The 56,708-nt window shown below is 71.3% G+C and carries 50 protein-coding genes (2 of these 50 running past the window's edge); 21 read left to right on the top strand and 29 right to left on the bottom strand.

Annotation, left to right across the window (positions count from 1 at the left end; all coding sequences use genetic code 11):
* Positions 1–385, top strand: the 3' portion of a protein-coding gene (locus ACQPYK_RS16845; protein ID WP_433256242.1) for an NUDIX hydrolase. The gene continues 59 nt to the left of window position 1, outside the view; only the last 385 of its 444 coding nucleotides appear in the window; its start codon lies off the left edge, out of view; the stop codon is at positions 383–385.
* A gap of 121 nt (positions 386–506) precedes the next feature.
* On the opposite strand, the gene ACQPYK_RS16840 is transcribed toward ACQPYK_RS16845, so the two are convergent.
* The 3 genes from ACQPYK_RS16840 to ACQPYK_RS16830 all read right to left on the bottom strand — a co-directional run bounded on the left by ACQPYK_RS16840 (position 507) and on the right by ACQPYK_RS16830 (position 2,961).
* Positions 507–1,163, bottom strand: a complete 657-nt coding sequence (locus ACQPYK_RS16840) for a neutral zinc metallopeptidase (protein ID WP_433258820.1) — start codon at positions 1,161–1,163, stop codon at positions 507–509.
* Positions 1,164–1,485: 322 nt separating this feature from the next.
* Positions 1,486–2,118 (bottom strand): hypothetical protein, encoded by a 633-nt coding sequence (locus tag ACQPYK_RS16835; protein ID WP_433256240.1) that lies wholly within the window; start codon positions 2,116–2,118, stop codon positions 1,486–1,488.
* A 51-nt stretch (positions 2,119–2,169) separates the two neighbouring features.
* The gene (locus ACQPYK_RS16830) at positions 2,170–2,961 is read right to left on the bottom strand and encodes an HAD-IIA family hydrolase (RefSeq protein ID WP_433256238.1); all 792 of its coding nucleotides are present in this window, start codon (positions 2,959–2,961) and stop codon (positions 2,170–2,172) included.
* Between the two features lie 678 nt (positions 2,962–3,639).
* Here ACQPYK_RS16830 and ACQPYK_RS16825 point away from each other — a divergent pair.
* Complete coding sequence (locus ACQPYK_RS16825; RefSeq protein ID WP_433256236.1) at positions 3,640–5,058, top strand: amidase; 1,419 nt, start codon at positions 3,640–3,642, stop codon at positions 5,056–5,058.
* A gap of 135 nt (positions 5,059–5,193) precedes the next feature.
* Here the strand turns inward: ACQPYK_RS16825 and ACQPYK_RS16820 are convergent, their stop codons facing one another.
* Complete coding sequence (locus ACQPYK_RS16820; protein ID WP_433256235.1) at positions 5,194–5,892, bottom strand: hypothetical protein; 699 nt, start codon at positions 5,890–5,892, stop codon at positions 5,194–5,196.
* 746 nt (positions 5,893–6,638) lie between these two features.
* Positions 6,639–7,250, bottom strand: coding sequence for a PadR family transcriptional regulator (locus tag ACQPYK_RS16815; protein WP_433256233.1), 612 nt, complete (start codon positions 7,248–7,250; stop codon positions 6,639–6,641).
* A 90-nt stretch (positions 7,251–7,340) separates the two neighbouring features.
* Here ACQPYK_RS16815 and ACQPYK_RS16810 point away from each other — a divergent pair, with 90 nt between their 5' ends.
* Positions 7,341–8,522, top strand: coding sequence for an FAD-dependent monooxygenase (locus ACQPYK_RS16810; protein ID WP_433256231.1), 1,182 nt, complete (start codon positions 7,341–7,343; stop codon positions 8,520–8,522).
* Between the two features lie 44 nt (positions 8,523–8,566).
* Here ACQPYK_RS16810 and ACQPYK_RS16805 read toward each other — a convergent pair whose 3' ends face one another.
* Both ACQPYK_RS16805 and ACQPYK_RS16800 read right to left on the bottom strand, forming a co-directional pair.
* The gene (locus ACQPYK_RS16805; RefSeq protein ID WP_433256230.1) at positions 8,567–8,998 is read right to left on the bottom strand and encodes a nuclear transport factor 2 family protein; all 432 of its coding nucleotides are present in this window, start codon (positions 8,996–8,998) and stop codon (positions 8,567–8,569) included.
* A gap of 24 nt (positions 8,999–9,022) precedes the next feature.
* Positions 9,023–9,922, bottom strand: coding sequence for a TIGR03619 family F420-dependent LLM class oxidoreductase (locus ACQPYK_RS16800; RefSeq protein ID WP_433256228.1), 900 nt, complete (start codon positions 9,920–9,922; stop codon positions 9,023–9,025).
* Between the two features lie 57 nt (positions 9,923–9,979).
* Between ACQPYK_RS16800 and ACQPYK_RS16795 the strand changes: the two genes are divergently transcribed.
* Complete coding sequence (locus tag ACQPYK_RS16795; RefSeq protein WP_433256227.1) at positions 9,980–10,873, top strand: phosphotransferase family protein; 894 nt, start codon at positions 9,980–9,982, stop codon at positions 10,871–10,873.
* Between the two features lie 46 nt (positions 10,874–10,919).
* Complete coding sequence (locus tag ACQPYK_RS16790; protein WP_433256225.1) at positions 10,920–11,195, top strand: zf-TFIIB domain-containing protein; 276 nt, start codon at positions 10,920–10,922, stop codon at positions 11,193–11,195.
* A 140-nt stretch (positions 11,196–11,335) separates the two neighbouring features.
* Here the strand turns inward: ACQPYK_RS16790 and ACQPYK_RS16785 are convergent, their stop codons facing one another.
* Positions 11,336–12,316 (bottom strand): hypothetical protein, encoded by a 981-nt coding sequence (locus ACQPYK_RS16785; RefSeq protein WP_433256224.1) that lies wholly within the window; start codon positions 12,314–12,316, stop codon positions 11,336–11,338.
* A gap of 237 nt (positions 12,317–12,553) precedes the next feature.
* Entirely contained in the window at positions 12,554–13,999 is a 1,446-nt protein-coding gene (locus ACQPYK_RS16780; protein ID WP_433256222.1) for a bifunctional phosphatase PAP2/diacylglycerol kinase family protein, read from the bottom strand.
* A 135-nt stretch (positions 14,000–14,134) separates the two neighbouring features.
* Between ACQPYK_RS16780 and ACQPYK_RS16775 the strand changes: the two genes are divergently transcribed.
* The 4 genes from ACQPYK_RS16775 (at position 14,135) to ACQPYK_RS16760 (ending at position 18,774) form a co-directional block, all read left to right on the top strand.
* Positions 14,135–15,241: a hypothetical protein gene (locus tag ACQPYK_RS16775; protein ID WP_433256221.1), complete on the top strand. Its 1,107-nt coding sequence runs from the start codon at positions 14,135–14,137 to the stop codon at positions 15,239–15,241.
* Between the two features lies 1 nt (position 15,242).
* A complete protein-coding gene (locus ACQPYK_RS16770) occupies positions 15,243–16,412 on the top strand; it encodes a toxic anion resistance protein (RefSeq protein ID WP_433256219.1) in 1,170 nt (389 codons plus the stop codon).
* Positions 16,413–16,498: 86 nt separating this feature from the next.
* Positions 16,499–18,094: a substrate-binding domain-containing protein gene (locus ACQPYK_RS16765; RefSeq protein ID WP_433256218.1), complete on the top strand. Its 1,596-nt coding sequence runs from the start codon at positions 16,499–16,501 to the stop codon at positions 18,092–18,094.
* Positions 18,091–18,774: a hypothetical protein gene (locus ACQPYK_RS16760; protein WP_433256216.1), complete on the top strand. Its 684-nt coding sequence runs from the start codon at positions 18,091–18,093 to the stop codon at positions 18,772–18,774. Before ACQPYK_RS16765 ends, ACQPYK_RS16760 begins: the two co-directional genes overlap by 4 nt.
* A gap of 97 nt (positions 18,775–18,871) precedes the next feature.
* Here the strand turns inward: ACQPYK_RS16760 and ACQPYK_RS16755 are convergent, their stop codons facing one another.
* From ACQPYK_RS16755 to ACQPYK_RS16675, 17 genes are all read right to left on the bottom strand, one after another.
* The gene (locus ACQPYK_RS16755) at positions 18,872–19,669 is read right to left on the bottom strand and encodes a polyphosphate kinase 2 family protein (protein WP_433256215.1); all 798 of its coding nucleotides are present in this window, start codon (positions 19,667–19,669) and stop codon (positions 18,872–18,874) included.
* Between the two features lie 107 nt (positions 19,670–19,776).
* Complete coding sequence (locus tag ACQPYK_RS16750) at positions 19,777–20,202, bottom strand: protease inhibitor I42 family protein (RefSeq protein ID WP_433256213.1); 426 nt, start codon at positions 20,200–20,202, stop codon at positions 19,777–19,779.
* 34 nt (positions 20,203–20,236) lie between these two features.
* Entirely contained in the window at positions 20,237–20,818 is a 582-nt protein-coding gene (locus ACQPYK_RS16745; protein ID WP_433256211.1) for a maleylpyruvate isomerase N-terminal domain-containing protein, read from the bottom strand.
* Positions 20,819–21,016: 198 nt separating this feature from the next.
* On the bottom strand, positions 21,017–21,472 hold the full coding sequence (gene soxR, locus ACQPYK_RS16740) for a redox-sensitive transcriptional activator SoxR (protein WP_433256210.1): 456 nt from the start codon (positions 21,470–21,472) through the stop codon (positions 21,017–21,019).
* Positions 21,473–21,528: 56 nt separating this feature from the next.
* Positions 21,529–23,571 (bottom strand): CehA/McbA family metallohydrolase, encoded by a 2,043-nt coding sequence (locus tag ACQPYK_RS16735; RefSeq protein ID WP_433256208.1) that lies wholly within the window; start codon positions 23,569–23,571, stop codon positions 21,529–21,531.
* Positions 23,572–23,768: 197 nt separating this feature from the next.
* On the bottom strand, positions 23,769–24,392 hold the full coding sequence (locus tag ACQPYK_RS16730; protein WP_433256206.1) for a GTP-binding protein: 624 nt from the start codon (positions 24,390–24,392) through the stop codon (positions 23,769–23,771).
* Positions 24,373–24,759, bottom strand: coding sequence for a DUF742 domain-containing protein (locus ACQPYK_RS16725; protein WP_433256204.1), 387 nt, complete (start codon positions 24,757–24,759; stop codon positions 24,373–24,375). Before ACQPYK_RS16725 ends, ACQPYK_RS16730 begins: the two co-directional genes overlap by 20 nt.
* Positions 24,756–25,184, bottom strand: coding sequence for a roadblock/LC7 domain-containing protein (locus ACQPYK_RS16720; RefSeq protein WP_433256202.1), 429 nt, complete (start codon positions 25,182–25,184; stop codon positions 24,756–24,758). The genes ACQPYK_RS16725 and ACQPYK_RS16720 overlap by 4 nt, the downstream gene beginning before the upstream one ends.
* Positions 25,185–25,280: 96 nt before the next feature.
* Positions 25,281–27,740, bottom strand: coding sequence for a nitrate- and nitrite sensing domain-containing protein (locus ACQPYK_RS16715; RefSeq protein WP_433256200.1), 2,460 nt, complete (start codon positions 27,738–27,740; stop codon positions 25,281–25,283).
* A 213-nt stretch (positions 27,741–27,953) separates the two neighbouring features.
* Positions 27,954–29,594: a prenyltransferase/squalene oxidase repeat-containing protein gene (locus tag ACQPYK_RS16710; RefSeq protein ID WP_433256198.1), complete on the bottom strand. Its 1,641-nt coding sequence runs from the start codon at positions 29,592–29,594 to the stop codon at positions 27,954–27,956.
* Positions 29,591–30,475 (bottom strand): terpene synthase family protein, encoded by an 885-nt coding sequence (locus tag ACQPYK_RS16705; RefSeq protein ID WP_433256196.1) that lies wholly within the window; start codon positions 30,473–30,475, stop codon positions 29,591–29,593. Before ACQPYK_RS16705 ends, ACQPYK_RS16710 begins: the two co-directional genes overlap by 4 nt.
* Positions 30,472–31,866: a cytochrome P450 gene (locus ACQPYK_RS16700; RefSeq protein ID WP_433256195.1), complete on the bottom strand. Its 1,395-nt coding sequence runs from the start codon at positions 31,864–31,866 to the stop codon at positions 30,472–30,474. Before ACQPYK_RS16700 ends, ACQPYK_RS16705 begins: the two co-directional genes overlap by 4 nt.
* A gap of 546 nt (positions 31,867–32,412) precedes the next feature.
* The gene (gene meaB / locus ACQPYK_RS16695) at positions 32,413–33,381 is read right to left on the bottom strand and encodes a methylmalonyl Co-A mutase-associated GTPase MeaB (protein WP_433256194.1); all 969 of its coding nucleotides are present in this window, start codon (positions 33,379–33,381) and stop codon (positions 32,413–32,415) included.
* A complete protein-coding gene (gene scpA / locus ACQPYK_RS16690) occupies positions 33,365–35,542 on the bottom strand; it encodes a methylmalonyl-CoA mutase (protein ID WP_433256193.1) in 2,178 nt (725 codons plus the stop codon). The genes meaB and scpA overlap by 17 nt, the downstream gene beginning before the upstream one ends.
* A complete protein-coding gene (locus tag ACQPYK_RS16685; protein WP_433256192.1) occupies positions 35,539–37,434 on the bottom strand; it encodes a methylmalonyl-CoA mutase family protein in 1,896 nt (631 codons plus the stop codon). Before ACQPYK_RS16685 ends, scpA begins: the two co-directional genes overlap by 4 nt.
* Before the next feature lie 69 nt (positions 37,435–37,503).
* Positions 37,504–38,271, bottom strand: coding sequence for a peptidoglycan recognition protein family protein (locus ACQPYK_RS16680; RefSeq protein WP_433256190.1), 768 nt, complete (start codon positions 38,269–38,271; stop codon positions 37,504–37,506).
* A 269-nt stretch (positions 38,272–38,540) separates the two neighbouring features.
* A complete protein-coding gene (locus tag ACQPYK_RS16675; RefSeq protein ID WP_433256189.1) occupies positions 38,541–39,755 on the bottom strand; it encodes an amidohydrolase in 1,215 nt (404 codons plus the stop codon).
* A gap of 111 nt (positions 39,756–39,866) precedes the next feature.
* Between ACQPYK_RS16675 and ACQPYK_RS16670 the strand changes: the two genes are divergently transcribed.
* The 4 genes from ACQPYK_RS16670 to ACQPYK_RS16655 all read left to right on the top strand — a co-directional run bounded on the left by ACQPYK_RS16670 (position 39,867) and on the right by ACQPYK_RS16655 (position 43,513).
* The gene (locus ACQPYK_RS16670) at positions 39,867–40,607 is read left to right on the top strand and encodes a GntR family transcriptional regulator (RefSeq protein ID WP_433256187.1); all 741 of its coding nucleotides are present in this window, start codon (positions 39,867–39,869) and stop codon (positions 40,605–40,607) included.
* A 135-nt stretch (positions 40,608–40,742) separates the two neighbouring features.
* The gene (locus ACQPYK_RS16665; protein WP_433256185.1) at positions 40,743–41,849 is read left to right on the top strand and encodes a DUF5925 domain-containing protein; all 1,107 of its coding nucleotides are present in this window, start codon (positions 40,743–40,745) and stop codon (positions 41,847–41,849) included.
* Positions 41,850–42,048: 199 nt separating this feature from the next.
* Positions 42,049–42,765, top strand: coding sequence for a DUF4232 domain-containing protein (locus ACQPYK_RS16660; protein ID WP_433256184.1), 717 nt, complete (start codon positions 42,049–42,051; stop codon positions 42,763–42,765).
* Positions 42,766–42,856: 91 nt separating this feature from the next.
* Positions 42,857–43,513 carry a pyridoxine/pyridoxamine 5'-phosphate oxidase gene (locus ACQPYK_RS16655; protein ID WP_433256182.1) on the top strand — a complete coding sequence of 219 codons (657 nt, stop codon included), beginning with the start codon at positions 42,857–42,859 and terminating at the stop codon, positions 43,511–43,513.
* A 74-nt stretch (positions 43,514–43,587) separates the two neighbouring features.
* On the opposite strand, the gene ACQPYK_RS16650 is transcribed toward ACQPYK_RS16655, so the two are convergent.
* Complete coding sequence (locus tag ACQPYK_RS16650; RefSeq protein WP_433256181.1) at positions 43,588–46,533, bottom strand: DUF6493 family protein; 2,946 nt, start codon at positions 46,531–46,533, stop codon at positions 43,588–43,590.
* The gene (locus ACQPYK_RS16645) at positions 46,530–47,945 is read right to left on the bottom strand and encodes an SWIM zinc finger family protein (protein ID WP_433256179.1); all 1,416 of its coding nucleotides are present in this window, start codon (positions 47,943–47,945) and stop codon (positions 46,530–46,532) included. The genes ACQPYK_RS16650 and ACQPYK_RS16645 overlap by 4 nt, the downstream gene beginning before the upstream one ends.
* A gap of 91 nt (positions 47,946–48,036) precedes the next feature.
* Between ACQPYK_RS16645 and ACQPYK_RS16640 the strand changes: the two genes are divergently transcribed.
* Complete coding sequence (locus ACQPYK_RS16640) at positions 48,037–48,267, top strand: DUF397 domain-containing protein (RefSeq protein WP_433256178.1); 231 nt, start codon at positions 48,037–48,039, stop codon at positions 48,265–48,267.
* A 190-nt stretch (positions 48,268–48,457) separates the two neighbouring features.
* On the opposite strand, the gene ACQPYK_RS16635 is transcribed toward ACQPYK_RS16640, so the two are convergent.
* A complete protein-coding gene (locus ACQPYK_RS16635; protein WP_433256176.1) occupies positions 48,458–48,673 on the bottom strand; it encodes a hypothetical protein in 216 nt (71 codons plus the stop codon).
* Between the two features lie 713 nt (positions 48,674–49,386).
* Here ACQPYK_RS16635 and ACQPYK_RS16630 point away from each other — a divergent pair.
* The 7 genes from ACQPYK_RS16630 to ACQPYK_RS16600 form a co-directional block, all read left to right on the top strand.
* Positions 49,387–50,229: a nitroreductase/quinone reductase family protein gene (locus ACQPYK_RS16630; protein WP_433256174.1), complete on the top strand. Its 843-nt coding sequence runs from the start codon at positions 49,387–49,389 to the stop codon at positions 50,227–50,229.
* The gene (locus tag ACQPYK_RS16625; protein WP_433256173.1) at positions 50,226–51,107 is read left to right on the top strand and encodes an alpha/beta hydrolase fold domain-containing protein; all 882 of its coding nucleotides are present in this window, start codon (positions 50,226–50,228) and stop codon (positions 51,105–51,107) included. The genes ACQPYK_RS16630 and ACQPYK_RS16625 overlap by 4 nt, the downstream gene beginning before the upstream one ends.
* Positions 51,108–51,193: 86 nt before the next feature.
* Positions 51,194–52,312 (top strand): C39 family peptidase, encoded by a 1,119-nt coding sequence (locus ACQPYK_RS16620; RefSeq protein ID WP_433256172.1) that lies wholly within the window; start codon positions 51,194–51,196, stop codon positions 52,310–52,312.
* A gap of 3 nt (positions 52,313–52,315) precedes the next feature.
* Positions 52,316–54,382, top strand: coding sequence for a prolyl oligopeptidase family serine peptidase (locus tag ACQPYK_RS16615; protein ID WP_433256171.1), 2,067 nt, complete (start codon positions 52,316–52,318; stop codon positions 54,380–54,382).
* A gap of 27 nt (positions 54,383–54,409) precedes the next feature.
* The gene (locus tag ACQPYK_RS16610) at positions 54,410–55,675 is read left to right on the top strand and encodes a M20/M25/M40 family metallo-hydrolase (RefSeq protein ID WP_433256169.1); all 1,266 of its coding nucleotides are present in this window, start codon (positions 54,410–54,412) and stop codon (positions 55,673–55,675) included.
* A 157-nt stretch (positions 55,676–55,832) separates the two neighbouring features.
* Positions 55,833–56,159, top strand: coding sequence for a CU044_2847 family protein (locus ACQPYK_RS16605; RefSeq protein ID WP_433256167.1), 327 nt, complete (start codon positions 55,833–55,835; stop codon positions 56,157–56,159).
* On the top strand, positions 56,156–56,708 hold the 5' end (the start) of the coding sequence (locus ACQPYK_RS16600) for a trypsin-like peptidase domain-containing protein (RefSeq protein ID WP_433256165.1). It continues 2,813 nt past the right edge of the window; 553 of the gene's 3,366 nt are visible here — the first part of the coding sequence; it begins with the start codon at positions 56,156–56,158; its stop codon lies beyond the right edge, outside the window. Before ACQPYK_RS16605 ends, ACQPYK_RS16600 begins: the two co-directional genes overlap by 4 nt.

The following is a 56,708-nucleotide window of genomic DNA, read 5'->3' as shown; positions in this document are numbered from 1 at the left end:
CCGGCGCACGGTTCCCGGTGAGGAGCTCTACTGGTCGATCCCGGGAGGTCACGTCGAGCCCGAGGACGCCTCCCTGGAGGACACCCTCCACCGCGAGGTCCTGGAGGAGCTCGGGGCCACCGTCTCCGGCGTCACCCCGCTGACCACGCTCGAATGCGTCCGCGAGGAGGGCGTCAAGACCCAGCACGTCTACGGCTGCCGCCTGGTCTCCATGGATCCGGCGCTGCGTTGCGGCCCCGAGTTCAACGACCCCGCCCGCGGCCTCTACGAGGTGGTACGGCTGCCGCTGGACCCCGCCGAGATCACCGCGATCAATCTGATCCCCCGTGAACTCGGGGCCTACCTGGCCGACCACATCAGCAGGCTGCCCGAGCTGATCTCGTGACGCGTGGCCGCGGGACCCGGGCCGGGCGGTCGTCGCGGCGCGACCCCGGCCACGGGCGATCGTCACGGTGCGGGCCTGGCCTCGGCCCCGGGCGGTCGTCGCGGGCCCGGCCCCGGGTGGATCAGCCGGGCAGGCAGCCGGGTACGCCGTGGCCCGCGCCGCGTCTGAAGGCGGACATCCGCTGGGCGGCGGTTCCGTGGTCGCTGACGTCCGTCCACGGCGTCTCGTCGCCCAGTCTCCGGTGCACCTGCTCGATCTCCTCCAGGTCGCCCCTTTCGAACCGCAGGTTCCCGTCCGCCGCCGCGCCGTACAGGGCGGCTCCCGCCAGACAGTCGGCCTGGAGCTCGTAGGTCCGCAGGACCAGCGATCGCTTGAGCCGCCGCTGCACGGCGTGGCCCCATTCGTGGGCGATGACCAGATACACCCATGCGTCTCCGAACCGGTAGCCGTCCTCCATGAGGCCGACGTCCCACGCGATGTAGTCGCCGTCACGGCAATACCACGCGTTGCCGTAGTCGAGGCGCCTGCCGCCGCAGAAAGGCGGTTTCCTGCCGCCGCTCCGGTAACCGCCGAAAACGCCGGGGGGTGAATAGCGGCCGGTGAAGAACTGCGACCAATGGCTCGCCCAGTAGCGGTTGACCACGTAGACGGCCGTGGCGATGTCGGTGTCCATGTCGTCCGCCCGCCGTACGGACGCCGAGGCGACTGCGCCGCCCGCGCCAACGGAGATCAGGGCCGATACGGCGAGCACCAGCCAGACCGTCCTCCATCGCCGCATGCTCACGACCGCCTCTCTTCGGCCCCCGATCCTGCCTAGACGGTAAACGCGAAGACCGCGTCGCGGAAGGGATAAACACGATTCATATCGATATATCGAGAAGCGGGTATGAATCTCGCGCTATGCGCTATAAGTCGTTTGCATGCCCGTACGAGGCCTCAGCGGCCGCCATTCTTTCCGGCGGTGATTATCGCGAGGGCCGCTGGAGCCGGGCCGGGCTCCAGCCGGGTCGGTGAACGCCGCGAGGTCACCCGGCCGGATCGGCTCGACCTCCACCCGGGATCCGGACGCGTCACGGAGCCGGAGGAGACACGCGCGGAGCTCAGTGCCGCCGGTCCTCCATCTCCCACAGGTGGTCGATGACGTGCCAGGCGATCCGGCGGGCGGCGTAGCGGGCGGGCCAGCCGCCGGAGACCGCCGGGGCGCCGTCCGAGGGCCGGGCCAGCACCTCCACGAGCTCCGCGCGCATGGCCGCCGAGCCGGAGGCGTCACGGAACGGCCTGTGTCGCACGCCGATCTTGCGGGCGTACGCGCGCTCGGCTTCGACCACATGGGCGACCATCTTGTCCCGGTCCCTGCCGCCGCCGCGCGGCCCCTTCCTCAACTCCTCCGGCGAACCCGCCGCGGCCTCGTCGAAGAGCTCCCACGCCGCCCTGACCAGCGCGACGGTGCGCTCGGCCTCGGCGGCGCCGACGGGCTCGCCGTCCAGCTCGGGGATCGCCTCGATCGCCCCGAAGTCGGTGGTCGAGCCTCCCGGGGCCCGCTCCACGACCACCGGATCACCGGGCTCGAACGCCAGCCCGGCCCGCTCGGCGATGACCCGGTAGCGGGGTGCGTAGTCCGCCAGCGCGTCCAGCGCGAGCGGTTCGGACCCGCCGATGCGGCACCACCCCGGCCACTCGACGGAGCAGGCGAAGACCTTCTTCGGACCGATTTCCAGGTAGACGTTCGTCATACCTGGCAGCATCGCAGCAGTGCCTGACATCTCCTGTCAGGCACTGCGAGGTCAGGCGCCGTCGTCGATCATGTCGATCAGGTCGGCCACCGAGTCGACCACCAGGGACGGGCGGAACGGGTAGCGGTCGACCTGCTCCTTGGCCATGACGCCGCTGAGCACCAGAATCGTGTGCAGCCCGGCCTCCATGCCCGAGACGATGTCGGTGTCCATCCGGTCGCCGATCATCGCGGTGCTCTCGCTGTGGCCGTCGATGGCCCGCAGGGCGCTGCGCATCATCATCGGGTTGGGCTTGCCCACGAAGTAGGGCTCCACGCCGGTCGCCTTGGTGATCATCGCCGCGACCGCGCCGCAGGCGGGCAGCGAGCCCTCGTTGGACGGGCCGACCGGATCGGGGTTGGTGGCGATGAACCGGGCGCCGCCCTCGATCAGCCGGATGGCCCGGGTGATCTGGGTGAAGCTGTAGGTGCGGGTTTCGCCGAGCACCACGTAATCGGGCTCGATGTCGGTCAGGATGTAGCCGGCCTCGTGCAGCGCGGTGGTCAGGCCGGCCTCGCCGATCACATAGGCGGAGCCACCGGGGCGCTGGCCGTCCAGGAACTTCGCCGTGGCGAGCGCCGAGGTCCAGATCGACTCCGGCGGGATGTCGAGGCCGGCCGCGCGCAGCCGTACGGCGAGGTCGCGCGGGGTGTAGATGGAGTTGTTGGTGAGCACCAGGAACCGCTTGCCGGACTCGCGCAGACGGCGGATGAACTCATCGGCCCCGGCCACCGGATGCCCCTCGTGGACGAGGACTCCGTCCATGTCCGACAACCAGCACTCGATCGGCTTTCGCTCGTTCACCGTTTCCCCGCATTCCAGGCCAACAGGTACGCAACAAGGATGACAGGTTCAAGATAGGCAACGCGTCATCAGACCCGCCTGGTCGAGCAGTGCGACAGCCGGCGGCGGCACAGACGAGCCCGGCCACGACGAAACGCCCCTGCCGTCCCAAGACGGCAGGGATGTGCTCGTGTTCGGCTTTCTCCGGGGGATTTCCCAGCTCTTACGGCCTGCACCCCTCAGTGGCGCCGCGTTTGGGAAACCACGTTCCCAAGGGGCACGGTCGGCGCCCGCGGGGGTGGTGGCGGCGGGACGGTTGGACAGGCAGTACTGCCAAGACTGTCCGGTGCGGCTCGGGCGGGAAGCGGGTTGCCGAAGCCGAGGAGTCCGGAGGGCGATGCGCACGCCCCGATCGGGATGACATGTAGCGGCGACGATAATTCGGTCGACGATGCGGGACGGCCGCTGTCAACATGGTCTTGATGTCCCGAGCGTAGTAACACCTCGATCACTGGCAGGGGATGGACCCCGGAGCCGTAGGCCCGGCGTAGAGACCATCCCCCTGTCGATGCTGTCTGTCGTCAGCAGCGCCTTGGCTTGCCACGCGCTGCTCATCATCTGGACGACAGGGGTTCCCGGCAACGGAACCACCTGTGATCGATGTGCGGCGTCGATGACGCCGAGAAGAGGACTCTTCACATGGAACTCCACGAGTATGCGCGGTATGACGCCGTCGGGCTCCGGGACCTGATCAGGACGGGCGAGGTCACCGCCGACGAGGTCGAGGCCGCCGCGCGAAAGGCGCTGGCGATGGCGGACACCGAGGTGAACGGTCTGGCGTTGCCGGTGTTCACCCCAGCGCTCGAGCACGCCGAAGACGGGCCGTTCGCCGGGGTGCCGTTCTTGATCAAGGACCATGGACCGGTGGCGAAGGGGGTCCCGTTCTCCCTTGGAAGCCGTGCCCTGCCGGGCGTCGTCGCTCGGCACGACAGCGATCTGATGGCCCGCTTCCGGGCCGCCGGACTGGTCACGCTGGGCTTGACCACCGTGCCGGAGATGGCGATCAGCTTCTCCACCGAATCGGTCAAACACGGCCCGACCCACAACCCGTGGGATCTGGAGCGAGGCGTGGGCGGGTCGAGCGGCGGCGCCGCCGCTCTGGTCGCCGCCGGCGCCGTGCCGGTCGCCCACGGCAGCGACGGAGCCGGGTCCATCCGGATTCCGGCCTCCTGCTGCGGGCTGGTCGGGCTCAAGCCCAGCCGGGGCCGAGTCCCGTGCGGGCCCGATCTGGGAGAGGCGATGCTCGGGATGGCGTACGAGTTCGGGTTGACGCGTACCGTCCGCGATGCCGCCCACCTCTTGGACGCGGTCCAAGGACCCGGTGTCGGTGACAAGTACACCGCGCCACCTCCGCGCGGTCGGTACGTCGACGAATTGGAGGCCGTCCCCGGCCGACTGCGGGTGGCGGTGACCACCAAGGCCTGGTCAGGCGCGGCGGTGGACGGCCAGGTGGCTGCGGCGGCGATCCGGACCGGCCACGTGCTGGAGCAGATGGGGCACATCATCACCGATGCCAGCCCGGTCCTCGACTGGGAGGCCGTTCTGCAAAGTACGGTGGCCGAAGCGGTCACGATCGCCTCTTTGCTGCTCATGGCACCCCGACAACCCGACCCGGCCAAGCTGGAAGCCGTCACCAGGCGGCTTTTGCAAGTGGCCAGGGAGTACAGCGCGCTGGATCTGCTGGCCGCCTTCGGCGCGCAGAACCGGGTGACCCGATCGGTGGGTGCGTTCTTCACCGACTACGACCTGCTCATCACTCCGACGCTGGGCCGGCTTCCGGCGCCGCACGGCACTCTGCGCTACGACGACCCGGCCCACACCTTGATGAGCTGGCTACAGTCGATTTTCGACTACGGCCCGTTCACCATGGTTTTCAACATCTCCGGTCAGCCCGCGATCAGCCTGCCGCTGGGCCGCAGCGACAGTGGGCTGCCGATCGGAGTGCAGATCATCGCCCCCTACGGCCGCGAGGATCTACTGTTCCAGGTCGCCACCCAACTGGAACAGGCCATGCCCTGGAAGCATCAGATCCCCCGGTTCTTCATCGGGAGGCGCTGACGGTCTTCACTGGGAAGCACTGACGGAGACGGCTTCGCAGGCCCGCGTTCAAACACCGCGGCCCACCTCTGCGCGTGCGTGCCGCAGAGGCGGGCCCACTTTCCACCGGGGGCGGGAGCTGTTCAAGGGGGTTGTTCAGGAGGTGACGTAAAGTTTCTGATCGTAGGCACCTGAGCCGGCGGTGGTCTCACCGAGGATCTGGAAGGTGGCGCTGAAAGTGGCCGAGCCGGGGCACAGGAAGCTGCCGCCGGTCTTGACGAGGTTGTAGTTGGTGGCCTTCGCCTGAGCCTGGGCGATCGAAGTGATCGGGCGATTGGCGTTGTCGGGGTTGAAGCCGTCCATGACGATGCTGTTTCCGGTGCCGGAGCCTCGGTAGGTGCAAATGATGGTGCCGAACCAGCCGGTGGTCGCCGCGGAGACGTTGACGTTCTTGATGGTGACGGTGCTGTCGCGTCCGCCGCTCACCGGGCCGTAGGTGACGTTGCCGTCGTTCCAGGGCAGCGAGACCGCGGTCACGGTGGAGGTGCCGCCGCCGCTGTTCGGGCATGCCGGGCCGGGGTTGTTGCTGAAGTTGAAGGCCGAGATGTTCAGGGCGGTGCCGTTCGACTGGACGGTGCCGTCGATGTTGCCGATGTTGCAGGTGCCGGTGCCGAGTGACGTCGAGACCGTCGCGGGCGCGATCAGTGTCGCGCGGACCTTGCCCGAGTAAGCGGCACCGGCCGCGTTGTCCCGGTGAATCGTGGTAGTGGCCGCCCACGCGGGGACCGAGGCGAGAGTGAATGCGACAGTGGTTACGGCTACGACGACGGCGGCGAGGTTCCGGGTACGTTTCATCGACCACTCCCATGTAATTTACCGGACACCGTGAGAGTAGATATCCGCATATTCTCCGTCAATGTCGACGAGTCGAATATCTTTGTCAAACGCGATTTTCCATCGCGAATTCCAGAAAACTCTGTTGAGATAAGCGCTTCGCTCGCGGGAATACGAATCGACCGATCCGATGGAATTTCGCGAGGCCGAAATGCCGCACACTATACGTTACGGAAGATCCTTCTTGCAGTTCGTCGCGCAGCCGTCGACAAGCGGAGGCCGCGCGTTGAATCGCAAAGCACGGCTTCGCGGCCTCGTCGAGCCGTATCACGTCGAATTTACGTCGACCCCATCGGGTGCAGCTTTTCATTGCGCATGATCGGACCAGCCGCGACAGCGAATACGGATGCCGCCATAAATATCTTCCGGCCAACCGGCAGGCAACACGGACGAAGAAGATCCCTTTGGCCGCATGCGAGCATCAATCGCCGCAGGAGAATCCTCCGGCACAAGACGAAAGAGACCAAGCAGTTGAGTTAACACCGACTCCGGGCGCGAAACCCACGGTCCACGACCATGTCCGGTCACACCGGTCCCGGCGATCGGAGTGGCCCCGACGCTCGGCGGTGGCGTTTCGGAGGATGTCGGTGAGGGTGACCGGTTCGGTTCCGCTGCCGGCAGCCAATACCTCACCTGCGTTCTCGACGCGCAGAATCAGTCCCGATGTCGTCGATGCACTGTCATGCAGGACATCGGCCAGGCATTGGTCAGGCGCCGGTCTCGGGTCCGGCGGCCTGGTCGAAGGCGGCCGCCTCCTCCGCCGACCAGGCGAGCCGGCCGGTGCGCAGGTCGTCGATGACCGAGCGCACCCATCGCTCCTCGGCCACGGTGACGGCGTGCAGGTATTCGGTCTCGAGGTTGGAGACCCTGGGGAGCCCGTCGGCCTGGGCGGTCAGGCCGGCCTCCATGCCTGCCAGGGTCTGGGCCAGCAGGTCGGCGCGTCGCTCCAGCACCCGCAGCGCCTCCAGCGGAGTGATCATCATCAGATGTGACAGGGCCATCGGGAAGCGGGGGTACTCCTGTTTGGGCAGGGCCAGCATCTGCTCCAGCCACTGGCGGGCGGCCTGGCGTCCGGCGTCGGTGAGTTCGTACACGGTCCGCTCGGGATAGGCGTGGTCACGTCCGGTCTCGCGAACCGAGATCAAGCCCTCGGCATGTAGACGGTCGATGGTCCGATACAGGCTCGCGCGCTGGCTCACGTTGACGACCTGGTCCTTGCCCCACTGTTTGATCAGCCGCTGCACACCGTAGGGATGCAGCGGCTTGTAGTGCAGCAGCGCCAGCACGGTCAGGGCGAGTGGGGAGGCAGAGGTGCTCATGCCGCCGATACTAGCCTCAAAAAAACTGGTTGACGTGAAACTAGTATCAATGCAACTATTCAGGAGTTGGGTCGAACCAAGGAGTTGGATATGAGCAAGGGGAGCACGGCGTTGGTGATCGGGGGCGGCATCGCCGGCCCGGTGACGGCACTGGCACTGGCCAAAGCGGGCATCCGGGCGACTGTCTACGAGGCACACGCGGCCGCCGCTGACGGCATTGGAGCCATGCTGAGTCTGGCGCCCAACGGACTGGACGCGTTGCAGGTCATCGGGGCGGACAAGGCCGTGCAAGCCATCGGCCAGCCGGTCCCCGGCGTGGTGATGGCCGATGGCGAGGGAAACCGGCTCGCCGAGTTCGGCGGTTTCCCCGGCCTGCCCGCCACCCTGGCGATGGCCCGCGCCGACCTGTTTCGCGCACTGGCCGACCATGCGATGGACGGTGGCGTGCCGATCGAGTACGGCAAGCGGCTCGTCACCGCCGAAGAGACCTCCGACGGCGTCATCGCCACCTTCTCCGACGGCAGCACCGCCACCGCCGACGTGCTGATCGGCGCCGACGGCATCCGCTCCGCCGTCCGTACCCTCATCGACCCCGGCGCGCCCGGCCCCGAGTACGGCGGCGTCCTCAGCTTCGGCGGCTACGCCACCGGCAGCGGGGTGCAGGCCGAGCCGGGCGTCATGTACTTCGCCTTCGGCCGCACCTTCATCGGCTACTGGCGCCTGCCCGACGACCGCATCTGCTGGTTCGCCAGCCTTCCCCGCACCGCCCCGCTCACCTCCGCCGAGGTCGGCCGCGTCCCCGCCGCCGACTGGCTGGCGCAACTACGCGACCTGTACATCGGCCATGTGCCCGGCGAAACCCTCCTGGCCCACACCGATCCCCGGAACCTGATGGCTGTGGGCCCGATGGAGCGCATGCCCTCGGTGCCGCGCTGGCACCGCGGCCGCATGGTGCTGGTCGGCGACTCGGCCCATGCCCCGTCCTCCAGTTCCGGACAGGGCGCCTCCATGACCATCGAGAGCGCCGTCGAATTGGCCCGGTGCCTGCGTGACCTGCCCGCCGCCGCCGCGTTCACCGCCTACGAACAGCTGCGCCGCCCCCGGGTGGAGATGGTCGGCGGCAACGCCGCCGCCACGAACAAGGCCAAGGCCGGCCAGGCCGGCGGCAAGCCCGCCATGCCCACCCCCGAGCAGATGTTCGCCCCCCTCCACCGCCACCACATCAACTGGCACGAGACCGTCGTCGCCGACCACGACCTCGCGGGCGAATGAACCGGCCCGATCCAGCCGCCCGGGACGGCGGTCGGCCGGACGCCCTACTGCACGGTGCGCCAGCTCTGCTCCTCGACCAGTTCCCTGCTGCGCCAGCCGTACGGCGTGCGGATCATGCGATGGTGGTACCACCCCCCACCGCGGATGAGCCCGGCGACGTCGGCGGCGACCATCTCTCTGGAGGGGGCGAGCGTGTCGGTGAAGGAGGCCGTGACCACGGCCTCCTCCCCCTCGAACCTGACGGCCGTCGCTCCGATCAGATGCTGGCGTCCCGGCCAGTGCGGCAGCACCTCGGCCAGCCAGCGCCGGGCCTCGTCCCGGGTGCCCCGGATGCCGCCGGCCGCGGTGTAGTCGATCACCGCGTCGGGGGTGAACACCAGGTCCAGCCGCGCCCAGTCTCCGGTGTCGATGGCGTAGGCGTATTTGGCGAGCAGGTCGCCGATCTCCAACCGGTCCGCGATCTCCTGTTCCCTCATCCCCCTATCCAACCAAACGCTTGGTCAGGGCGCGAGGGCTTCCAGCGCCGCTTCCGCCCTGCGCATCGACTCCTCCGGGTCGGCGTCGGGTGAGCCGATCTCCGGATCGAAGTTGAGGTCGTGGAAGACGTCGGTGACACCCTTGGCCTCCAGCCGGGCCACGTCCTGCCGGATCTCCTCGAACGAGCCGGTAAGCGCGGCGCGTCCGGCCGCTCCGGCCGAGCGGATCCGGGTGACGCCCCGGGTGACGAACCGCAGCGCCCCGGGATCGCGTCCGGCCGCCCGAGCCGCTTCCTTTACAATGTAGATTTTCTCGTCGATGCGGTCGAGGTCCTCACGGCTCGCGCTGATCCAGCCGTCCGCCAGCCTCCCCGCGCGCCGCAGCGCCACCTCCGCACCCCCACCGAGCAGGATCGGCGGCTGCGTGAGCGGCTTGGGATCCTGGTGCACGGGCGGCAGTTCGTAGAACTCCCCCTTGTGCTCCACGACCTCCTCCGACCACAGCCGCCGCAGCACGTGGATGAACTCCTCCCCGCGCCGCCCGCGCCGCTCGAAGGGCACCCCCGACGCGGCGAACTCCTCCGGCAGCCAGCCCAGCCCGAGTCCGACGTCCAGCCTGCCGCCGGACACCGCCTGCAGGCTGGTCAGCTGCTTGGCCAGCATCGCCGGCGAGGCGAACGGCATGTTGAGCACCGCCACACCGAGCCGGACGCGGGTGGTCACCCCCGCCAGGTAGGAGAGCGTGACCACCGGATCGTGCACGCTTCGGTAGACCGGACCCATCGGATGCCCCTGGGGGTACAGCAGGCGTTGGAAGGTCCACACCTCGTGGTAGCCGAGCTCCTCGGCCCTGCGGGCGACCCGCACCATGTTGGCGGGCGTCGCCCAGGACCCCGACACCGGCACCGCGAATCCGATCCTCATGCCATGCACTTTATGCGGCCGTGAGGCGGCAGGGCGGATCAGTGGTTCACTTGCCGGATGAGCGACAGCGACGACCTGATCGACGAACTCCGCCGGATCGGCGTCCGGTACGGCGACGCGCCCGCCGAAGTGCTGCCCACCAGGCCGGACGTGATCATCGTACGGGCGGGGTCCGTCGTGGTGAAGGCGCATGCCCCGGGGGCCGAGGAGGCGCCGCTGGCGGCGCGGATGCGAGTCGTCGCGCATCCGGCGCTGCGCGAGATCATGCTCGAACCGGTGGCCGAGGAGGTCACCGTGGTCGGCGACCGGCTGGTCACCGTATGGCCGGCCGGCACCCCGGTGGACCACCGGGACCCGGACGAGGCCCCCTGGGAGGCGGCCGCACGGCTGCTGGCCCGGCTGCACGCCGTACCGGCGCGGGCGCTGCCCCCGTTGCCGCCCGCGGGCGGCCCCGCCCGGGTCGCCGGCACGGTCGCCCGCCTGGACGGCGACTCCGCCGCCGAGCGCGTCGTGCGCCAGGCCCTGGCCTGCCTGCCCGCCCTCGACGCCGGACCCGGCTCGACGACCCACGGCGACTGGCACATGGGCCAGCTGGTGCGCATCCGGGGCGAGTGGATCCTCATCGACGTCGACGATCTGGGAATCGGCGATCCGGCCTGGGATCTGGCCAGGCCCGCCGCCTGGTTCGCGGCCGGGCTGCTGGAGCCGCAGGTATGGCACCGCTTCCTCTCCGCCTACCGCGCCGCGGGCGGGCGGGCCGCCGGGGACGGTGACCCGTGGGAGCGACTGGACCTGCCGGCGCAGGCGATGACCGTGCAGCTCACCGCGGCCGCGGTGGCCGCCGCGAAACGGGAGGGACGGCCGCTGGACGAGGTCGAGCAGGTGCTGATCGACACCTGTCAAAGGATTGTCCGGTTCCGAAGCGCCTGCCATAGTGTGCCCACGCAGTAGGTTGTGGTTACTTCAACACAATGCCAAAGGCAAGGAGATCAGCCAGATGCAGTGCCCGAAGTGTCGCGGCGCCATGCGCACTTATGAGCGCAACGGCGTCCATATCGACCAGTGTGACAGCTGTCGCGGGATCTTCCTGGACTATGGCGAGCTTGAGACGCTGACTCGCATGGAGAGCCAGTGGTCCCAGTCGCATGCCGCTCCCCCGCCGCCCCCGCCGCCGCCGGTCCACGGCGCCCCGGGCTGGGGTGCGCCGCACCACGGTGGTCACTACGGCCACCACCGCCAGCGCAGCTGGGTGGGAATGCTCTTCTCGACCTGATCTGCCCAGGGGGAAACGAAGACCGCGATCCCGGCAAGGGATCGCGGTCTTCTCATGCGACGGGGAGACCTCGGCCAGGAGGCCTCCGCACACACCGGGGAGGGTTCGGCCAGGAGGCCTCCGCATGCGCCGGCGAGGGCTCAGCCGGGGAAGTCTCCCGGCTTGACGCGCTTGGGCCGCACCGTTCCGCCCCTGACGGCGTTCAGCGTGATGGTCCAGTCGGTCCAGCGGATCTGGGTCGCGGTGTGCACCGTCCTGAAGCGCACGGACTTGCCGAACTGCTCGAAAGTGCACGAGCGGGTGAAGCTGCGGGCTTTGGAATCCCAGTCGGTGCCGAGGGTGTAGTAGACCTTGTACTTCCCGTCACGCACGCCCTGGACCCTGAACTTCGACTTCTTACGGACGTAGACGGTGATCGCCTTCTTCTTGCCGCGCATCAGCACGACGACGGCGTCCTGCCCGTTGCCGTTCTTCAACTCGAGATAGGCGCGCCCGGGACGCCCCTCGGAGTGGATGAACTTGCCATTGGACAGGCGCCGGGTCTTCTGCCCGGCCGCCTTCACCGAGACGACGCCCGCCGGATATCCGGCCAGCGCACCCGCGGCCTTCTCCACGCCGGACAGTTCGTCCGCCTTGTCCATCCCGGTCAGCACGGCGGGACCGGTGCACACCTGCTGGTCCTGCGCGTCCTGGCGAGCGGTGTCGAAAGCCGCGGCGAAGCGGCGCAGCGCCAGCACATATTCGTCGTGCTGGGCTCTGACGTCGGCGGGCGGCGTCAGCGGCGTCAGCTGGGCGACGGCGTCGTTCACCGCGGCGGACGCCCGCTCCAGCCGCTTGTCGAGGTCTTTCAGCTTTGCGGTCGCGGCCACTTTCCGCACCGCCTCCCGCACCGGTCCTCGCGCCTTCTCCAACTCGGCCCGGTACGCCTCGGAGGTGAGCTCCACGGGGGCGGGCGTGCCGCTGGCGGGCGCGCCCGTCTCACCGCCGGATCCCGGCCCCGTTCCCACCACGCCGCTCGCACTGGCCGAACCGGTCGGGGGCTCGTCGGAGGTGCCGGAGGAGCAGGCGCTCAAGGTCAACAGGGTGACCACGACGCAGGACAGGAGACGGGGGGTAGTCACCTGTCCCACTATTGCCGGATCGATCACGACCCGTCAACGGTCGAAATGGACCGCACCATACGGCCAGGCGAGCGACGCCAACGAAAATCACCAGAAATGGCTTTCACATGCATAAATACGACATGATTTATCGCGATACAAGGGACGGTGCACGCCTGTACGCCGCGAAAGCAATTCCCCCTCGCCCGCCGGACGGACCCTCAGGACACCGGGCGGACCCCCAGGCCGGACGGACCCTCAGGACACCGGACGGACCACGAGCAGGGAGCGGGGCCGTTTGGTGAACTCCACCTCCCCGGGCACGGTGCAGGTCTCGCCATCGCGGGCCAGCCGCAACGCGCCGGAGGGTGAGGAGACCCTCAACGTGTCGGCCTGCCACTGCTGGTAGTGCCGGGACAGGCCTATTCCGCCCAGCAACACACTGGTGAACGCGCGCAACCGCGGCAGCCGGGAGGCTGCGGTCAGCAGCCGGACGTCCAGCAGCCCGTCTTCCAGTCGCCGGCGCAGACGCGGGGCGGCTCCGCGCGAGTCGTAGCGGCAGTTGCCGACGAAGAGCAGCCACATCCGCTGGGGCACGCCGTCGATGACGACCTCATCGGGCTCGGCGGTGCGCAGCACGCGGCCCAGGGCCCACAGCAGCGCGGGCCACTTGCCGACGCGTTGCTCGACGGCCTCGCGGCGGTCGACCATCTCCGGATAGACGCCGAGGCCGGCGTTGTTGAGGAAGATCCGGCCGGCCACCTCCCCCACGTCCACCGCGACCACCCCGCCCGAACGGTAGGCGGCCATCGCGTCTTCGGGATCGCGCAGGCCCAGCGCTCCGGCGAAGTGGTCCAGCGTACCCGCGGGGATGACCAGCAGCGGCCTGCGGTGTTCCAGCGCGGCCTGTGCCCCGCGGTTGACGGTGCCGTCGCCGCCCGCGACCGCGAGCACCCGGGCACGGGCGGCGGCCTCGTCCATCAGTTCGGGCACGTCGTCTCCGTCCGCCTCGACCACCTCGGCCTTGGGCAGCCAGGCCCGCACCATCGTGGCCGTGGCCGTGTCCGGACCGGCGCCCGCCGCGGGGTTGATCACCGCCACCACCCCCCGACCCTCGGGATCGTGGCCGAGCACCGGAGGCGCGGTGACGACCCTTGGCGCACCCGTCATGGCCTGCGGCCACAGCCGCCGGGTGAGCAGTCCGGTCGCCACGCCGATCGCGGCTCCCACGAGAACGTCCCCCGGGTAGTGCACGCCGGTGTAGACCCGGGAGAAGCAGACCGCGGCCGCGAGCAGCGCGACGGGCGCCGCGACCACGCCGGGCGCCTCCATGGCCACGGCGGTGGCGAACGCGGCGGCCGAGGCCGAATGGCCGGAGGGGAACGACGCCGACACGGGCATCTTGACCATCCGCGCCAGCGGGAGCCCGTCCGGTGACGGCCGGTTCCGGGCGAAGGCCTGCTTGCCCACCAGGTTCACCAGGGGGCTGGCCAGGCTGACGGCCAGCAGGCCGCGGGTCGCGGCGCGGCGCATCGGCCGCCGCCCGCTGATCGCCAGTGCTCCGGAGAGCCCGGCCCACAGCAGAGAGTTGTCGGCGGCACGCGACAGGGCGGGCACGAGCCGTTCGAGGCCGGGGAGCTTCGCGCCCGCGACCGCGGCGAACAACCGCCGGTCCAGCCTGCCGAGCCGCGACCTCAACCGCATGCGCTCCACCTTTCCGAATGACGGGCGAGTGAACAGGAACTTAATTCTGTCGCATACCCCGATATCCGGCGCACGCCCCATTTCTTACCCTCCCATAATTCCCAGAAGAGAGCCTATTTGCAGAAATGGGGTGGAATGAAACGGTCGATCGGCATCGTTCTTGCGCTGCTGCTCGGCGCCGTGGTGGTGACGGCGGTCGTCCTGGGCAACGGGGGCGGTGAACCGGCCACGGTGCGAGGAGTGATCGGCTCGGAGAAGAAGCCGTTCTTCGAGGATCCCCGGGTACGCGCGGCGTTCGAGCGGCACGGGCTGCGGGTGGAGGTGGACACCGCCGGATCCCGGCAGATCGCAACCGAGGTCAAACTCGACGACTACGCGTTCGCGTTCCCCTCCAGCCTCCCCGCCGCGGAGAAGATCAAAAAGGATCGGAAGGTCTCGACGACGTTCTCCCCCTTCTACTCGCCCATGGCGGTCGCCACGTTCCGGCCGATCTCCGACGTCCTGGCCAAGGCCGGGCTGGTGCGCGACTCGGGCCGGGGCTACCGGGTGCTCGACATCGCCGCGTACATGGACCTGGTGGCCAAGGGCACCCGATGGGACCGGCTGCCGGGCAACGACGCCTATCCGGCGCGCAAGCGGGTGTTGCTGACCACCACCGACATCAGGACCTCCAACTCCGCGGCCATGTATCTGGCGATGACCAGCTACGTCGCCAACGGCGAGGACGTGGTCACCACCCCGGCCCAGGTGCCCGGAGTGGCCAAGGCGGTGGCGCCGATCTTCCTCGACCAGGGCCACTCGCAGGCCTCGACCGAGGCCCCGTTCGACGACTACCTGGTCATGGGGTGGGGCAAGACGCCGATGGTCATGATCTACGAGGCCCAGTACCTGTCTCACGTGTTCGCCGGCGACGGCTCGATCCGGCCCGAGATGCAGCTGCTCTACCCCGCGCCGACCGTGCTGAGCAAGCACACGCTGGTGCCGTTCACCTCGCAGGCGGCCGAGGTCGGGCGGCTGCTGACCGAGGATCCCGAGCTCAGAGACCTCGCCGCGCAGCACGGCTTCCGCACCGCCGACCCGGGGCCGTTCGCCGGCCTGGTCGCCAAGCACAAGGCACCGGTGGCACGGGATCTGGTGGACGTGGTGGAGCCGCCCACCTACGAGCACCTGGAGGAACTCATCTCCGACATCGAGCGGCTGTACGCCAGCGGCGCCGTGCCGCGAACCGAAGGAAGGCCCTGACATGGCCGGCGGCGACATGGCCGACAGCGAACTGACCCTGACCCCTCCGGCCCCGGTGGCCGCCGTGCCCGCCTCGACAGCGGCCACCATGCTCCCGCTGGCCGACGGCCGCGAGGCAGAACTCGCCGTCAAGGCGCAGGGGTTCGCCGCTGAACTGGCCGCGATGGATCCCCGCGCGCCGGACTTCACCCGCAAGGTGCGCGACATCTCCTCGATGGGCGACGCCGAGATCCGCTCCGCCTCCCAGGTGGCCAACCGGATGCTCAAGCGCCCGGTGGCCGCCCTGGCGGCGGCCAAGGGGGAAGGGGCCGACGCCCAGGGCCGGGTGGCGGACCGGCTGGTCGCGCTGCGCCGTACGGTGGTGGACCTCGATCCGAAACAGGCGGCGAGCGGCCCCCGCAAGCTGCTGGGGCTGATCCCCTTCGGAGACCGGCTGCGCGACTACTTCGCCAAGTATCAGAGCGCCCAGAAGCATCTGGACGACATCATCCGGGCGCTGAGGTCCGGCCAGGACGAGCTGCTGAAGGACAACGCCGCGATCGAGGGCGAGAAGGCGAACCTGTGGGAGACGATGACCCGCCTGCAGGAGTACGCGGTGCTGGTCGCCGCGCTCGACGCCGAGCTGGACGAGCGCATCCTCCTCCTCGACGCGACCGACCCCGACAAGGCCACCGCGCTACGCTCCGACGCCTTGTTCGCCGTACGGCAGAAGCACCAGGACATCCTCACCCAGCTCGCGGTCTCCGTCCAGGGCTACCTGGCCCTCGACCTGGTCCGCAAGAACAACCTGGAGCTCAGCAAGGGCGTGGACCGGGCCACCACCACGACGATCGCCGCGCTGCGCACCGCGGTGACCGTGGCCCAGGCGCTGGCCAACCAGAAGCTGGTGCTGGACCAGATCACCGCGCTCAACTCCACCACCGGAGACCTGATCCTGGCCACCAGCGAGATGCTGCGCACCCAGGCCGGCGCCGTCCAGAACCAGGCCGCCTCCACCACCGTCGACATGGACGTGCTGCGCAGGGCCTTCGACAACGTCTACGCCACCATGGACATGATCGACGGCTTCCGCTCGCAGGCCGTCGAGAGCATGGCGATCACCGTGAACAACCTGAGCACCGAACTCGCACACGCCAGAACCTACCTCGACCGCGCCGAGGCCGCCTCATGAGCGCGACGCCTCCCCCGACCCCGCCCGCTCCGCCGTCCTCCGCGTCTCCCGCGTCCTCTATGTCTCCGCTGTCTCTTGTGTCTCCCGTGTCTTCTGTGTCTTCGCCCCGCCGGACCGTCCCGTCCACCGTACGGCTGGCGGCGGTGGCACTGGCGCTGCTGACGCTGCCCGCGCTGGCCGCGCTGACGGCGTGCGCCCCGGGCGCCGCGCCCGAGGACGGCCCGGACGTGCTGCGGGTGCTGGCGGGCAGCGAGGTCAAGGACCTGGAGCCGATGCTGCGGCGCTCCGGCGTGCAGGTGAAGATCTCCTACGCCGGAACCCTGGACGGCGCCGAGCAGGTGGCGAGCGGCGGCGCGGACGGCTCCTACGACGCGATCTGGTTCTCCTCCAACCGCTACCTGTCGCTGATCGACGGCGCGTCGGCCCGGCTGTCCACCGAGACCAAGATCATGTCCTCTCCCGTGGTCCTCGGCCTCACGACCGCCAAGGCGAAGGAACTCGGCTGGGCGGACCGGCCGGTCACCTGGGAGCAGATCGCGACCGCCGCGCGCGGCAAACGGTTCACCTTCGGCATGACCAACCCCGCCTCCTCCAACTCGGGCTTCTCCGCGCTGGTCGGGGTGGCCGCCGCGCTGTCGGACGCCGGGGAGGCGCTGAGCGGCGAGCAGGTCACGGCGGTCACGCCCAAGCTCAAGGACTTCTTCTCCGCCCAGCGACTGACCTCGGGGTCCTCCGGCTGGCTGGCCGACGCCTACACCCGGGAGGGCGGGGTGGACGGCATCGTGAACTACGAGTCGGTGCTGCTCGGCATGAAGGGGCTGAGCCTGATCTATCCGAGCGACGGCGTGGTCACCGCCGACTACCCGCTCACCCTGCTGGCCTCGGCCAGGCCGGAGAAGAAGGAGCTGTACGGCAAGCTGACCGGCTGGCTGCGGACACCGGAGGCGCAACGGGAGATCATGACCACCACCCACCGGCGGCCGATCATCCCGGGGGTCCGGCCCGGACCGGAGTTCGGCACGGCACCGCTGCTGGAGCTGCCGTTCCCCAACCGCCGAGCCGCCGCCGACGCGTTGATCACCGCCTACCTCGACGAGGTGCGGGTCCCCGCGCGGGCGTTGTTCGTGCTGGACACCTCCGGGTCGATGGAGGGCGGGCGGATCGACGCGCTGCGCCAGGCGCTGGTCACGCTCACCGGCGCCGACACCTCTGCCTCCGGCACGTTCTCCCGCTTCCGCAGCAGGGAGAGCGTGGTGATGATCCCGTTCAACGACTCGGCCGGGCAGCCACAGCCGTTCGCGCTGCCCGAACATGATCCGCAGCCGGTCCTGGCGCAGATCAGGACCTACGCCGAGAACCTCCGGGCGGGCGGCGGAACCGCGATCTTCGACGGGTTGCGGGCCGCCTACCAGCAGGCCGCCGCGACCGGCCGGGACCACTACACCTCGGTCGTGCTGATGACCGACGGCGAGAACACCAACGGCATCTCCTACGACGAGTTCATGATGTTCTATCGGACGCTTCCCCTGGAGCAGCAGCGGGTTCGGACGTTCGTCGTGCTGTTCGGCGAGAGCGACGTGGAAGAGATGCGGAAGATAGCCAGGCTGACCCGGGGCGCCGTCTTCGACGCCCGCAGCGGATCGCTGGCCTCGGCGTTCAAGGAGATCCGTGGCTACCAGTGATCATCCGATGGCCCGCCCGGCGCATGCCCGGCGAGCCGGCGGCGGGGACGGGAGCGGCCGTGTCCGCTGAGCGGGCGCTGAGATATCTCGGCTCCACCAGGAACATCGTCGGCTGCGCACTGGCCCTGCTGGGGGCGCTGGCGCACTTCCTCGGCCTGGCCGGCGCGTTCTGGCCGGTGGTGGTCGCCGGGCTGTACGGCGTGGGCGCGCTGCTGGCCCCACCTGACCGGGTCCGGCTGGCCGTCTCCCATGCCGAGGTCGAGACCGGCCTGCTCCGCGCCGACCTCGACGCCCTGCTGCGCAAGGTGGAGGGCTCACAGCGATTCCCCGCCGACGTGCAGGCCCGGCTCGGCGGACTGGCCGACGTGCTCAGCGGCGTCCTGGGCCGGGCGGAGGTGCTGACCATCTCCCCCGACCACCTGCACATCGTCTCCCAGACGATCCGCGACTACCTGCCGGCCAGCCTGGAGGCCTACGCCAACCTGCCCCGCGCCTACGCCCTCAGCCGTCGCACGGACCGCGAGCGCAGCGCCCACGAGGAGCTCCTGGCCCAGCTCGACCTGCTGGAGGCCAAGCTCCGCGAGGTGGCCGGGGCCGTGCACCGGGGCGACGAGCAGGCCCTGCGCGACCAGGGCCGTTTCCTACGGGAGCGGTTCGGCGGATCCGACCTGGACCTGTAGCGGAGCGGTCAAGCGGCGGATCCGACCTGGACCTGTAGCGGGGCGGCCGCGCGGCGGATCCGGCCGCGCGTCCGCCGGGCGGACCGCTGCGCTCCGGTCACCCGCGCGTCGGCGCCGGACCGGCACCGGCATCGGCATCGGCATCGCGCAGATCGTGGCCCCGGGACAGCAGTTCCGCCTCGATCGCGGCGCAGACCGTCTCCACGACCGTGACGCGGGCCAGCCGCTTGTCGTCTCCCGCGACCACGTGCCAGGGAGCCTTCGGATGGTCGGTGCGGGAGAGCATGTCCTCCACGGCGGCCTCGTACTGCGGACGCTTCTCCCGGTTGCGCCAGTCCTCGTCGGTGAGTTTCCAGGCTCGCAGCGGGTCGGCCGCCCGGTCCTGGAAACGCCGCAACTGCTCCTCCTCGGAGACGTGCATCCAGAACTTGACCATGATCATGCCTTCGGCGACGAGCGTTCTCTCGAACTCCACGATCTCGCCGTAGGCGCGCGACCACTGCTCCTCGGTGGCGAAACCCTCGACCCTCTCCACCAGCACCCGCCCGTACCAGGAACGGTCGAGCACCGCCATGCCGCCCCAACCGGGAAGGACCGGCCAGAACCGCCACAGGAAGTGGTGCCGCTTCTCGTCGTAGGTGGGCGCCGCGAACTGGGCGACCCGCACGTGCCGCGGGTCGAGCGGGCGCACCAGCCGTTTGATGGCTCCTCCCTTACCCGAGGCGTCCCAGCCTTCGAACACCGCGCAGAGCGGAGGGCCGATGCGCTTTTCACCGACCTGCCCGCCCAGTACGAGCCGCAGGCGCAGCAGGCGTTCCAACGCGGCGTCGAGCCGCTCGGCGGCTTCCTTCTTCGGCAGCTTCTGCGACAGATCAACCTGAGACAACCGATTCATGGACATCAGCCTCGCATTACCGGCGGGAAGGCGGCCACCCACCCGGGCGGTGCCGGTGCGGACGGCCGGATGACGACGATCCGGAGCTCGGCGACCGTGATCAGGGGTCAGGCGACCGTGATCCGGAAAGTCGCCTCGCCCGAGGCGCGCCTGCTCAGCTCGGCGGCGGACATCTGGCCGGCCGGGCAGCGCCGGCAGTTGGACAGGACGATGGTGACCGTGCCGGGATACTTGGCGTTGAAGACGAAGTAGCGAACCTCGCCCGCGCCGCCATCCTCGGCGGCCCGGAGCTCCTCGCTGATGAACGAGGCCACCTTGACGTCCGGCAGGTCCCCCATCCGCCAGCTGTCTCCGGCGGAGGCGTTCTCGTCCATGGCGAGCGAGAAGCGCTGGCCGGGGGTGAGCCGGACCTCCTCGGTCCTGCCGGCACCCCCGTGCACGACGACGCCGAAGTTGTAGACGGCGGCTCCGGTGCCGCATCCCGCGACGAGCGCCACCAGCAGCAGGACGATCAAGCCCGTTCGGTGAATCACGCAGCTCACAGTAGCGACCGCGGAGGTCGGCGCCTCAGGGGGCCGTGCCGTCCCACTCCTCCAGCGGGGCGCAGTGCCAGCGCCAGGAGCTCTGGCGGGGATGGCCGGGAAGGTCGGCACGGCCGTTGGCCCACAGCAGCGTCTGCCAAGGATCGGTGTCGTTCGGGGCCCAGGGGAACAGCCGGCGCAAGGTGGGCTCGCTCAGCTCGGCCGACGGGGTGAACGGCAGCCGCAGGCCCAGGGAGGCGTCGTAGGTGTGCATCAGCATCTCGTCGCAGGACATGCCCGCGAACCCGGAGGCGTCGGCCATGCCGTACGGATGCCAGCCGCGCGCGCCGGCCGGGGCGCCCTGGACGACCCTGGCCACGACCGTGGCGAACGCCCCGAGGGTGGCGGCCAGGTCCGCCGGCGAGCTCTCCGGCCGCACCCGCAGGTCCATCGTGCTGAGCTCACGCCGTCCGGCGGCGAAATCCGTGGCGTACCACAGGATGGTGTCGGAGATGTGCGCGACCGCCTGGGCGACGGTCCACTCCATGCCGGGAATCGCCCGCTCCCAGTCGCGATCGAGTGCCGATTCGAGATGGGCCCGGGATTCGCCCGCCACACGAAGGATCATGTTCGCGTCCATTGGGCGATCTTTCCAGAGAAACGGACCGCCGCCGGAACGGGGCGGCCCCGGGCCGGACCGGCCCCGTGACGGAACGGGACGGGACTGGCCGGGACGGGCCAGGGGCGTTCCGGAGCACCGCCGGGCGCCGGGCCCTGCTCCCCGGAGTTACCCGGAGCACCGGGCTCTCCGGGCCGCCCGGTCGGTTCAGGGCGCCAGCAGACGCCGGGGTCCCGGGCCCTGTCCGGCCAGCGTGTCACCCGGGTTGACCAGCGCGCACTGCTCGAACGACAGGCAGCCGCAGCCGATGCACTCGGTGAACCGGTCGCGCATCCGCTCCATCTTCTCGATGCGAGCGTTGACCTCCTTGCTCCAGCACTCCGACGCCCGCACCCAGAATTCGCGGGTGGGCGGGACGTTCGCCGGCAGGAAGCCCAGCACCTCCCCGATCACCGACAGCGGCATGCCGACGCTCTGCGAGGCGCGGATGAACGCCACTCGGCGCAGGGTGGTCCGGTGGTAGCGGCGCTGGTTGCCGGTGGTGCGCCGGCTGTGGATGAGCCCCTCCCGCTCGTAGAAGCGCAGCGCGGAGGCGGGCACGCCGCTGCGCTCGGACAGCTCACCGATGGTCAGTTCCTTAGCGATCATCGTGGATTCCGGCATACCGGCAACCCTAGCCCCGAACTTGAACCCATATTCAAGTTCGGCCGCACCGGTGGTCAGGCCAGGCGGGTCCGGTAGACCTTCCTCGCCTGATCGATCAGCTCCAGGTGGTCGCCGAGCTGCCCGGCGGTGTCGAACACGCCCTGCTCGCCAAGCAGCGCCTCCATGCCGTCCAGCCACTCCAGGCACCAGCGGACGTCTCGTTCCCTGGCCACGTGGCGGCCGCCGACGTCGAGGTAGACCGGGCTGGTGTGGGCATAGGCGCCGGTGGTGAAGGCGCGCTCGTGCGGGCCGCCGGCGGCCACGGCGACGACGTAGGTGGGGTCGCCGACGACCAGTTCGGCGGCCAGTTCGGCGGGCGGCCCGGCGGCCAGGACACCGTCGGCGGTGCGGATCTCCAGTCTCTCCACCTCGGGGCCGACCGATCTCACGGTGACCGTGACCCGATCTCCGGGCGAGAGGTCCAGGGTGGCGCCCGGCCCGTGCCCGTCGACCGACAGCTCCAGCCAGGGGCCGGTGGTGCCGAACGTGCGCCCCCGCCGGATCGCCTCGGCGAACGCCTCGGCGGTGAGCGGGCCCTCCAGGTGGGCGTAGACCCGGGCCCAGCCCGGTGGGTTGGACTGGTTTCCGCGCCGGGCGAAGGAGACCATCGCGTCGGTGCCCGCGGTGACCGCGATCCGGTTGCCCGCGCCGATCAGATGTCGGTAGACGACGGCGGTCGCGGTGATCGAGCTGTGGTTGAGCACGTCGAGGCTGTCCACCAGGCCGAGTGCCGCGTCGGCGACGATCTCCCGGGAGGAGCAGTTGCGCCCCCACGCCAGAGCCTTGCCCGGGGCGGCGTCGTCGGATACCGGGGCGTGGAAGGGATGGCTGTAGCCCATGATCGCGCCGAGGCCGCGCAGCTCCCGGCAGGCGACGCTGTTGGGCGGCCAGTCCGCGGCGCCCAGGAAGCCGGTGTGGAAGCGCGAGGGCGGCGCGCAGACCCCGAACGCGTACAGGTGGCCGAGCAGGTCGTTGCGGTATTCGACGCCGATCCTGGCCAGGTGGGTGGTGTCCGACCACGGCAGGTCCCGGCCCGCCCAGTGCGATAGCGCCTCGGCGTCGTAGACCCGGTCGGAGGAGACGTTCCCGGCGACCAGGTTGAGCACGTGCAGGTCCTCGCCGTGCTGCATGGCCGCCGCCAGGCGCGGCGTGCCGACCATGTCGCCGGCCCAGTTGAGGTGGACGTGCATGTCCCCGCCGTACCAGCCGCGGGCCGCGGCGTCGTAGAGCCGCTCGGGGGCCAGCTCGACCAGGGTCTCCGCGCCGGGGACGGGAGTGAGCTCGACTTCGGCGGAGCCGTACTCCATCCCCCTGGACACCCGCACGGTCAGCGGCTCGGCCGGAACGTCCAGCACGACGTCGTCTCCGTGGAAGTAGGGCCTGACGTGGTAGTCGCGCCTGGCCGGCGCGTCCTCGGGGTACCAGCCCTGCCCGTGCTCGCCGTACACGCTCCACTTGCAGGGAAAACCCGCGCGCAACCGCAGGCGGGCGGCCACGGTGGGGCGGGTCAGGGGTGCGAGATCCACGCGCTCACCGCCGGCGATCACCTCACTGCCACTTGTGATCTTGATGAGCCGGGCACCGTGCGGACCGACCTCGTGCGCGTGGCCGTCCACCAGCACGGTGACCGGCCGGTCGCGGGTGGAGTCGACCAGCAGCGTCGTGCGCAGGGGCTCCGCGTCCAGTACGGCCTGCGCGCGTGCCTCGAGCGTGAGGCCCTCCGCGGTGAGCCGGAGGGCGGCGAGGTTGTCGGGCACCCTCCCGGCCAGGACGTTGCGCACGACCTCGTCCATGTCGAGCTCGGTGAGCCGCTCACGTAGCTCGGACGGGGAGGCCCCCGGGTGACGGGCGAGGGCCATGCCGTAGCAGACTTCCCAGAAGGTAGTGGTACCCATCAGGTAGGCGTCGGTGGACATGGACCTGACGCAGAAGACGGGATCCTCGCCCCAGGTGACCCCGTGCTCGGCGAGCAGCGCCCGATAGCTCTCCAGCGCCCGCGCCACATCGTCGGGCAGCGCGTCGGGCAGCGCGTCGGGCAGCGCCGGATCATCGCACATGAGTCTCTCCCCGTGGTGGCGCCCTCTTGATCGCCGTCGTCTCTCGATCTCCGCCATCGTGGCATCTCCGCCACGGGTCACTGAGAGCACAGGGCACCCGAAGAGTTGATTTATCCCTATTTGGGAGAAGAAGCGATTCCCAAGACGGTCGGTACCCATCCCGGGCCCGTGTGATCTGCCCGATTCCGCAGGCGGGGTCAGGTCACCGGCGCCGCGCTGTCAGAGGACGGCGCGGTGCCCAGGCGCATTCTCATCGCGTGCTCCACAAGGGTTATCAGCACCTTCTTGCCGGACTCCCGCCTGCGCGCGTCGCACAACACGACCGGGATGTCCGGGTGGAGGGTCAGCCCGAGCCGGACCTCGTCGAGGTCGTAGCGGCGGGCCCCGTCGAAGCAGTTGACCGCGACGATGAAGGGCGTCTCGCGGCGCTCGAAGTAGTCGAGGGAGGGAAAGCAGTCGGCCAGCCTGCGGGTGTCGGCCAGGACGACCGCACCCATCGCGCCGAGCGCCAGCTCGTCCCACAGGAACCAGAACCGTTCCTGTCCCGGGGTGCCGAACAGGTAGAGCCGGTAGGCGTCCCCGATGGTGATGCGGCCGAAGTCCATCGCGACGGTGGTCGTCTGCTTGGTCTCCACCCCGGACAGGTCGTCGACGCCGACGCCCCGGTGGGTCAGCGTCTCCTCGGTGCGCAATGGCTCGATCTCGGAGACCGCGCCGACCAGCGTGGTCTTGCCGGCTCCGAAGCCGCCGGCGACCAGGATCTTGATCGCCTTGGGCAGCTTGACCCGCCCGGCGTCACGGCTAGAGTGCACGGAGTCCATCGAGCACCGCCCTGTACAGCCTCTCGTCGTGCATGTCCGTCTCCGAATGGGGCTCTTGCAGGGCGATGAATCCCTGGTCGAGCAGGTCGCTGAGCAGGACACGGATGGTGCCTGCCGGAAGGTTCATGTGCGCGGCGATCTCCGCGACCGACTGGGGCTGGTGGCAGAACCGCACGATGGCCAGGCACTCCGGATCGAGGCCGACCTCCCTCGGTGAGGTGAAGCGGACGGTCACCGCCAGGGTGATGAGGTCGAACCTGCCCTGGGTCGGTTCGGTCCTGCCCCGGGTGAGAACGTAGGGCCGGACGATGGGCCCTGCCTCCTCCCCCACCCACTGCGCGTCGGGACGCTCTTCGTGGGGGCTCATCGCGGGGTGTCGTCCTTGCCGGGCTCCGCCGCGCGCGCGGGCGAGGTGAGGTACTGGCCGACCCGGGTGACGAGCATGGCCATCTCGTAGGCGACGAGGCCGACGTCGGCCTCCTGCGTGCAGAGCACCGCCAGGCAGGCTCCCTGCCCGGCGGCGGTCACGACCAGATACGCCGAGCGCATCTCGATGATGGTCTGGCGCACCGCGCCGCCTTCGACCCGGTCGCTGACCCCTCGTCCCAGGCTCTGGATCGCCGAGCCCACGGCGGCCAGGTGCTCGGCGTCGGCCTGGTCGAACCCCGCAGACGCCGCCAGCAGCAGGCCGTCGGCGGAGAAGACGATTCCGTGTTCGGCCTCCCCCACTCGCGCGACCAGGTCATCCAGCAACCAGGCCAGGTCGGTGAAAGATCCTGTTCCCTGCACCACTCGTTGTCCTCTTTCTGCCGGCGGGTGTTCGGTCGCCGGTCTCTGACGGCTCGTCGGCGCCGGGCCGGCACGCGCGAATCGAGATCATCACTGGCGTCACACGTCGGTCTCTCCCCCGCTCGCGGGGTCGGCACCTCTCTCCAGCAGCTGTGCCGCTTCCGATCGGCCGCGGCGCGTGCCGGCCTGGAAGGACGCCATGGCCGCGCGGATCGTCTCCGGTGAGCGCTCGTCGTCGTCATCGGCCGGAGGTGCCGGCGGCCCGTCGTCCTGCAGCGGGGCGGCCAGATGCGTCTGGGGGACGCGGCGCGGCAGGCCGCCCGGCGTGTGGCTGGTGTCGGGCGCGGGCATGACGGGGGGCAGCGGGGAGGTGGCACCGGGCAGGCCCGCGGCCGCGTGACGGCCCGTGGGCGGCTCGGCGCTCTCTCGCCGCGGGGGCGGTGTCACCGCCCGGAGACTCTCCTCGATGGCCCTGTCCCTCCTGTCGAACGGTCCGCCGGTCGAGTCCGCGTCGAACGGCCCATCGGCGAGTTCTCCGGCCGGGCCGCGCGCGAAATCACCTCCCCCGGCGATCGCCGGCGGGTCGCGGAGCAAGATGTCGGGCATCCCGCCGGCCGGCGCGCCCGTGACCGCCGTGCGGGCCTGCGGGACGCTGACGACGGTGTCGGGCTCCGGCTGCTCGGTGATGAGCTCTTGCGGGATCAGCACGACGACCGTCGTGCCGCCGTACGGCGAGGCCTTGAAGGTGACCCGGATCTCGTGCCGCTCGGCCAGGCGGCTGACCACGTACAGCCCCAGTCGGGCGTTGCCCGCCAGCTTGAGCTCGGGCGGGTTGGCGATCCGCTCGTTGGCCGCGGCGATGTCCTCCGGGCTCATGCCCAGGCCCCGGTCCTCGATCTCGATGGCGTATCCGTGGGCGACGATGTGCCCGCTGACCTGCACGGTGGTGTAGGGCGGGGAGAAGGAGGCGGCGTTCTCGACCAGCTCGGCGATCAGGTGGATGACGTCGCTCACGGCCCGCCCGTCCAGCGCGACGTCTCCCAGGGGCAGCACGTCCACCCGGGTGTAGTCCTCGATCTCCGCCAGCGAGCCGCGGACCACGTCGATCATCGGCACCGAGTCGCGCCACGCGCGGCCGGGGGCCGCGCCGGACAGGACGAGCAGGTTCTCCGCGTAGCGGCGCATGCGGGTCGCCAGGTGGTCGAGCCGGAACAGGTCCCGTAGTTCCTGCGGGTCGTTCTCCCGGCGCTCCATCACGTCCAGCACGCTGAGCTGGCGGTGGACGAGCGATTGGGTGCGGCGGGCGAGGTTGCGAAGGATGTCGGCGATGTCGCGCCGGAGCTGCGCCTGCTCGGCCGCCACCTTGATCGCGGTCTGCTGCACGGCGTTGAACGCCTGGCCGACGTGGCCGATCTGGTCGCTGCCGAACTCCAGCGGCGGCGCCTCCGCCGCGATGTCCACTTCCTGCCCGTGGCCGATCCGCTCGACGACGGAGGGCAGCCGCTCGTTGGCCAGCTCCCAGGCCGCCAGCCGTAGCTTCTCCAGTTGCTTGATCAGAGCCCGCGCCGTGGTGATGGACAGGACGACGGAGGCGACGACCGCCAGCAGCCCCAGACCGCCGGCGAGCGCGAGCCGTACGATGACGCCGGTCGCGACGGGGGCGGCCCGCTCGACCACTCCGGCGCCGGCCGTGAGCACGACCTCGGCCAGCCGGGAGTGGGCCGGCTGCGCGACGGCGCTCCACCGCGAGGCGTCGATCAGCCCGGCCGGCACCGCGTTCTCGTCCTCGATCAGCAGGTCTTCCAAGGTCCGAAGCTGGGTGAACTGCTCGCTGCCGGCCAGCCGCCGGTAGGCGTTCTGGTCGGCGGCGGGCAGATCGACCACCGCCTGATCGACCAGGAAACGCCGGGTGCCGACGATCTGCGTCAGCTGGACGCGCTCGCCGTCGGTGAACCGGCCCGCCGTCAGGGCGCCCACCACCAGGACGTCTTCCTGGGCCAGCATGTCGCGGGCCCGGTTCATGACGATGAGCGTGCGCGTGTCGTTGGCGATGTCCTCGTCGTCCAGCGTGGCCATGGAGTCGTAGACGCGGAAGATGGAGTCGACGACGCCGGTGAACGCCACGACCGCCCGCGACCGATCCGTCCGCCCGGCGTCGACCGCCTTGCGCGTGGCCGCCAGGCCGTCCAGCAACCGGCGGGTTCCGGCGATGCGATTCTCGAGCTCGGCACTTCCCAGCCACCGGACCCCGCCGCCGCCGGTGAGTTCCCGGAAGTTCGCGCCGGCCTCGTCGGTGCGCTTGCGCTGGGCGGACAGTGCCTCCCGCCGCCGGACCTCCGTACCGGGCTCGCCCAGCGTGATCGCGGTGAGCCGTCGCTCGGCCTGTAACTCGACGATGAGCCGCTCGCTCGGCTCGGCCACGTTGGAGTTGAGTGTGGCCACACCCAGCATGTTCAGGCCGTCACGGCCCGTCACCCACGCCGCGAAACCCCAGAGCGCGATGAGTGACACCAGTAGTGCCGTGATCTTGGTCCGCAAGCGCGCGTTGCGCAAGCGCATAGCATCCACCCCGGGAAACAGAAAGAAATAGACGGCACGTTATGCGGCAATCAACGCTTACACATCACCGGTCGCCGCATTGCGCGGATCAGCAGGACATCCCACATCGCACCCGCTGCACCCTAGCAATGCCAACAAATAGACTCAAGGCGAGATCGCCAAAAATGGCCTTCTGTCCCATTTATGGATTTACGGTCGATTTTTCAATGTGAGTTACTCTCTCGTAAGATTCATTGTCCGCTCCGCCAGATGAAGCGCTCCCAGAACGGCCGCCCGGACGATCGCCACCGGCAGGTACAGATCCTTGTCGACCCAGAGCGGCACTTCGTGATCGCGCGTGGCCAGCAGCCGGCGGTGGCCGCGCTCCACGGCCGGACGCCGTCGCCCGCCGTGCGCGGCGCCGGCCAGCAGCAGGGTCTGCAGCGCGTAGGCGGTCTCCTCCGCGGTGCCCTCCCACCGGCCCCACGAGCCGTCCCCGTGCTGGGTGTCGAGCACCCAGTCCACGGCCCTGCCCACCGCGCCCTGCGACTCCTCGCCGCCGAACTCGCTCAACGCGATCGCGCAGCAGGCCGTGGCGTAGTACGGCGAGACGTGCCAGCGGTCCAGCCAGCTCCCGTCCGCCTCCTGGCGGCCTCGCAGCCAGGCCGCCAGCTTGGCCACGACGGCCGCGTGGCGGAGATCGCCGCCGCATCTGCGCGCGTACTCGCCGAAGGCGTCGAGAACGTGGGCGTTGGTCGTCGGGGACATCCCCTCCTCCCCACGCCAGGTGCAGAAGTGGCTGTCCGTCTCGAACGGCCACAGCCCCTCAGGCTCGCGCGGCTCGCCGAGCAGCGCCAGCGCGTACAGGGCCATGGAGGTGGTGTCGGCGTCGGCCGGCAGCCCCGGCCCCGCGGCGGCCCCGTCCGGGCCGAGCCCGTCCCGCAGGCTCGCGGCCAGTTCCGGCGGCACGTCCACGGCGATACCCGCACGCAGCAGCCAGCTCAGCGTCCAGCCGCGTTCGAAGACGGTGATGGGCAGGGCGCACGGCACCGGCCCGCCGAAGGAGGCGACGACCGCTTCCAGGTACCTCCGCACGGGTGCCGTCTCCTCGGCGGACCGCCCCGGGCCGGGCGGCGTGACGCCGTCCTGCCGCTCGGCGTCGCGTCCGGGCCGGGACGGCACGGCCAGCCAGGCGGCGCTCGCCCCGGGCGATGCTCCGACGGCCGCCATCCCGCCGGGCATCGGGGTGGGAACGACCCCGGAGGCCGCGGTCGCCTCCCCTCCCGCGACCTCCAGCGCGTGGACGAGCTTCTGGGGGATCGCCGCGCCCGACGTCAGCCACCGCCTGACCGTCGCCAGCTTGGCGTCGCTCATGCCCGGCAGCGGTCCGGGGCCGTCGAGGTGTCCGTCGATCAGGGAGAGCAGCGAGGGCACGATGAGCTCGATCGCCGGCATGTCGGGCAGGGCCTCTGCGAGCCCCGTGAGCGACCAGCCCTGCACGGCCCGCAGCCCGCGGCAGGCGGCCTCGCCCAGCAGGGCCGGGTCGGCGCAGGGACTCTCCCGCCGGTGCTCGGCCAGGAGCGCCTCGACCGCGCTCAGGGTGGGAACGAGGCCGTAGGCCCCGGGCGACCCCCAGCCGCCGCCCGCCCGCTGGGCACCGAGCAGGAAGCCGACCCGCTCGGCGTGCCCGGCCAGCCAGGGCGCCAGGCTGACCACCCGGCCGGTCTCGTACGGCGAGGCGGACACCTGGCCCCATGGCTCGGCCACCAGCCCGGCGACCAGTTCCTGGGCCTGCGCGGCCACGCTCGTCTCCCCCTGGACGTCGGGGACGTGAAGGCCCCATATCGGAGGGGCGGTCAGGCCGTCGACGCTCACAGCGTCCCCCAGTAGTCGCCGACCTGGTAGAACCCGGCGCAGAAGTCCATCTGCCGCTCCATGTAACCGGCCAGCTCGGGATGGGCGTCCCGAAGGGGGGTGATGAGTTCCCGGCTCCGGGCCGCGAGCTCGGCGATTCGCCGCTCGACCTCGACGCGGTCGCCGCCGAGCAGGAGGGCGTTGAGATCCCCCCAGACGACGTCCCGCTCGTAGGTGCCCAGGTCGTTGAGCAGGCGGATGACTCGCTGAACGGCCCGGCCCGCCTCGCGTAGCCCGTCGACGTCCGCGACCTGGCCGTCGCCCGTGACGTGGATCCAGTGGGCGGCGAACACGAAGGAGAAGCCGAGGTTGTCGGCGTTGCCGAGATACTCCTCGAAGGCGGGTGTGACCTTGTCGCTCTTCCAGCGCCATTCGGTGAGCATCCCGTCCAGCATGCGCTCCAGTTCCTCACGCCAGACCGGTCCGAGCGTGGGAAACGCGGGCGAGGACGCGAGCTCGTCGCGGATGTCGGCGAGCATACGGGTGAGGTCGTCGCCGGGGACCGGCGGGCCGCCCGCGGCCACGTCCAGGCATCGGCGGGCGACCTGTTCCGCTTCGCGCTCGGTGCCGGCGACGTAGTCGACCAGCCAGTCCAGCCCGAACGCCCACAGGGAGGCCTTGTTCGCCATCCGCAACTGCTCGGCGGTGAACCACGGCCCGCTGAACGCCATGGCCAGTGACAGCGTGCTGTACAGCGCGGCGTCGAACGGCCGGGCGGAGAAAAGGCCCGGGTAGGCCTCCGCCCACTCGCGCATGTCCCGCTGCGACCGGCCGGCTCCGGCGCAGATCGCCCCGCACTCCGCGGCCGTCGGCCGGACGCCGTGATCGGGTCGGGCCGTCATCGGCCGATCCCGGCGCGGTCGTGCCCGGCGAGTCCTATGCCCAGTTCGACCTTCTGCCGGGGACGCAGCGAGGCGGCCCACGCCGTGGTGAACGGACCCGGGGTGCGCACCGACACGCGGAACCGGCTGAGGATGGACGCGACCACGAGCGGCACCTCGACGTGGAACAGGTGCTCGCCCAGGCACTTGTGCGGGCCGCCCCCGAAGGGGAAGTAGGCGTACCGGTGAGGGCGTTCTCCGTTCTCGGGCGCGAACCGCTCGGGATCGAACTCGTCCGGGCGCTCCCAGAACTCCTCAAGCCGCTGCGTGGCGTAGGGGCAGATCAGCACCGTCGAGCCGCTCCTGACCCGTACGCCGCCGATCTCCGCGTCTTCCATGACCTGCCGGGGCAGCAGCCAGCCGGCCGGGTACAGGCGCAGGGTCTCCATCAGGACCATGCGGGTGTAGCGGAGCCGGGGGATGTGCTCGGGCCGGGCCGGTCCGGCGCCGACCACCTCGTCGATCTCCTCCTGGAGCCGGGCCGCGACCCGCGGATGCCGCTCCAGCAGCGGCCACAGCCAGGTGAGAACCATCGCGGTGGTCTCCGACGACGCGGCGTACACGCTGACCAGCGCGTCGCGGATCTGCACGTCGGTGAGCGCCTCGCCGTTTTCGTCGGTGGAGCGGCAGAGCACGGAGATGACATCGGTGCCCTCCCCCTGGCCGCCGGAGGCGGCCATCGCCCTGCGGACCACGGGGAACACCACGTCGTCGATCTGTTCGACGGCCCTCAGGAAGGCCTTGTCACGGGGCACGCGGATGGAATAGGGCATGAACGGCATGAGGAACCGGTAGACGAGCGAGTGGGATACCCGGTCGAAGGCGGGGATGATGCGCTCCCCGTCCTCGCGACTCAGCTTGTCGCCGAACAGCACCCGGTTGACGATGTAGCTGAGGATGCCGGCCATCTCCTCGGCGGCGTTGACGTCCCGTTCGGTGCGGACGTGCTCGTCCCACTCCTCGATGCGCCCGGCGACGCTGGCGGCCACCTCGTCGGCGATCGTGGCGATGTAACGCGCGGTGAACAGGGGTTGCAGGATCTCGCGGCTGTTGTGCCAGTGCGCGCCGTCGCTCATGATGCTCTGCCCGAAAATCCGCTCCAGGGGCCGCCAGAACGTCCCCACGCGCCGGTAGTTCGTCCACTCCAGACGCATCACCTGCTGGACGTCGTCGGGATGTGTCACCAGGTAGGGGCGGAACGGCCCCAGCTCCAGCCGGACGACCTTCCCGCCGGCCTCCCGCGCGAACCCCGCGAGCGCGGCCGCCGGCTCACGCGCCAGTTCGGGCAGAGCCCGGTGTATCGGAACGGACCTGGCCCGCCGGACAGGCCGGACTGTCGCATCGGTCGACATCGTTAAGCTCTCCCACCTGGTGCGGCGTGAACCCACGCCGTGGCGCCGTGGCGGCACATGAGATGTGCGGGCGCGATCCGGCACCCGGCCGCCGCGCTTCAGCCGCCTTATCCCGGCCACCGCGTCGTGGCCGGCGCTCGCACGGGAAGCAGATCAGGGCCGGTCGACCGGCAGCCCCTCCGCAACCTTCCCGCGCCTCGCTGTACGCCTTTCCCACTCACATATCTAAAAAGTACTTTATTACGACATTCGCAGCTCTTTTGGCAAAGTATCGCACGATCCAGCACCGGTGATCAAGTTTGGTACCGGTCAACCGCTTCAGCACCGCGGACGAATCACCGGCATTTAACCGAGAATTCACAGGATGCGAATACAGTAGGCAACTCACTTCTCGACCTGAAGTCACGCAGAGTAGTTATTTTCCTTGCGTGCTTACCCTGCGGGGTCCCGCCGGGGCGCATCTCACCCGCCCTATGGCAGGTCCGCCTTCACGGTGAGAAAGCGCAGGGCGGCCTTCAGTCCACGAACGCGCGGCGAGCGGTCGCATCAGTGCTTGAAGGCCGCCAGGAGACGGTCGGCGGCGAGTGCGGGCGTCAGGGTCCCGGCCTCGACCTCCCGCTCGACCTCGACCGTGATCTCGGCGACCCCGGGGTGCTCGCGAAGCCTGGTCAGCAGGCGCTCGGTGACCATAGACCAGGTCCAGGCGACCTGCTGCCGGCGGCGGCGGGCGGACAGCTCACCGGAGGCCGCCATGGCATCCTGGTGCTGGACGAGCTGCCGCCAGAGTTCCTCCAAGCCGGTGCCCTCCCGTCCGCTGCAGGTCAGCACCGGTACCGCGCGCTCGGAGCGGAGCAGCCGCAACGCCCCCGCCAGCTCCCTGGCCGCCTTCCTGGCGTCCAGCTCGTACGGACCGTCCGCCTTGTTGACGGCGATCACGTCGGCGAGCTCCAGGACCCCCTTTTTGATGCCCTGAAGCTGATCCCCGGTCCTGGCCAGGGCGAGCAGCAGGAAGGTGTCCACCATGTCGGCGACGGCGGTCTCCGACTGGCCGACGCCGACGGTCTCCACGAGCACGACGTCGTATCCCGCCGCCTCCACCACCACCATGGCCTCACGGGTGGCCCTGGCGACTCCGCCCAGGGTGCCGGAGGTGGGCGAGGGACGGATGAAGGCGGCCGGGTCCGCGGCCAGACGGGACATCCTGGTCTTGTCGCCGAGAATACTGCCACCCGTCCGGGTGGACGACGGATCGACGGCGAGCACCGCCACCCGGTGCCCCTGCCCGGTCAGGAGCACGCCGAGGGCGTCGATGAAGGTGGACTTGCCGACGCCCGGCACGCCGGTGATGCCGATCCGGCGCGCCCTGCCGGCGAGCGGGCCCAGCTCGACCAGCAGTCGCTGGGCCAGCTCCCTGTGGTCGGCCCTGGACGACTCCACCAGCGTGATCGCCCGCGCGATCCAGGTGCGCGAGCCCTCCTTCACCCCCCGGAGATAGTCCTCAAGCGTCCGCGGCATGGCCCAGCCGGGTGAGAAGGTCGCCGAGCAGGCCGCGGGCGGCGTCGGCGATCACGGTTCCGGGCGGGAAGATGGCGGCGGCGCCGGCGGCGCGCAGCTCGTCGAAGTCACCCGGCGGGATGACGCCGCCGACCACGATCATGATGTCGTCGGCGCCCAGCTCCGCGAGCGCCCCGCGGAGCGCGGGCACCAGTGTCAGGTGCCCGGCCGCCAGCGAGGAGACCCCCACCACGTGCACGTCGGCCTCGACCGCCTGGCGGGCGACCTCCTCGGGCGTCTGGAACAGCGGGCCGACGTCGACGTCGAACCCGAGGTCGGCGAAGGCGGTGGCGATCACCTTCTGCCCCCGGTCGTGCCCGTCCTGCCCCATCTTGGCCACCAGGATCCGCGGGCGGCGCCCCTCCAGGCGCTCGAACTCCGCGCACGCCGTACGGACCTCGTCCACGCCGGACCCCACCTCCTCGCGATACACCCCGGAGATCGTACGGACCTGACCGGCGTGCCTGCCGAACACCCGCTCCAGCGCGTCGGAGATCTCCCCGACCGTGGCCTTGGCACGGGCCGCCTCGATGGACAGCGCGAGCAGGTTGCCGTCGCCCGCCGCCCCCTTGGTGAGCGCCTCCAGGGCCTGGGCCACCTGGTCGGCGTCCCGCTCCTCACGCAGGCGGCGGAGCTTGTCGAGCTGCTGCGCGCGGACGGAGGTGTTGTCGACCTTGAGCACGTCGATGGCCTCGTCCGCGTCGGGCCGGTACTTGTTGACGCCGATGACCGGCTGGCGGCCGGAGTCGATGCGCGCCTGGGTGCGGGCGGCGGCCTCCTCGATGCGCAGCTTCGGCAGGCCCTGGCCGATCGCCTTGGCCATGCCCCCCGCAGCCTCGACCTCCTCGATGTGCCCCCAGGCCTTGCGGGCCAGCTCATGGGTGAGCCGCTCGACGTAGTAGGAGCCGCCCCAGGGGTCGATCACCCGGCAGGTGCCCGACTCCTGCTGGAGCAGGAGCTGGGTGTTGCGGGCGATCCGGGCGGAGAAGTCGGTGGGCAGCGCCAGGGCCTCGTCGAGGGCGTTGGTGTGCAGCGACTGGGTGTGGCCCTGCGTGGCGGCCATCGCCTCGACGCAGGTGCGCACGACGTTGTTGAACACGTCCTGGGCGGTGAGCGACCAGCCGGAGGTCTGCGAGTGGGTCCGCAGCGACAGGGACTTGGGATCTCGCGCCCCGAACCCGGCCACCAGACGCGCCCAGAGCAGCCGGGCGGCCCGCAGCTTGGCGACCTCCATGAAGAAGTTCATGCCGATGCACCAGAAGAACGACAGGCGCGGCGCGAACCTGTCGATGTCGAGGCCCGCCTCGACACCCGCCCGCAGATACTCCACGCCGTCGGCCAGGGTGTAGGCCAGCTCCAGGTCGCACGTGGCCCCGGCCTCCTGGATGTGGTAGCCCGAGATCGAGATCGAGTTGAACTTCGGCATCTTCTCGCTGGCGTAGGAGAAGATGTCGGAGATGATCCGCATCGACGGCTCGGGCGGGTAGATGTAGGTGTTGCGGACCATGAACTCCTTGAGGATGTCGTTCTGGATGGTCCCGGCGAGCTGCTCGGGGGCCACCCCCTGCTCCTCGGCGGCCACGATGTAGAGCGCGAGCACCGGCAGCACGGCGCCGTTCATGGTCATCGACACGCTCATCCTGTCGAGGGGAATCCCGTCGAAGAGCTGCCGCATGTCGTAGATGGAGTCGATCGCCACCCCCGCCATGCCGACGTCACCGGCCACGCGCGGGTGGTCGGAGTCGTAGCCGCGATGGGTGGCCAGGTCGAAGGCGACCGACAGGCCCTTCTGCCCGGCCGCCAGGTTGCGCCGGTAGAAGGCGTTGGACTCCTCGGCGGTGGAGAAGCCGGCGTACTGCCGGATGGTCCACGGCTGGTTGACGTACATGGTCGGGTACGGCCCGCGCAGGTACGGCGCGGCGCCCGGGTAGGTGGCCAGGAAGTCCAGCCCGGCCAGGTCCTCGGCCGTGTAGAGCGGCTTGACCCCGATTCCCTCGGGCGTCTCCCACACCAGGTCGTCCGGGGCCTTCCCGGTCGCCTCCCGCACGGCTCGTGCCCATCCGGCCGGGTCCGGCGTCGCGGACCCGCCCTCCAGCCCGATTCCGGAGAAGTCGGGAATCATCGAGGCACCCCCAGGTCGTCGAAGGTCGTGCGGAGCACGCCGAGCGCGTCGCATCCGGCGTAGAGGTTGGCGTCCACACCGGCGAACTCTCCCTTGCCCGCCAGCCAGACTCTCACCGCCCCCGCCCGCTTCAACGCGGCGGCCACGGCCTCGGCGTGCTCGCCGTACAGCCGGTCGCTGGAGCACAGGCACGCGACCCTCGCACCGCTGGCGGTGAACGCGGCGGCGATCCGGCCGGGGTCCACGCCAGGCGCGGCGGGGGCGGTGGGGTCCACGCCAGGCGCGGCGGGGGCGGCGGGGGTGGCGGTCAGGGTGGCGATGCCCCCGGCCTGGAAGAGGTTGGCCGCGAACGACGCCCTGGCCGTGTGCACGGCCACCGGGCCGATGGTCGCCAGGAACACGCTCGGCCGGCTCTCCTGGGCATCGGCCAGGTCACGCAGCGCCTCGAACTCCTGGGCGTACCGGATGCCCGGCGCCTGCCGGGGATGTGCCCGGCGGGCCGGAAGCCGCTCGGCGAGGTTGGGGAACTCGCTCACCCCGGTGATCGGGTCGCGGCGGTGGGCGATGTTGTCCGCCCGCCGTCGCCAGGTGGCGGCGATCCGCTCGGTGACGAGCCCCGCCTCCACGGCCGCGGCCATGCCGCCCGCGCGCTCGATCTCCTGGAACCACTCCCAGGCCTTGCCGGCCAGCTCGGCGGTGAGCCGTTCCACGTACCAGGAGCCGCCCGCCGGGTCGATCACCCGCGCCACCGCGGCCTCCTCGACGAGCAGCGCGTGGGTGTTGCGCGCGATGCGACGGGCGAAGGCGTCCGGCAGACCGAGGCGGGCGTCGAACGGCTGCACCGTCACCGCGTCGGCGCCGCCCACGCCGGCGGCGAAACAGGCGAGCGTGGTGCGGAGCATGTTCACCCACGGGTCGCGGGCGGTCATCATGGCCGAGCCGGTCACCGCGTGCTGGCGCTGGCCCGCCCCGCTCGCGGTCCGCCCGGCCCCGCACACCTCGGCGACGCGCGCCCAGAGCCGGCGGGCGGCGCGGAGTTTGGCGATGGTGAGGAACTGGTCGGCTGTGGCGGCGTAACGGAACTCCAGCTGCCCGAGCGCCTCCTCGACCGTGAGGCCGGCGCCGGTCAGGACCCGCAGGGCCGTCACCCCGGCCGCGACGGAGCAGCCGAGCTCCTCGGCGTCGCTGCCGCCCGCGTCGTGGTACGGCGTGCCGTCCACGACGATGGCCCGCAGGTCCGGGAAGTCCGCGGCGCAGCGCCGGGCCAGATCGATCGCCGTCTCCGGGTCGCGGAGCGGGTCGGCGCCCAGGTTGCCGGCGAGCTCGCCCGGCCTTCTCCACCGGGAGGCCTCGCCGCCCTCGCGGGCGCTTTCCGCGAACGCGGTCCCCGCGGCTTCGGCGGACGCGGTCCCCGCGGCGGCCTTCTTCCCCTCGGCCACCGCGAACAGTGCCTCGGCCGCCTCCCGGGTCCGCTCCCCCGCGTCCAGGGTGACCGAGATCAGCTCCAGGTGGACCCGCTCCAGGACCCGGGGCAGGTCTTCCGGCTCCAGGGCGAGCCAGAGCGAGGTGACGCCGTTCTCCAGATCGGCGAGGACCGCCTCGGGGTCGGCCACCTCGTGGCGCTGCCTGACGTCCCAGCCGCCGCCCTCCGGCCGGGAGCCGCGGATGTAGGGAGCCGATCCCGGCAGGCCCGGATCGCCCGGAAGGTCCGAGGCGTCGTAGAGCGGCGCGACGGTCACGCCGTCGTAGGTCAGGAAGGACAGGGCCTCCTCCGGAGAACCGGCCTCGACGCCGGACTTTCGCAGGACCCCGAGCGCCAGCTCGCGCCACCGTTCCCGCGTGGTCGGCGGGAAACCGGCGGCCGGTCGAAGTTCCTCAGGCGGCACCGTCATGAACCGGATAGTAAGCGCCGCCGCGATGGAACGCGCCCCCGGGGTCCGGTCGGCCCGTCGCCGGCCGGGTCAGGTCACCGGCTCCTCCCAGGTGGCCTGCCAGGTGGCGCGGTTGACGGCGCCGGTGGCGGACAGGCCCTTCTCCCGTTGGAATCCGCGGCAGACCTCGCGGGAGGCCTCGCCGTACATGCCGTCGACGTCGATGTTCCAGCCGCGCCTGCTCATCTGCCGCTGCCAGGTGCGGACGTCCTCGCCGATCATGACCGGCGGGTAGGTGAGGACCCTGCCGGGGAAGGGCGGGTGCGGTTGCGGCGGGTTGTCCCCGCCGCCGGGGCGGGGAGCGCCCCGCCTCACCCAGGCGTACAGCGGCTCGCCGGGGCAGTCGGTGGAGTAGCCGTCCCGGTGGCCCTTGATCTCGTTGCCCGCGCCGCCCTTGTCCCGGAGGTATTCGACGGCGTCGAGGATGGCGTGCAGGACGTCGTCGGTCGGCCGGGTGAACCCGGTCGAGCCGACCAGGCCCAGCACGGCGTAGTGGCCGCTGTTGAGTCCGGCCCCGTTGGCGGCGGGCAGGTGGCCGGGCCCGCGGCCCTCGAACACCTTCCGGTGCGGACAGCAGAGCATGCTGTATCCGATGTCGATCCAGCCGTTGCCGTCCATGTGATGGCTCTGGATGGACCTCACCAGGGCCACGCACTTGGCGTGGTCGTTGACGATGTCCGGACTGACCTGACCGCCGGTGTAGTGGACCTTCACGCCTCTGGTGGAGCCGAGCCGGCCGTAGGAACCGCGCGGCTCACGGGCCCCCCACTCGCGACGGGTGACAAGATCGATGGCCACGAGACTTCTCCCACGGTTCTAGTGACTGAGGCCTACCGGAGCGTAATGGGTGGCACGTCGCTGTATGGCGGGTTTTACCATCTGACCTACCAGCAGATCGTCATGGAACAGGGCTCTGTGCAAGATTCCGGTAGAAAAACAGCCATCCTCTATCCAGGAGGCGACCGCCCAAACACCCCGCCCGGCGTCTTCCAGCGGGCAGGGCGGGCAGCCGGATCGCCGTCGGCCCCGCACGCCGGCCGGGTCCGCCGTTCCCGGCACCGAGGCGGTCAGACGAGATCGCCGTCGCGGGCGACGATCCGGCCGGACTTGACCACCAGGGACCGGCGCGGACGCACGCACACGGCCTCGGCCGCGTTACGGGCGTCCACCACCACCAGGTCGGCGTGGTCGCCCACGGTCAGCCCGTAGTCCGGCAGGGCCAGGGCGCGGGCGCCGCCGTAGGTCGCGGCGTCCAGGGCGAGCTCGATGTCCTCGTCGCGGGGCCCGGTGCCCTTGGCCTGGAACATGGCGCGCTCCAGCATGTCGCCGGTGCCGAAGGGACTCCACAGGTCGCGGACACCGTCGTTGCCCAGCGTCACGGGGACCCCGGCCTCGCTGAGCCGGCGCAGCGGCAGCAGGCCCCTGTTCGGCGCGACCGAGGCGAGGGCGATCCCGGCTCCGGCCAGGCCGGAGATCAGCCGGTCCCGGGTGTCGGGATCGGCGTCGGCGAGGGCGAAGGCGTGGCTGATGGTGACCTTGCCCCCCAGGCCGAGCACCCGGGTCCGCTCGATGATCAGCTCGAACTGCCAGGCGCCGAGCGTGCCGCCGTCGTGCAGGTGGACGTCCACGCCCGCGCCGTACCGCTCGGCCAGGGCGAACACGGCGTCCAGGTGCCGGACCGGATCCCGGTCCACCCCCGCCGGGTCGAGCCCGCCGATCGTCTCGACCCCGGCCTTGAGCGCCTCTTCCAGCAGCGCCTCGGTGCCGGGACTGATCAGCATGCCGGCCTGCGGGAAGGCGACGAGCTCGGCGGTGATCCGGCCGCCGTGCCGCTCGACGGCCTCGCGGACCGCCTCGACCGAGCCCAGGCCCACCAGGGGGTCGACGTCCACGTGCGACCGGACGTGGGTGGTGCCACAGGCGGTCATGTTCTCCAGCAGCGCGGTCACGAAGTCGGCATTCGGAACGCCGAACTCCGGCCGCCGCTCCTGGCCGTTTCGGATCTTGCCCATCAGACCGGGAGCCGCGTCGTGCGGCACCCAGGGGCCGCCCCACAGCGACTTGTCCAGATGGGCGTGACCGTCGACGAGGCCGGGGAGCACGAGCTTGCCGCCCAGCTCCTCGACGCCGTGCCGCCCGTCCCCTCCGGACTCCGGGGACTCACGGGGCTCGCGGAGCTCGCGGAGCTCGCGGAGCTCGGCGATCCGGCCGTCCCGGATCAGCAGGTCGACGGGACCCTCGTGGCCCTGGATCCGGGCGTCGCGCAGCAGCAGCTCGCTCATCGTCTTCCCACTCCCTCTCCGCGGTGACGCCGCAGACGTTAGTGGTATACCGTTAACCGGGCAAGCCGGAGCGCCCCTTGACTAGGCTGGCCCCGACGAGAGGGGGGCGGGGTGAGCGCGTTGCGCGACCGGGTCTACGAGACGCTCAAGCGGCGCATCGTCGAGGTGGAGCTGCGGCCGGGTGAGCGCCTGGTGGAACGCGACCTCGCCGCCGAGCTCGACGTCTCCCGCATACCGCTCCGCGAAGCGCTGCGCCTGCTGTCCGCCGAGGGCCTGGTGGTGATCGTGCCCAACAGGGGCGCGCTGGTCAGCCCGTTCACCCCCGCAGACGTGCGCGACCTGTTCGACGTGCGCGAGAGCCTGGAGGTGCTCGCGGCGCGGCTGGCCGCCGAACGGGCCGACGCCGACGACCTCTCCCGGCTGCGCTCCCGCCTCGAACACGCCCGTGACGCCGTACGGCGCGGCGACCGGCGGGAGATCGCGGCGGCCAACGCCGAATTCCACTCCGAGGTCGTGCGGGTCTCCGGCAACACGCTGCTGGACACGCTGATGCGGCCGCTCGACGCCCGGCTCCGGCGCCTGTTCCGGCTCACCTCCGACCGCGATCCCGGCCGGCAGTGCGCCGAACACGAGGAGCTCTACGCGGCGATCTCCGACGGTGACCCCGACCGGGCCGCCGCGTGCGCGCTGCGTCACGTCGCCGACGGCCGCGAGCCGACCCTGGCCCTGGCCGAGCGGTGGGCCGCCGACATCGACCCGGTCAAGGTGACCCGCACCCGCCGCCGGACCGCTCCGCGGCCTCCGGCGGACGCCCTCACCGCTTCTCCTCCGCTCTCACCGCCCCTCCCCTGACGGACGCCCTCTGGCCCCTCTCCTGACGGACGCCCCACTGACGGACGCTCCGCCGTCGGACAACCCGCCGTCGCCCCTCCGCCTGTCCCGTAAAACCCTTCGACCTCCGTACCGGCAAAAGGGATCATTGCCGTCATGTCCGTACTCAAGGAGGTCCACTTCACACCGGAACCACGCCCGGCAGAGCTGCCGATGAGGGTGTGGCTCGACGACGGCGACTCGGCGGTCGACGTGATCGACGCGTTGGCGCTGTCCCCCTTCGCCACGGGCGCCCAGCCCTGGTCGTGCACCGTGAGCCTGGAGCGGGTGCGTCCCGAGGCGTCACTCATGCCGGCTGCCGGGATTCTGGTCCGCGCGGCGCGGGAGGAGGACGGCCGCGACTCCCGGCTGGTGTGCGGAGAGGGCTGGACGTTACGAGCCGTCCGGTTCCGCAACCGCGCTGCCACTGTCAGCGTGACCGCGATCCGGGAGGAGCTGGCCCGTTCGGTGATCGAGGAGATCACCAAGGACGCGGTGGAGCCCGCGCCCGAGAGCGCCCATGTGGAGATGGGCTTCTGGTGGCAGGGCTCCCACGGCGCCCGTCGCTCCGCCAAGCCGATCACCGCCTCTCCGTGGGCGGAGGTCAGCGACAACTACGCCCGTGTCCTGAGCGGCCCGCTGTCGCGCCTGATGTCCGTCACTCCCTCCGACGTGCACGGACGCCTGGTCCTCCTGCACGGCCCGCCCGGCACGGGCAAGACCACGCTGCTGCGCACCCTCGCCCATGAGTGGCGGGCGTGGTGCCAGGTGGACTGCGTGCTCGACCCGGAGCACCTGTTCAACTCTCCGGGCTACCTGATGGAGGTCGCGGTGGGCTCGGACGAGGACGGGGAGAAGTGGCGGCTGCTCGTGCTTGAGGACTGCGACGAGCTGATCAGGTCCGGAGCCAAGGAGGCGACCGGTCAGGGCCTGTCCCGGCTGCTCAACCTGACCGACGGCCTGCTGGGCCAGGGGCGTGACGTGCTGGTGGCCATCACCACCAACGAGGATCTGGCCCGCCTCCACCCCGCCGTGGTCCGCCCGGGTCGCTGCCTGGCCCAGATCGAGGTGGGCGCGCTCCCCCACGACGAGGCGGCGGGCTGGCTCGGCACCGCCGAGGGTGTCCCGTCCTCGGGCGCCACCCTGGCCGAACTGTTCGCCCTGCGTGACGGCGTGGCCGACCGCCCGGTCCTCGCCCCCGAGAACACCGGCCTCTACCTCTGAGGAACGCGCCGCCGGGCGGGGCGGGGCGCTTCGAGGAAGGCGCCGCCGGGCGGGGTGAGGAGAGGAAGGCACGGCGGGGAAGCGTCCGGTCGCGCATCGCCCGAGGGGTCGACCCCGCGAGCGTTCGAGGAAGGCGCGGCCGGGCGGAGCCCGGACGAGGAATGACAACAAAACCCCTGCCGCGTGCGTCCAACAGGGCATGAAACGATCCAACGGTGCCGGGCGGCTGGCGGCTCTCTCGACGGTGATGGCGGGCGTGCTGGTCGTGTCGGCCGCGTGCGGTTCCTCCCCGTCCTTCGAGCGGACGTCCTCCGAGCGGGCGTCCCCCGAATGGAACGCCATGCCGGCGGCGGGAGCCGCCGCGAAGGCGGCCGTCGCACGACTCGCGGATGCGGAAGACGTACGCCTCACCGGCGCGGACGCACGGCTCACGGACGCGAACACACGGCTCACCGGCGCGGACTTGAAGGTCGCGGCCACCGGCTCCTCCACCGCGCGGACGGCGGTCGGGCGCTGCCGTACCGAAGCACTCGCGGCGCGAATCGGCACGGTGGACGCGGGGGCGGGCCAGCGGTACGCGCCGCTGGTGATCACCAACAGGTCCGCCCGGACGTGCTGGGTGTACGGCTTCGCCGGTCTGATCATGATCGACCGCAACGGCGACGCGCTGCGCACCAGGACACGCAGAGAGAACGTCCGGCCGCGTCGGATCACCCTGCGCCCCGGAGCGGGGGCCCACGCCAGGCTCCACTGGACCGAGGTGCCGGTCGGCAGCGAGACCAGGTGCCCGGTCTCCGCACGGCTGATGATCATCCCGCCGGACGAGGTCGCACACCTGGAGATTCCCTTCACGGCCAGGGCGTGCGACGACGGGCGTCTCGACATCGCACCGATGGCCGCTGGCACGCACCTGTGAGAACCGGCCGACGGGCAGGGGGCGATGAACACATCGCGCCCCCTTCGCTACAGTCCCTCCTGTCCCGGTCTCACCGAGAATCAGGAGGGACATGTCCGTCCACGATCTCCGGCGGCTTCTTCGCGCGCTGCCGGTGTTCCCCGCCTCCATGCCCGGCTTCGACACGGCCGGCGCGCCCGACGACCCGGACGAGCTGTTCGTCGAGTGGCTGGAGGCGGCCATCGCGGCGGGAGTCCCGGCGCCCCACGCCATGACGCTGTCCACCGTGGACGACGGGCGTCCCGCGGCGCGCGTGCTCATCCTGAAGAACCTCACCGGCGGCGAATGGCAGTTCGCCACCGGCTCCACCAGCCCGAAGGGCCGCCAGCTCGCCGCGCACCCGCACGCGGCGCTGACGTTCTTCTGGCCGACGATCGGCCGTCAGATCCGGATCCGCGGGGCCGTACGGCCCGCCGACCGCGCCGACAGCGCCCGCGACTTCCTGGGGCGTCCGCCGGGCTCACGTGCGGAGGCGCTGATCGGACGGCAGAGCCAGGTGCTGGCGGACCCGGCCGAGCTCGACGCGGCCCTGGCCGAGGCGTACGCGAAGGTCGAGGACGACCCCGATCTCGTCGCCCCGCACTGGACCCTGTACGGCGTGCGCGCCGAGCAGGTCGAGTTCTGGCAGGGCGACCCCGAGCGGCGGCACACCCGGCTGCGCTACTCACGCGCCGGCGACGCCTGGTCGAAGCAGACGCTGTGGCCGTGACCTCCGCCTGACCGAACGGCCGCCTCCCCGCCCGGCCCCGTCGACGAGCTCGCGGATCTCGGGCCACGCGGTCGTCAGGCTCCGGCCTCCGTGGCGACCAGCAGCTCGTGCAGGCGGCGGCACTCGCGGGCGAACGCGCTGGAGGACCTGCGGTGCGCGAACGGGGTGAGCTCGGCGATCTCCCCGCTCGCGGCGGCCCACCTGGCGACCGTGACGCCCAGGGCGACGAGGTCGGTCAGGCCGGGGGCCGGTCTCTCTCCCTCGCCCGGCAGCGCGTACGGCAACGCCGCCCGGATCACCTGCCAGACCTCCCGGTGGGCGCCCTGCCGGGCGGCCTGTTCCAGCGCGGTCGCCGCGTGCGCCAGCTTCGCCTCGGTGTACCTGGTCAGCAGAACCAGCTGCTTTCCGAGCGCGGCCGCGGGCAGATCCCCCCGGGCCGCCATCAGCAGCAGGAGCCGCACCCCCTCGGCCGAGTCCGGTTTGGCCAGGAAGGAGGCGAGCAGCAGCGCGAGGGGCTCACCGGCCGGTCCGCCGGCGGTGGTGAGCATCTCGGCGCAGGCCGCCTCGACTCCGGACCGACCCCACACGCTGAACAGGTGAGGGAGGTAGTGGGCGGCGACCACGTCGCGGTGCGACGGCAGGATCGCGGGCCACCAGGTCATGTAGGAGCCATGCTCTCCCCAGCTGCCGGTGGAGACCTCGCCGAGCAGCTCGTCGACGAAGGCCAGGCCGGTCGGCTCCACACTCAGGTGCGGGGTCAGGCTCACGTGGGAGCCATGGGGCGCTCTCCGCTCGTCGACGTAGCAGGCGCGGGCGCCCTCGAAATACCTCCAGCGGGCGCCGGTCTCCGGCTCGACCGGGCCGTCCTTCAGCCTGCGCGCCGCCCGCCGCCCGGCCTCCGAGGTCAGCCGCCCGGCCCTGGCCACGACCTCGGGGGCGACGGTTCGCGGCAGCCGCAGCAGCGCCTGCTGGAAGTCGGCGGGCAGCGGCTCGGCCCCGGCCGCCTCCAGCGTCTCCAGCCGGGTCAGGAACACGGCCGGGTCGAGGTGACCGGTCTCGCCGGTCGGGGTCGCCAGCAGCACCGGCGGCAGCGCGTCCGCCTTGAGCGCGGCGAGCGCCTCGGCGCACCGCCGCAGCAGGAACCGGTGCGGCGCGGAGACGGTGTGGTCCCGGGGCAGCCGGTCGGGCCGGACTTCCCGGCGCATGCGCCGCGGTCCGGACGAGGCGTAGCCGAAACTCATGACGCTGATCGCGCCCTGCGGCTCCGCCTCCTCCACGACCGAGTTCGGGCCCCCGATCCCCCCGCCGGGTTCGAGCGCCGCGTCCTCGGCAGGCTCACCGGTGGCGGGTTCCGTGCCGTCCGGAGCGACGTCGTCGTCCCCGAATCCCGCGATGCTCCGGAGAATGGAGTCCTGCATCTCGGCGGGAAGGTCGTCGAAGGACAGCTCTTCGCCGTTCTCACCGCTGATGCTGATCATGGTGTTGCGCCGCACGGCGTCGGGATCGAAGACCTCGGGTTCCTCGACCGGTGGCCCGGGGTCGGCGCCGGGCGAGACCAGCTCCGCGGCCATCGCCGTGAACCACTCCTCGGTCGCGTACCAGTCCTCCCGTTCGTAGAGGACGCGAGCGTGACCGGCCGGTTCGGCGAGCGCGGCGCGCAACGCCTCGCGATCCTCGGCCGCGAATCGGACGAAGCCCGCGAGCCGGTTCTCCCCCGAATGCCAGCTGTGGGGCCACCGCGTCTGCACGAACTCGGCCACCGTACCGGGCAGTTCGGGGAACGGCTCCGGCTGCTCCGGCGTGGCGAGCACCGGCGGGATGAAGACCTCGGGCTCCTCCTCGGGCTCCGCCTCCCCGCCGATCGTCTCGGCCAGGCTCCGCCCCAGGTCGGGCGGGAGCGTGGCGAGCGCCGCGCGCAGCGTCTCCGCGCCCAGCGGGGTGAAGTGCGCCGCGTGCTTGACCGCCAGGCGCACGGCCCGTTCCTGTACGGCGTAGGCCTCATGGCCCAAAGCCGAGGCCAGCGCGGAGGCCAGCTCGTCGGCCCGTTCCGGCGCCTGCCGTACAGCCTGGTCGAGCCAGGTGAGCCCGGCGCGCACCAGCCCGCTTTCGGCGCGGAAGAGCAGTCCCTCCAGGGCCTCGGTCTCGTCCGCCGGTTCGAGGTGGTCGAGACGGCGCAGGTGCTTGAGCGACAGCTCGGCGACCGGGCCCGGAGCCGCCGGCAGCAGGCGCAGGTAGTCGCGGGCGCGGGCCTCCACCTCGACGTAGGTGGGTTCGAGCAGCTCGTGCAGCCGGACGAAGAAGCGCAGGTCCTGGACGTCTCCGCCGCGCAGGAAGCGGCTGACGCAGCCGTCGAGGAGCAGTTCGCGTTTGACCGTGCCCTCGCTGGCGAGCACGGCCAGCACGCCGAGCCAGGAGTAGGCGCTCAGCGGCTTGCTCCGCTCCTCGCGCAGAGCGCGGCCGACGCCCTGGGCCTCGAAGATCCGGGGCAGCAGCGCGCCGAGAAGCGGGTCTCGGCGAAGCCCGCGCACGCTGGGCGACGTGGAGACCCAGGCGACCACGAGCGGGTCGTGCTGCGGCGGGGTCACGCCGGTACGGCGCAGCAGGTCCAGGACCAGCGGCGCGTCCGGGGAGCGCCGGTCGCGGACGCGGAGCGCGAGCCGGGCGGCCAGATCGGCCTGCCACTGCGGCTCCCGCGCGGAGATCACCTCGGCGAGGGCCGCGGTGTCGTCGAACGTCCTTCCCCACCGGGGGGCGGCGAGGTCGCGCTTGTTCAGCCAGGCGGCCACGGCCGCGGCGCCGCCGAGCGAGCCGGCGCCCGCCACCCGCAGCGGCTCGGCCCATTCGCCCAGTCTCTCCCAGGGGGCGTCCTCGGCCATCCTGCCGCGCAGCAGCTTGAGGTGTCCGGGGAGCTCACGGGCGACCTCCTGCCGTCCGGCGTCGTCGAGCAGGGTCAGGCGGGTCGCCAGCCTGGTGGTCCTGCAGGCGTCGATGAGGTCGCGGACCTCGTCCCAGACGGTCATCGGGAGGGCTCCTGAGTCGGGAGGGCCTGCGAGATCACGGCGGTCTCGGGGCCGGGGGTTTCGGGGCCGGGGGTTTCGGGGCCGGGGGTTTCGGCGGTCTCACGGGCGAGGATGCGGGCGGCGAGCACGTGCTTGCACGGGCCGCGCGAGCCTCGGTGGTCGTACCACCAGGGGCATGTGCACGATCCGGCCTCCAGCCCGACGGAGCGGACGCCGCCGTCCGTGGTCACCTCGGCGGAATCGGGGCCGATCAGCCGGACCGTGCCCGCGGCCACCAGCGCGCGGGCGGAGGTGAGGCGGGGGTTCAGCGCCGCGACGTGGTCGCGGTCGTAGGGCAGCTCACGGTGGAAGTGGGCGGCCTCGGCGAGGTCGTAGCCGACCCGGCCGGCCGTGCCGAGCTGGGTGAGCGCGGCCCTGACCCGCTCGGGGGAGAGGCCTGAGCGCTCGGCGAGCAGGCCGAGTTCCAAGGTGGGTTCGAAGTTGAGCAGGACGCCCACCAGGTCGGCGTCGTCGGCCACCTCGTCGCCGGACAGGTCGTCGAGGACCGCGCCCTCGCCGGAGAAGCCGCGCCAGGCCTGCGGGGACAGGGCCAGCGTGTAGCGCATGCCGGGCAGCTCCAGCTCCCACGCGCTGGACCCGGAACCGTCCGCCGGGCCGTACACCCGCAGGGCCTTGGCGAACCTGAGCAGCGGCGTCATCGTGGCCAGCCGCCCGACCCCGGCCAGGTGGACCCCGCCGGGCGCCTGCCGGTCCGACACCCGCAGCTCCCGGCCGGCCGGGATCGCCCACACCTCGGCCGCGGCCCGCTTGGGCAGGCCCCGCAGGAACCGTACGGCCTGCGGGCCGGGCAGCTCGGCGCGCAGGTCGAACCCAGCAGCGATCACCTGGACCTCGGCGAAGCCGCGCAGCCACCGGGCGGGCAGCGGCACCTTCTTCTCCACCACCGCGCCGTCGAGCGTGGTGACGGTGAGCTCGTCGGGTCCGACGCCCACGTGCAGCGGGTCCCGGCCGCCGACCCTGGCCAGCGCCTCGCGCAGCGGGTTGTTGACGTCGACGTTGGTGGTGCCCCGGTCGAAGACCTCGCCGTCGAGGGCGGGGCCGAGCACGTCGAGGCGGGAGTAGACGCCGCCGCAGGCGGAGAACGACTCGAACCGGAGCCGGTCGCCGCCGCAGGTCACCACCGGGTCGCGGGTGAAGCCGGGCTGGGGCCGGTGGTAGCGCGCCAGCGCCACGTCTGCGACCGCCAGCAGTCCCGCCGCGGCCGGTGCGGCCTGGGTGAGCAGCCCGCTGAAGAATCGGGGATGGTCGAGGAAGCCCGTGGCCGTCCGGCCTCCGGAGGTCGACAGTCCCAGATGGCCCTCCGAGAGCGTGGAGGGTCCGGCGTAGGAGTACGCCTGCACCGCATTCGTCATGCCGCGGACAGTAGAGATCACTACCGACAAAACATGATCGACCGGCCGGGCGGGCGGACGCCGACGCCATCAGGAGAACGGCGGAAGAGCGATGGACCTGAACGAACTCAAATGGCACAAGTCGAGCCTCAGCGGAAACAACGGCGGTGACTGCGTCGAGATCGCCAGACTCGAAAATGCCGCGCAGCGACCGGCGCACAAGCAGGACGCCACCCTGGCGCTGCGCGACAGCAAGAACCCCGCGGGCCCGGTGCTGTTCTTCAACGACAGCGAGTGGGTCGCCTTCCTCGACGGCGTCAAGGCCGCCGAATTCGACCTCTGAAAACCGGCTTCGAAGGCCCCGGACTCCACCTCTCCCAGCGGTCCGGGGCCTTTTCCTCCGGCGGGCTCCAGGCCTCGACGAAGCCTTTCCCGAGCGGGTGCCACAACGTAGGGGCCGGGTGATCCGCGCCTGCTCCGCTTGGGACTTCTGCGCGGCACGACCGGCGGGCCGGGTTCCCGCGCCGCCTCGTTCAGTCCTGCGAACGGGCGAACAGTTCGAGATGGGAGCAGCGGGTGCAGCGGAAGGCGTCGATGGTCCAGCGCGCCCTCCACAAGCGCTTGGCACCGCCGAACAATCCGCGCTCCAGAGGGCCCTGGATCCAGCGGCTGTACCCGTGGGAGTGCTCACCGTCGTCCTCGATGAAGCCCTGCTCCAGGTCCGTGCCGTCACACTGGGTGCATCGCATGCCCATATTGTGCCAGCGCCCTTTTACTGTGCCGGTTTTACCGTGCCAGCGCCCTTTCCGGCGAAAGGATCATTTCGCCGGATGTTCACCTCACCCGGGCACCAGCGCCCTTCGCTCCACCCGATCCGGATCGCGTCCACGACCGTGGTGGGTGAGTTTCCCCGGCTGGATGGCGTTGCATCGGGATGAGGACGGCCATCGCGTGATCCTTGTCGCACCGTCCGCCGTTCATCCTCCTGCCGTTCATCCTCGTCCGGACGGACGGCGGCGGGCCGTAGGAGCGTCACGCCTTGACAGGGTCCGGGGTGAGGGCCTGTAATGATCCGCATGTCGCGTGCCGCCGGCCGGGAGGACGGCGGCGGCATGGAGGCAACGTAGCAGGGGATGATGTCGTGAGTTCTTACTCCACAGGCCGCGCCTGACCCCATCGGCGCCCGCGCGTCGTCCCCGTGCCAATGGTGCTGAGCACCACTCCCGCACGCGAGCCCTGGTCGAATCCGGCCGGTCCGATGGATCGGTGACCGGCTGACGGTCCGCCGTCCCGCGTGCTCGGCGAGGTTCATCCGTTCTGGGCCGGGTCGGCCCGTGCCCGCTTCACCCTGTCCCCACGACGGTGTCCCCACGACGGTGTCCCCACGACGGTGGTTCACCGTCGTGGTCATTCGTCATCACCGCGCCCAGCCGCGGATTTCCCCATACCTGGAGAGCAGAGCATGCCGGAAGACTTCAACCAGCAGATCATCAAGGAGTTCCGCGCCAACGGCGGACGGGTCGGCGGCCCCTTCGAAGGAGCCCGGCTGCTCCTTCTGACGACCATCGGGGCCAGGACCGGAGCGCGCCGCACGACTCCGTTGGGTTACCTGCCCGACGGGGAACGGAAGCTCGTCATCGCCTCCGCCGCGGGCGCCTCGACCCATCCGGCCTGGTACCACAATCTCCTCGCCGACCCGCACGTCACCGTGGAGGACGGCGTCTTCACCTACCAGGCGGAGGCGACCGTCGTGCGCGGCGAGGAGCGGGACCGCCTCTTCGCCCGCGCGGTGGAGGCCGATCCCGGCTGGGCCGACTACCAGGCCAGGACGAGCCGGATCATCCCCGTGGTCGCTCTGACCGCGGGCGGCGGCCCGCCGCCCGCGGGGTCACCGGCGGAGGCCCTCAAGCTGATCCACGACGCGTTCCGCAGGGAGCTCGTCCTGATCCGCAAGGAGCTCGCCGAGTCGGGACCGGGCCTGGGCACGCAGCTGCGCGTCAACTGCCTGACGTTGTGCCAGGGCCTTCACCACCACCACACCATCGAGGACGGTGGGATGTTCCCCTTCCTGGAGACCCGCCATCCCGAACTCGCCCCGACCCTGGCCCGGCTGCGCAGCGAGCACGTGGTGGTCGAGCGGCTTCTGACGCGGTTGCGGTCCGTCGTCTCCGGCGACGGGTCCGACGCCGACATGGTGCTGGCCGAGGTCGACCGCCTCACCGCCGACCTCGAAGCGCACCTGGACTACGAGGAGCAGCAGCTGATCCCGATTCTGAACACGATGGCCGAAGGAGCCTCCTCATGAACGTCACCCACATCCCCCTTTCACCCGACGCCGTCGCCGCGGTGACGACGCAGATGGGAGCGATGCGGTCCCAGCCTCCCGTGCTGCCCGCCGACGCCGACCGTACCCCCGTCCTGCCGCACACCGGCGGCGTCCCCGGTGAGTGGGTCACCGCCCCCCGCGACCCGGCGAACCCCGCGGCGGCGGCCGAGACAGGGGTGACGGTCTACGTGCACGGGGGCGGATTCGAGTACACCAACCCCCACCTGGAGATGATCATGGCCTATCGCCTGTCCCGGGCGACCGGCCGCCCCGCCCTGGCGGTGAGCTACCGGCTCGTCCCCGACCATCCGTACCCGGCCGCGCTCGACGACGTGCTGACCGCCTATCGGAGCCTGCTCGACCAGGGCGTGCCCGCCTCACGGATCGTCCTGGCCGGCGAGTCGGCCGGCGCCACGCTGGTGCTGTCGGCGCTGCTGGTGCTCAAGCAGACGGGCGATCCTCTCCCGGCGGCGGCGCTGGCCGTCTCCCCGCAGACCGACCTCACCCTGTCCAGCCCGTCCATCGACGCCAACGACGGCCAGGACTTCGTCAACCGGGCCGTGCTCGACCACGTCCGCACCCGGTATCTGGCCGGGGCGCGCCCGGACCAGGCGCCGCAGTCCCCCCTGTACGGCGAGCTCGGCGGGCTGCCGCCGCTGCTGCTCGCGGTGGGCTCGAAAGAGGTGCTGCTCGACGACGCGCGGCGCTTCGCCGAAGCCGTCTCGGCCGCCGGCGGAAGCGTCCACCTCGACGTCTACGAGGGCATGCCGCACGCCTTCCACGCGACCGTGCTGCCCGACACCCCGCTGCCGGTGGCCACCGTCTTCCTCCGCCGCCTCACGGAGTGGATCGGATAACGCCCCGCGCACCGGGCCTGACCACTTATTACGGATACGTAAACCATCCGATGCGCCAGGTCCGGCCGGAAACCACAATCGGGCAGGTGGTCACCCCGTCTCCCGCCGCTCCGAGCCGCGTCGTCCTGCACCGCTGGGCGGACGTGGCCCCGTATGAGAACGGCCGGGCCGACTATCGCGACCCGTTCGGCGGGACCGTCCGGACCTGGGACTACACCCGCTGGACCGGCGAGGAGACGGCCGTCGGCTTCCCCGCGACCGAGCTGGTGCCGTCATGGACGGCGAGCGCCCCGCCGGGGACCTGGCTGGAGGTCGGGCTGCAGGCCCGCACCGCCTCCGGCCACCTCACCAAGTGGTACGTGATGGGCCGCTGGGCCGAGGGCGACGGCGACATCTGCCGGACCTCCCTGCCCGGTCAGGGCGACGAGGACGGTGACGTCGCGGTGGACACCTACGTGGCCACCAGGCCGGTCACCGCCTACCGGCTCAGGTTCACGCTGTACGGCGCGGGCGCGAAGGTCCACCGGGCCGGGGTGATGGCCTCGGCGGTGCCCTCGCGGCCCGCGGTGCCGGCGAGCCCGCCCGGGGAGGCGGCGGGTGTCGAGCTGGACGTGCCGCGACGGTCGCAGAACGTCCACAAGGGGCACTTTCCCGAGTGGGACGGTGGCGGGGAGAACTGGTGCAGCCCGGCCTCGATGAGCATGGTGCTCGCCTACTGGGAGCGCGGCCCCCGCGGGGACGAGCTGTCCTGGGTCGCGCCGGACGATCCGTGCCCGGCCGTGGACCACGCCGCCCGGGACATGTACGACCACAGCTACCAGGGCACCGGGAACTGGCCGTTCGGCGTCGCCTACGCCGGTCGGTACGGCCTGGACGGATTCGTCACGCGGCTGCGCTCGCTCACCGAGTTGGAGCGTCTGGTCCGCGCCGGGATCCCGGTGCTCACCTCGCAGTCGTTCCGCGACCACGAGTTGCCCGGCTCGGGATACTCCACCGGCGGCCACATCATGGTCGTCGTCGGCTTCACCGCGAGCGGTGACGTCATCGCCAACGATCCCGCCGCGCCGGACGACGACACGGTGCGCCGGGTCTATCCGAGGGCCGCGTTCGAGAACGTCTGGCTCCGCAGTTCCGGCAGCGGGGGGATCGTGCACGTCGTCCACCCGCCCGGCCTTCCCCTGCCCGCCTCCGACGGCAATTGGTGATCAATGCTGAACGACTCTCCCATCCGCCCCGTCGACGTGGCCAGGGTGGACGACCGTCCGCTCTGGGTGGAGATCCTCGGTGAGGAGGTGTGGTGGGACGAGCCTCGTCCGCACGAGGGCGGGCGCAGGTGCGTGGTCCGGCGCGGGCCGGACGGCATGCCGCGCGACGCGATCCCGCAGGGCTGGAACTCCCGTAACCGCCTCATCGAGTACGGCGGGCGGTCCTGGCGGCCGCTGCCGGACGGCGGGGTCGTGTTCACCAACTGGGCCGACCAGCGGATCTACCGGTACGGCGGGCTCATCGCTCCGGCCCTGCGTGACACGGTCGCCGAGACGACCCGTGACACGACCGATGAGACGACCGATGAGACGGCTCCCGCCGGTGACACCGGGCAGCCGGTCCCCCTCACCCCCGACGACGGGGCCCGCTACGGTGATCTGTACCTGCCGCCGGGGCGCGGGGAGGTCTGGGCCGTGCGCGAGATCCATCCCACCGCTCCGGACACCGGCACGCCGGGAGCCCTCGCTTCGGAACCCGCCCCGGAAGGCGCCGCTTCGGAGGCCGCCGCGCCCGGATCCGGCATCGGGCCCGATGCCCGCGCCCTCCCCCGCCGCGACTTGGTGGCGGTGCCGCTGGACGGCGGGCCGGTGCGGGTCATCGCCATCGCCCAGCACTTCGTGACCAATCCCCGCCTCTCCCCGGACGGCACGCACGTCGCCTGGATCGGCTGGGACCACCCCGCGATGCCCTGGGACGGCACCGAGCTGTGCGTGGCCCCCCTGGACGCGGCCGGCTCGGCCGGGCCGTACCGCGTCGTCGCCGGCGGCCCGGAGGAGTCGGTGATCCAGGCCGAGTGGCGCGACGACGGCGCGCTCTACGCGCTCACCGACCCCGACGGCTGGTGGAACCTGCACCTGGTCCCCCTCGACGGCTCCGGGACCCGCAACCTGGCCCCGCTCCGGGAGGAGTGCGGCGACGCCGTCTGGCGGCTCGGCAACACCTGGTTCGCGCTCGCGGGCGACAGGATCGTCATGGTCCACGGCACCCCGGACCGCCGCCGCCTCGGCGTGCTGGACCCGGCCACCGGCGAGATCGCCGACGTCGAGGCCCCGCCCACCTACTGGAATCCCACGGTCTCCGCCGGCGGCGATCTGGTGGCGGGCGTGGCGGCCTCGCCGTACACGCCGTTCGAGGTCGTCACGGTGAACCTGCGGACCGGGGCGCACGCGGTGTTGTCGGCGAAGAAGGACCTGCCGGCCCGCGAGGCGCTGCCCGACCCGGAGGCGGTGACCTTCGACGGCGTGCACGCGCACCTCTACCCGCCGCGCGGCGTCACCGGCCCCGCCCCTTACGTGATCTTCGTGCACGGCGGGCCGACGAGCGCCGCCACGATGGTCCTCGATGTGGAGATCGCCTATTTCACCAGCCGGGGTATCGGCGTGGCCGACGTGAACTACGGCGGCTCGACCGGCTACGGCCGCGCCTATCGTGAGCGGCTGCGCCATCAGTGGGGCGTGGTCGACGTGCGCGACTGCGAGACGGTGGCGCACGGCCTGATCGCCGCCGGCCGGGCGCACCCGTCGAAGATCGCGATCCGCGGCGGCAGCGCGGGCGGCTGGACGTCGGTGGCCGCGCTGGTGCACAGCAAGGTGTTCCGCGGCGCCGTGGCCCACTACGCGATCACCGATCCGGAGGGATGGGCGGCCGAGACCCACGACTTCGAATCGCGCTACCTCGACGGTCTGATCGGCCCGCTCCCGCAGACCCGGCAGCGTTATCTGGACCGCTCCCCCACCCTGCACGCCGCGAACGCCTCCGGCCCCGCGCTGCTCATGCACGGCCTGGAGGACGCGATCGTCGATCCGGTCCAGGCGGAGCGGTTCGCCGCGGCGCTGGAGCGCGAGGGCACGCCGTGGGCCTACCTGACCTTCCCCGGCGAGCAGCACGGCTGGCGCCGGGAGGAGACCATCATCGCCGTGCTGGAGGCCGAACTCGCCTTCTACGGCCTGATCTTCGGTTTCCCGACGCCCGAGGTGCCGCCCCTGGTCCTGCGGGGTATGCATTCATGATCAATCGTTTTCGGGGGAGCTCCATCCATGCATGAGGTCGCTCAGATCTGCTCGGATCTGATCAGGTTCGACACCACCAACCCGGGCTCCGGCGAGCGCCCGGCGGCCGAGCACGTCGCCGGGCTGCTGTCCGACGCCGGCATCGAGCCGGTCGTCTTCGAGTCGGCGAGGAACCGCACCAGCGTGGTCGCCAGGATCCCGGGCGACTCGCCCGAGGCGCTGCTGATCCACGGCCATCTGGACGTGGTCCCGGCCCAGCCCGCCGACTGGCGGATACACCCGTTCTCCGGAGAGATCGCCGACGGCTGCGTCTGGGGCCGGGGCGCGGTGGACATGAAGGGCACGCTGTCGATGACGCTCGCCCTGGTCCGTGACTGGGCCCGGCGCGGCGTGCGGCCCAGGCGCGACATCGTGCTGGCCTTCCTCGCCGACGAGGAGGCCACCGGCGAGTACGGCTCACGGTATGCGGCGACGCGGCACAGGGAGCTGTTCGACGGCTGCACCGAGGCGATCAGCGAGTCGGGCGGCTACAGCGTCCAGGCTCCGGACGCGCGGATCTACCCCGTCGCGGTGGGCGAGCGCGGCACCGCCTGGATGAAGCTGACCGCCCACGGCGTCGCGGGCCACGGCTCACGGCCGCCGAAGGACAACGCGGTGGCCGAGCTCTGCCACGCCCTGTCCAGGATCGCCTCCTACCGGTGGCCGGTACGGCTGACGCCCGGGGTGGCGGCGCTGATCACGAGTCTGGCGGACATCCTCGGCGAGACCATCGACTACGACCGGCTGGAGGAGGAGGCCGAGCGGCTCGGCCAGGTCGGTGCCCTGTTCAAGGCGCAGATCCGCAACTCGGCGAATCCGACGATGCTGGAGGCCGGCTACAAGGTCAACGTGGTCCCCGGCACCGCGACCGCGCACGTGGACGGCCGTTTCCTGCCGGGTCACCGGGAGGAGTTCCTGGAGACGATCGACCGCCTGCTCGGCCCGAAGGTCACCCGCGAGTTCGTCAACATCGAGGACGCCCCCTCCGCGCCGCTGGACTCCCCGTTCTTCGAGGAGCTGTGCGCCGCGCTCGTCGCCGAGGACCCGGCCGCGCGGCCGGTGCCGTACGTGATGTCGGGCGGCACGGACGCGAAGTCCTTCGCCGACCTCGGCATCAAGGGCTACGGCTTCGCGCCCCTGATGCTCACGCCGGAGCTGGACTACTACGGCATGTTCCACGGCGTGGACGAGCGCGTTCCCGTCGAGGGCCTGGAGTTCGGCGTGCGCGTCCTGGATCGTCTCCTGGCCTCCTGACGGAACGGGCGGGGCGCGATTCCCGCGGCGGGCTTTCCCGGGATCGGAGGATGATCTACGATCCGTGCGGGGTCGCACCCCTGCCATCCCACCGCCGGCGATCGTCGGAGCTCGCGTCCCCGCAGGTCGACGACGCCGAAACCCTGGAGGACGTGTCTTGTCTGAGTCAGAGCCGGTCAACCGTGTGCCTCTGCCGCTCGGTGACGGCGTGGAGATGTACGTCGAGGTCTCCTCTTCGGTGTTCCAGGACGGCGAGCGGGAGATCTCGGGGCGCCGCGCCTCGTTGGAGCAGTTCACCGACGCCCTCACCCGCTTCTCCACGACGTTGACCGACTCCCTGAAGAAGAGCGGCGCCTCGCGCTTCAGCGTCGAGTTCGGATGCGAGGTCGCGGCCGAGACCGGGCGCCTGGTCGCGGTGCTCGGCAAGGGAAGCGCGACGTCTTCGGTCAAGGTCACCCTCGAATGGGAGGACGCCTCGTCGTGACCGAGGATCGGGCCCGGCTCGAAGCCGCCTTCCGATCCGTCTGCGTTTCGCTGGAGACGACGAACGGCGACAGCGTCGGCTCCGGTTTCTTCGTGGGCCCCGGGCAGGTCCTGACCTGCGCTCATGTCGTGGCGGCCCGTGGCCAGGCCCCACCCTCCCACCTCCTGGGCAGGTGGGAGGGGCGCGAGCTCCTGCTCGAGGTGCTCGGCGCCTGCTGGCTCCCCGCGCCGGACGGGCCCGATCTGGCGCTGCTGCGGGTGACCCCGCCTCCCAACGAACTGTCGGCGGCCCTGTCCGCGTCGGTCCTGCCGGGCGACGAGTTGTGGACGTTCGGCTTTCCCCAGGGGCCTTATCGCCCGGGCGACTCCGTCAGCTTCCGCTATGACGGGCCGTCCCTGCGCGAGGACGGTGCCCGGCTGCTTCGGATCACGCACGGACGCGCGGTGGAGGGGTTCAGCGGAGCACCGGTGCTGAACTGGCGGACCGGAGGGGTGTGCGGCGTGCTCCGTCTCGCCGACAGCCCGGCCGGCGGCCCGCCCGGGGCGCGGC

The organism is Streptosporangium sp. CA-135522 (assembly GCF_050949235.1).
Taxonomy (GTDB): domain Bacteria; phylum Actinomycetota; class Actinomycetes; order Streptosporangiales; family Streptosporangiaceae; genus Streptosporangium.
The sequence above is the reverse complement of the archived record's forward strand: the minus strand, read 5'-3'. Positions and strand labels throughout refer to the sequence as shown.

Coding starts and splice junctions, on each gene's coding strand:
- ACQPYK_RS16840 (WP_433258820.1), bottom strand. CDS start 1,163: ATGCGGCGATGGAGGACGGTCTGGCTGGTGCTCGCCGTATCGGCCCTG.
- ACQPYK_RS16835 (WP_433256240.1), bottom strand. CDS start 2,118: ATGACGAACGTCTACCTGGAAATCGGTCCGAAGAAGGTCTTCGCCTGC.
- ACQPYK_RS16825 (WP_433256236.1), top strand. CDS start 3,640: ATGGAACTCCACGAGTATGCGCGGTATGACGCCGTCGGGCTCCGGGAC.
- ACQPYK_RS16820 (WP_433256235.1), bottom strand. CDS start 5,892: ATGAAACGTACCCGGAACCTCGCCGCCGTCGTCGTAGCCGTAACCACT.
- ACQPYK_RS16815 (WP_433256233.1), bottom strand. CDS start 7,250: ATGAGCACCTCTGCCTCCCCACTCGCCCTGACCGTGCTGGCGCTGCTG.
- ACQPYK_RS16810 (WP_433256231.1), top strand. CDS start 7,341: ATGAGCAAGGGGAGCACGGCGTTGGTGATCGGGGGCGGCATCGCCGGC.
- ACQPYK_RS16805 (WP_433256230.1), bottom strand. CDS start 8,998: ATGAGGGAACAGGAGATCGCGGACCGGTTGGAGATCGGCGACCTGCTC.
- ACQPYK_RS16800 (WP_433256228.1), bottom strand. CDS start 9,922: ATGAGGATCGGATTCGCGGTGCCGGTGTCGGGGTCCTGGGCGACGCCC.
- ACQPYK_RS16795 (WP_433256227.1), top strand. CDS start 9,980: ATGAGCGACAGCGACGACCTGATCGACGAACTCCGCCGGATCGGCGTC.
- ACQPYK_RS16790 (WP_433256225.1), top strand. CDS start 10,920: ATGCAGTGCCCGAAGTGTCGCGGCGCCATGCGCACTTATGAGCGCAAC.
- ACQPYK_RS16780 (WP_433256222.1), bottom strand. CDS start 13,999: ATGCGGTTGAGGTCGCGGCTCGGCAGGCTGGACCGGCGGTTGTTCGCC.
- ACQPYK_RS16775 (WP_433256221.1), top strand. CDS start 14,135: ATGAAACGGTCGATCGGCATCGTTCTTGCGCTGCTGCTCGGCGCCGTG.
- ACQPYK_RS16770 (WP_433256219.1), top strand. CDS start 15,243: ATGGCCGGCGGCGACATGGCCGACAGCGAACTGACCCTGACCCCTCCG.
- ACQPYK_RS16755 (WP_433256215.1), bottom strand. CDS start 19,669: ATGAATCGGTTGTCTCAGGTTGATCTGTCGCAGAAGCTGCCGAAGAAG.
- ACQPYK_RS16745 (WP_433256211.1), bottom strand. CDS start 20,818: ATGATCCTTCGTGTGGCGGGCGAATCCCGGGCCCATCTCGAATCGGCA.
- soxR (WP_433256210.1), bottom strand. CDS start 21,472: ATGCCGGAATCCACGATGATCGCTAAGGAACTGACCATCGGTGAGCTG.
- ACQPYK_RS16735 (WP_433256208.1), bottom strand. CDS start 23,571: ATGTGCGATGATCCGGCGCTGCCCGACGCGCTGCCCGACGCGCTGCCC.
- ACQPYK_RS16730 (WP_433256206.1), bottom strand. CDS start 24,392: ATGGACTCCGTGCACTCTAGCCGTGACGCCGGGCGGGTCAAGCTGCCC.
- ACQPYK_RS16725 (WP_433256204.1), bottom strand. CDS start 24,759: ATGAGCCCCCACGAAGAGCGTCCCGACGCGCAGTGGGTGGGGGAGGAG.
- ACQPYK_RS16715 (WP_433256200.1), bottom strand. CDS start 27,740: ATGCGCTTGCGCAACGCGCGCTTGCGGACCAAGATCACGGCACTACTG.
- ACQPYK_RS16705 (WP_433256196.1), bottom strand. CDS start 30,475: ATGACGGCCCGACCCGATCACGGCGTCCGGCCGACGGCCGCGGAGTGC.
- ACQPYK_RS16700 (WP_433256195.1), bottom strand. CDS start 31,866: ATGTCGACCGATGCGACAGTCCGGCCTGTCCGGCGGGCCAGGTCCGTT.
- meaB (WP_433256194.1), bottom strand. CDS start 33,381: ATGCCGCGGACGCTTGAGGACTATCTCCGGGGGGTGAAGGAGGGCTCG.
- scpA (WP_433256193.1), bottom strand. CDS start 35,542: ATGATTCCCGACTTCTCCGGAATCGGGCTGGAGGGCGGGTCCGCGACG.
- ACQPYK_RS16685 (WP_433256192.1), bottom strand. CDS start 37,434: ATGACGGTGCCGCCTGAGGAACTTCGACCGGCCGCCGGTTTCCCGCCG.
- ACQPYK_RS16675 (WP_433256189.1), bottom strand. CDS start 39,755: ATGAGCGAGCTGCTGCTGCGCGACGCCCGGATCCAGGGCCACGAGGGT.
- ACQPYK_RS16665 (WP_433256185.1), top strand. CDS start 40,743: ATGTCCGTACTCAAGGAGGTCCACTTCACACCGGAACCACGCCCGGCA.
- ACQPYK_RS16660 (WP_433256184.1), top strand. CDS start 42,049: ATGAAACGATCCAACGGTGCCGGGCGGCTGGCGGCTCTCTCGACGGTG.
- ACQPYK_RS16655 (WP_433256182.1), top strand. CDS start 42,857: ATGTCCGTCCACGATCTCCGGCGGCTTCTTCGCGCGCTGCCGGTGTTC.
- ACQPYK_RS16650 (WP_433256181.1), bottom strand. CDS start 46,533: ATGACCGTCTGGGACGAGGTCCGCGACCTCATCGACGCCTGCAGGACC.
- ACQPYK_RS16645 (WP_433256179.1), bottom strand. CDS start 47,945: ATGACGAATGCGGTGCAGGCGTACTCCTACGCCGGACCCTCCACGCTC.
- ACQPYK_RS16640 (WP_433256178.1), top strand. CDS start 48,037: ATGGACCTGAACGAACTCAAATGGCACAAGTCGAGCCTCAGCGGAAAC.
- ACQPYK_RS16635 (WP_433256176.1), bottom strand. CDS start 48,673: ATGCGATGCACCCAGTGTGACGGCACGGACCTGGAGCAGGGCTTCATC.
- ACQPYK_RS16630 (WP_433256174.1), top strand. CDS start 49,387: ATGCCGGAAGACTTCAACCAGCAGATCATCAAGGAGTTCCGCGCCAAC.
- ACQPYK_RS16625 (WP_433256173.1), top strand. CDS start 50,226: ATGAACGTCACCCACATCCCCCTTTCACCCGACGCCGTCGCCGCGGTG.
- ACQPYK_RS16615 (WP_433256171.1), top strand. CDS start 52,316: ATGCTGAACGACTCTCCCATCCGCCCCGTCGACGTGGCCAGGGTGGAC.
- ACQPYK_RS16610 (WP_433256169.1), top strand. CDS start 54,410: ATGCATGAGGTCGCTCAGATCTGCTCGGATCTGATCAGGTTCGACACC.